Below are 57,671 nucleotides of genomic sequence, written 5' to 3'. Positions count from 1 at the left end.
AAAAGCTGTTGTGGGTTCAGATGATTTTTTAGTTAATGATAAGAGGCTAGTCATACTAGCAGAACATGCTGGTATGGTATATGAGCCTAAAGACCCTATAAAGGCAAGTAAGATAGAAGGTCAGTTAGCTGCTATTTGGAGAGAAGATATTCACGGTTATCTTCGTGAGACAGAAGAAGCAATCCCTTTTAATGCTCTCATGCTTATAGAAAGAGACGGTCAACCTTTTGTGTGGAAGTGGATCGAGGCTTACGGAGTCAGTCAGTGGGTTGCACAATTAATAAAAGTGGCTGTCATACCTGTTTGGCACTTGCTTTTAAAGCACGGGATAGCCCTAGAAGCCCATGGTCAAAATATGATATTAATTCATGAAAATGGATGGCCAAAGCGAGTGGCGTTACGTGACTTTCACGAAAGCGTAGAATATGTGGAGTCTTATCTCGATACTAGAGAGTTTTTACCTGATTTTAAAAATATCCATCCCTCTTATGCGAATGCGAGCGAGAATCAATTTTATTGGATGTCCTCAGTAGAAGCATTAAGGGAATTGGTGATGGATACATTATTTGTTTTTAATCTTGCGGAGATTTCTTATGTGCTTGATGAGGTGGGGATTTATAAAGAGAAAGATTTCTGGCAACAAGTTAATGAAGCATTAGCTACACATCTGAAAAATTTCCCTTCACTTAAATCGAGAGCGAAATTACTTAACTATACAAATGAATCTATATATGTCGAGTCTTTATTAACCAAGAAACTAAATAAGGGTAACGAAGAGTTTCGTCACCTCGTTTCCAATTCCTTAATAGAAGGCCTAAAAGAAAAAGGGGGCTAAATATGATAATTGTTAATGATCAGTATTATTCATACGATGACTTGGAAGATCAGTTTGCGAGTTTTGAACAACAGCAGACCTTGCGAGAATGCAAGAAAAAAAGAATTGCGGTATGTCATGATGATGCATTTATACTGTTGGCATTGTGCTTATATATTAGAAAAAAAGGCGGATCGATTGTCCCGCTTCACGCTACTACGCCCCTTGAGGGTGCGGTAAGGATAGCTATTAAAACAGATTGTCATTATCTCTTTTATCAACAGGTACAAGATCCTGTGATTTTGAATCGAAAAGCGGAAGAAAAGAGAGCTGTATTGGTTCAATTGAGCTCAGGTACAACTGGTGATCCAAAGTGTATCGAAAGGACTTGGAGTTCCATTGAAGAGGAATTGAATAACTACAATGTGCGTCTTAACATTAACATGGTAACTACTTCAATTGTTGCGTGCCCAATTAATCATTCATACGGCTTGATAAGTGGAGTACTAGCAGCAATGAAAAGAGGTTCTACTCCTGTTATCATTACCAATCTCAACCCAAAATACATACTAAAGAAATTGAAGGAATTTCCTATTCATTTGCTGTATGCAGCCCCTACTCTCCTTTATACTCTCTTAATGCTTCTATCAAGAAACGATCGTTTTTACGCGGTAATGTCATCGGGAACAAAGATGCCTGAAGCGTGGTTAAAGTCTTTAAAGGAAGTATCAGGTCGAGTCCTTCAACAATACGGCTGCTCTGAAGCGGGGTGTGTAAGTATAAATGCAAATTTAGACAAACCAGAAGAAATTGGACGTCCACTTTCTCATATCTCTATTGAAAGTGGCGGAAGTAAAGATGAACCAAGGGAAATTATCCTCTATACTTCCGAACAGATAATTCATACAAAGGATATGGGGTATTTTGATGAGCAAGGTAACCTTCATTTTGTAGAAAGAATGGATGACATGATTAATGTGGCTGGTTTGAATGTGTATCCGCACGAAATTGAAAATGTGATTCGTTCTTATAAAGGAATTTGTGATGTTGTCGTTTATAAGAAAGTGGATCCTTATGCTCTAGAGCGTGTATGCGCCAATTATATTAGTGAAGAGCCTATAGAGCCGTCGTTGCTAAGAGCCTGGTGCAAAAAGAAACTGGCACCTTATCAAGTGCCGATTGAATGGATACAAGTAGAGAAAATAGAAAGGATGGCAAATGGAAAAGTAAACCGCAAACAATTGGGAGGCATATATAGATGACACAAGAAGAAGCTGTTAAAACTCTCTATACTATCATGCAAAAAGATCTTAACCTACCAACACTGGCTTCTTTTAATGAAGATGCGAGGTTAAATGAAGATCTATGTATGGACTCAATTATGATCTTACAACTTATTCTCCACCTTGAGGTCGACTATGGAATCGAAATATCCGATGAACAGCTTTCGCCGAATAATTTTTATAAGGTATCAAATCTAGCTACATATATTTGTGAACAATCAAATACACACTTATCAGTTGGTGAGTTTGGTGATTAAAGTGCATTGTTTTGTTAGTTGCGTATGTGAGGTAATTAAAAAAACAGAGGGACTTGATCATAGACCTTATTATTTTGGTGTATGGGATGCTGATTTTGACATACTCGAAAACTATGTTCTTTCTTACCACTCTGAAGTTATCGATCATGATTTCTTTTGTAAATGGTATGAACATTTATATGGGATTAAACTTCACCGTTGGTATAAAGAAGATGACTCCAAGGAAAGAAATTTAGAAACCTTTCTTCATTTAATGGAAACGAAACCAACAGATCGTCATGTGATGGTGATGTTGGATTTATCGATTTTACCTGAACGTGAAAATAAGTTTCACCAGCGTCCGTTTCCTCATTATGTGATGCTAGATAACACAGAGAATTCTAATGAATGGATGATGTTTGACCCTGACTTTCGGTGGGAAGGGGTGCTACCAAAAGAGCAAATTGTCGAAGCGGTTATGCAGCCATCCGTAGCTGGAGGATATTATTTTGATGAAAGAGGGTTAGTTGCTCCAACAAATGAAACAATTGAAGCCTATTTTAGAACATGCTTAAAACTAAATGCTTACCCAATGACCGAAGCCATACAAAAAATCGTCCTTGCCTATACTGAGGGTTCGGAAACACATCGCCTTCCTCAGTTAGCAGAAGCGCTGAAACAAATACCGGTACTTGCGATTAGAAAGTATGCCTATGAACATGCTTTTGCTTATTTCTGGAAAGAACTTCGTTTTACAGAAGATGAGTTTGAAGAGTGGTGTGATGAAATTGAGAGGTTGGTTAAGGGTTACACAACTCTTCAGTACCGGGCGATGAAATTAGCTATGACGGGAAAAGAGGAGCATAAAAAAGCTGTTATTCAACAAATCGATGAGCAGCTAGATCGAGAAAGTTCAATCAAATTAGGGTTGAAATGCTATTTTGATAAGTGGTGTGAACAAGAGAATACGTCGGACATCCAAGTGGTTATAACAAAATAGGGAGGTTTTTATGAACTTATCATTATGCACCATTACCTTTAGACATCATTTACAATCTTTAGAGCAAATCGCACAATGGGCTCGTTTAAAAGGATTTGATGGTATTGAATTATGGGGCGTTCACGCTAGAAAAACACCTCTTGAGAATCTTAATCTGTTAAAATCTATGAACTTAAACATTAGCATGCTAAGTGACTATTTACCTTTAGGTCTGAATCGTGAAGAAACGAAGTCTATGGTTGATCAATGCTCCTCACTTCTTACCGAATTGAATACAAATAAGTTAAGAACATTTGCCGGAGCGAAAGCAAGTAGGGATCTCTCTGAGGACGAGAGGAAGCATATAGTAGACCAACTTCGCTTAATTTGTGAAAGATTAGAGAACAAGGGTCAACTATTACTTATAGAAACGCATCCTAACACATTAGCAGATAACCTTGAATCTACGTTAAGGCTCATCGAAGAAGTTAATCATCCATCCTTTAAAATAAATTATGATGCACTTCATATTTGGGAGTCAGGAGCAGATCCTATTTTAGGATTTAAACTATTAGAGCCATATATCGCTCATGTTCACTTAAAAAATATTCGGTCAAGGGAAGATTTAAATGTATTTGCTCCAAATAATGTATATTCTCCTGCTGGAAGTAGAGAAGGAATGGTTTCCTTGTTCGAAGGGAGTATAGATTATCATTCTTTCTTTGCTGGTCTTATGAAAGAATTAGAAAAGGTAGAGCTGTCCTTAGAGTGGTTTGGTGAAGATGTGTATGAAGTGCTTTTTCAAGATCTAAATGAAATTAGAATAATCAATCAATCTTTGAAGGTACACTTATGATGTAAATAGATTAATAATAGAAAGAGTTTTTTATCAATTTATACTAGAAATCCTTCTGTTTAAAATAGAAATCGAAATAGGTCAAAGAAGATAAATAAAAAGACGCTGAGAAGAGGTTCAACCCATCTTCTCAGTGTCTTTATTTTTAGATTGAACTTTTAGGACCTACTCGTTTAAACTCTTCTTTAATGTCTTGTAAATAAGCAGGGTTGGCCAACACATCATACCCTGTTGCAGCTAATGTTTTAGCACCAAGAATCATGGCTTCAAATCCTCTTGAGTCTCCAGCGGCATCATGAAAACCGGTGGTATGACCTGAATGAGGGCAATCGTCCATTTTAATATAGGGGTGAATGGCTGGTACAACTTGGCTAACATTGCCCATATCAAGTGACCCATGATCCTGATCTGTTTCAATTTCTTCTGGTTTCACACCTAGTGCGACTAAGTTTTGGCAATAGAGTTCTGATAGTGCTTCATTTGTATGTAAATTATCATAACCAAGCTCATGATTAGAAATGTCAAACTCACAGCCTGTTGCAAGAGCTGCAGCTTCCGCGCAACGTTTCACCTTCTCTGACGTTTCTTGAAGAACGTTTTTATCATTTGCTCTTACATAAAACTGGGCTTGTGCACGAGCTGGAACGACATTAACAACATCACCACCGTTTGTAATGATTCCATGAATGCGAACATCATCAGGAAGATGTTGACGTAAGGCATTAATTAAATTAAACGTTTGAATAACTCCTTCAAGGGCATTGACCCCTTCAGCAGGACTAGCAGCAGCATGTGCAGGCTTTCCAAAGAAATCAAATTGAACGGCTTCCATCGCCATGGATGAGCCGCTTCTCTCATGAACTCCAGACGGATGAACCATTAATGCAACATCTAGCCCATCAAGGATCCCCTCACTAGCAAATGTAACTTTTGCTCCATTTGTCTCTTCTGCAGGAGTACCATAAACGATGACCTTTCCGCCCAATGTGTCAACAGCTTCTTTTAAAGCGATGGCAGCACCTGTACTCATCATCCCAATTAAATTGTGACCACATGCATGTCCAATTTCAGGAAGTGCATCGTATTCGGCGAAGTAGCCAATCGTAGGGCCTGGTTTATTTGAACGATAAGTGGCAATAAAAGCTGTTTCTAAGTTTACGATATTCGTTTCAACCTCAAATTCATGTTTGCGCAGTTCAGCTGTTAAAATTTCCATCGCTTTAAATTCCTGATTACCAAGCTCAGGGTTCTCCCAAATGTAGCGACTAATGCTAATCCATTGATCTTTATGCTTTTCAATTGTTTCAAATAGCGCATCTTTATTCATATTTTCAACTCCTTAATGGTTCTTTATATCTCCATATTGCAAGTTTAATGCCAAATAGTCAAATGCCTTAGTCAATCGGTCTGATATTTGTAGAGAGTCATTTTCAAAAATGACTAAAAAGTTTCGAAAGCGGATTGAAGTGTCTCTAATAGGGGTATTAGTTAGCAAATAACAATTAAAGTGCGTGGAGGGTATAATGAGCAGCCAAAGAAAAAATCGCGAGGAAGATGCATTTATTACAACGATTAGTGACCCTATTGTAAGAGATCAAATTAGAAGGATGTTAGATTCTTATTATAGAGAGGGGTATAGAAAAGGATTTGAAGATGGTCTACAAAAGAATGGTAGACATTTAAATGAGACAAAATTAGGATAAAGATAATCAGGGCAGCTTCCGCAAATTGTGGGCTGCCCTTATTTTTATTCGATTTCTAATATGCGATATCCGTGTTTTTCAATGTCAGCTGTTACTTTGTTAAGGTGAGGAGATTTTTCAATCTTAATTAAAATTCGGCGTAAATAGGAGGAATCTGATTCAAAAGCAATATCGGAAATAATATTAATATCGTACTTTTGTAAAATCTTCGTAATTGAATGGAGTGTTCCAGATTGATTATGTACACCAAGTAAAATACGAGTGCCTTCTACCCCAACCCCAAAACAATCCTCCAATGTACGCTCAATAAAAGATCGCTTCACAATCCCAACGAATTCACCGTTATCAAGTACTGGAACAAATGGATATCTTACAATGATTGGTAGACAATCTTCAAAGTGACTACTATGAAGATCGACACTATCGTTAGCGCTAACGTCGATACAGTTAGAAATTGCGTGTTGATACAGTTCTAGAAGCGTAGTCTGTTCATCTTGTGTTTCGAGGTATTCAAGGATGGAACGTTTACTTAGTATACCAAGATAGGAGCCTGCATCATTAATAACTGGTAAGCTATAATGAGCACCTTTCATTGTTACAAGTGCATCTTTAATGGTCATCGTTGAACTTAGAAGGGTTAGCTCCTTCTTTGGAGTAAGACAATTACGGATAAACATTCTATTTTCCTCCTAATAAATATAATATATATCTATTATACTTTGTTTTGAGTTGCTATAATATCATAATTTTCAGAAATATATATTGCTAATGGAGTGGAGGTGAATTAAGTGCACGAAACAAACAAAGGAACAAAACCTCTAGTGGAGCGTTATGGTTTAGAAGCTATTCCTAAACACGCACAAAATACTTCAGCTATTGAATATACGTTTATACAGATGGCGATATCGGTTAATGCAGGAAACGTTCTTGTACCAGCATTAGCAGTGCTCGAAGGTGGCTTAACGTTTCTACAAGCCGTTCTATCTACGGTTATCGGTGCCGCTTTTGCTTTCATATGTGTATCTTTCCTTGCGTTGCCCGGTGCTAAATATGGCATTCCAGCCCAATACTCTATACGAGCAATCTTAGGTGTAGGAGGGACGCGTTACTTGGCTTCACCTATTAGGACGGTTACATCGATGTATTGGTTTGCAGTTCAAACGATAGGGGGGACTTACTTAATAAAGGAATTAATCGAAAGAACCTTACATATTCAAATTCCTTTTCTAGGCATTGCCCTTGTAATGGCTACTCTTATGGCAGTTTTAGCTTTAATAGGGTTTGAGGCAGTGAAAAAAGCGACAAAGTATTTCCTTCCTATTCTTTTTGTTGGAGGGCTTGTCATGCTCTTTATTCTACTAACGAGCGAAGTGGAAGGAAGAACATTTGAAAATGTAATCAATAGTCCTTCATCTGCTCCGTTAGGCACCATGCTCTTCTTTGCTAGTTTAGCCTTTGTCCAATATGTATCAGGCGTCAGTTCAGCCTCAGACATGGCCCGTTATGCAAAGAGTGAAAAGCATGCTTTTTATGGATTGTTTTTAGGGAATCTGAGTGGCTTTTTCTTAACGGCTATTCTAGGTGCGTACACGGCTGCTTTAGCTGGAAGTGTGAACCCTTATGTCATATCAAGTCAGTTAACGAACTCAACACTAGCTCTCACTATTATTTTGGTTGCTGCGATGGCCTCAATGGTTATGATTAATATCAGCAATGCATATACGGGGGGATATAGCTTATTAAATAGTTTACCAAGCTTAGGAAGGGTGAAGAGTGCTGTTCTTTTTGGCTGTTGTGCTATCTTTCTAAGTTCATTTCCGATTTTAGTAGAACAAGCGCAAATCTATATTTCTTATTTAGGTGCATTGATTATTCCTATTTCTGCAGTAATTGTGTTTGACTTTTTACTCCTTAAAAAGCGTAGTTTCACAGAGAAAGATTTCTTAGGGTTAGCACGTGTTGACTATCAATATAACTTCAAAGGCTTAAGCACGTCGATTGCTGGAATGGCACTTTATTTATTGCTGCCAAGCGATTGGTCTCCAGGGTTCATTGCATTTATTGGGACGGGAGTGATTTACTTAATCATTTCCTTGAAATTTAAAAGAGAGAATGAAAGTATCAAGTGGAAAATGTAGGATGAGTGAGCTTTTAGTTTGGAGTATGGAAAACCTAGATCTATAATGTAACTGATGGAGGAGGAATGTAAATGAAAATCGATATTTGGTCAGACTTTGTTTGTCCGTTTTGTTATATAGGTAAACGTAAGCTAGAAAAAGCATTAAAGCAATTTAAACACCGTGAAGAGGTAGAATTGGTATTTCGAAGCTATCAACTAGACCCTACTGCGAAACGAGACAGCGATGAACACCTATACGATGTTTTGGCAAAAAAATATGGTATGACTCGAGAAAAGGCTAAAGAAATGAGTGATCAAATCACGGTACAGGCGAAAGAAGAAGGACTAGATTTCAACTTTGATACATCGATTCGTACGAACACAGCTGATGCTCATCGATTAGCCCATTTTGCTTACGAACAAGGCAAAGGACTAGAGCTGACTGAGCTACTAATGAAAGCGTACTTTACCGACTCACTCCACATTGGAGATCATGAGATATTAAGCGATTTAGCACAAGAAGTGGGAATGGATAAAGGAGAAGCACTTAATGTATTAAAAAGTAACAAATTCATAGACGTCATTAAGCAAGATCAACAAGAGGGTACTAACATTGGTGTGGAAGGCGTTCCTTTCTTTGTTTTTGATCATAAATATGCTGTATCAGGTGCCCAACCTACTCATGTCTTTTTAGAAGTGCTTAAAAAAGTGAAAGAAGAGCAGAGCGAGCTGACGATTATCGAAAGTAATACAAGCGAAGGTGCTCATTGCACGATTGAGTCCTGTGATAATTAAGAAATGATCGTCATTCAAGGAAAGCCTTTATCGCAAAGGGGTTTTTCTTTTGTATTGGGTTACGAGAAAATGTTAATACTTTTGTTAGGGTAAAGTATTAACATTTTAATCGTTGACATGAAGGGGTTTTGGTGGTAATTTAATTATACTATTCCGATTAACTAACTAAGGTTTAATGTGAGGGGAGCAATCATAAAATGAAGAAATTATTTTATCTTTTAATCGTTCTAATGTTGATGATGATGCTAGCAGCTTGTGGCGCAACCGATGAAACAGAGGGAGATAATGGAGATACAGCAGAAACAGATGCTGAAGAAACCACAGATGCTAGTGATGATACATCTTGGACAGAAGTGGAAGAGTCTGGAGTGCTTGTTGTAGGGACATCAGGTACATACGCTCCAATAACTTTTTACAATGAAAGTAATGAATTAACTGGATTTGAAGTAGAGCTTGTTAAAGAAGTGGCTGAAAAATTAGATCTTGAGATTGAGTTTAGTACGATGGACTTTGATGGGATTCTTCCATCATTACGTAATGGTCAAATCGATGTAGCTGCTCATGATTTTGCCATTACAGAAGAGCGTAAAGAAACGTTTGATTTCCTCATTCCTCATAAATATTCTTATGGATCAATCGTCGTTCGTGCTGAAGATGCTGATCGATTCGAGAGTGCATATGATTTAGAGGGTGTGGACGTTGCTCTTGGTTCATTGACAAGTAATTATGCTATTTTTGCGGACAATATTGGTGCGAATGGAACTGCATATGATGGTGGAACAGAAGCGATTTTACGTGATGTAATTAATGGAAACACAGAAGCTTATTTAAATGACCACCTTGTATTGCAACGAACGATTGATGAGTTTGGTGATGATCGTTTAGTGGTAGCAGATCAAGTGAAATACCATGCAACAGAAAGTGCAATGGCTGTGTTAAAAGGAAATGGAACATTAAAAGAAAAGTTAGATGAAGCAGTACAAGAGTTAATTGACGATGGCACTGTAGCTCGTTTATCTGAGGAGTTTCTAGGTGAAGATGTATCTGAACCAGTTGATGAGTCAGAAGTTGTCGGTCTAGATGGAGAATAAAGAAATTGGAAGAAATACAAGGACTTGTCCTTGTATTTCTTTTTTGGATGTGCCTGAGGGAGGGAAATAAATGATTGAGTGGTTTCAACAAATACAGTGGGAATATTTATATGATCCGGAGCTAGCATGGAATTCACTTCCTTTTTTACTTGAGGGTTTAAAAGTAACTATGATCATTGCTCTATTTAGTATGTTCTTTGCCCTCATTCTTGGTGTAGTGCTCGGTATCGCAAGAATGTCTAAATTCTGGTTTTTGAGGTGGCCTGCAAGAATTTATATATCGTTCATGAGAGGAACCCCTTTATTAGTCTTTATTTTTATCCTATATTATGGGATACCTGTATTAGGGGTTGAATTTAAGAGTGCTGTCGTCGCTGGTATAGTAGGAATTAGTCTTAATTTTGCAGCTTATAATGCAGAGGTGGTCAGGTCTGCTATTATGTCTGTGCCACGCGGACAATGGGAAGCTGCTACTTCACTTCAAATGAGTTATATACAGACACTAAGGCGAATCGTTATTCCTCAAGCAACACGAATTGCCTTACCACCAACTTTTAATATATTTATGGATATTGTAAAAGGAACCTCTCTTGCATCAGTTATTACTGTTCAAGAGCTATTATATAGCTCTAGACTTGTAGCAGGAAGGACTTATGATAGTATGACGATGTATATAACCGCTGCACTTATTTACTGGGTAGTTTGTATTGTGATTGGACATTTCCAAGAACGCTTGGAAAAACGTTATAATCGTTATTTGAGTCAGAGATAAAGGAGACCTACTATGATTGAAATCTCACAATTACAAAAGAAATTTGATGACGTTACTGTTTTAGAGTCAATTAATTTTTCCGTAAAAAAAGGGGAAGTTGTTTGTTTAGTAGGTCCTTCTGGGTCAGGAAAGACAACACTTCTACGTTGTTTGAATTTATTAGAAACACCTAACCAAGGGACGGTTCAGATCGGTGATAAACGCGTTGAGTTTGGCTCAAAACGTTTATCAAAAAAAGCTATAAAAGATTTACGAAGCTACTCTGGTATGGTATTTCAAGGTTTTCATCTATTTCCTCATAAAACAGTAATGGAAAATATCACCGAAGCACCATTAACTGTGAAAAAGGCAAGTAAGGCAGCTGTAATCGAAGACGGAGAGAAATTATTGAAGAAGGTTGGCATGATTGAACATAAGGATAAGTATCCAGATGCATTATCGGGGGGACAGCAGCAGCGTGCTGCGATAGCAAGAGCGCTGATGATGAATCCTGATGTCATGTTATTTGATGAGCCAACTTCTGCTCTTGATCCCCAACTTGTTGGCGAAGTTCTACGAGTAATCGAAGAGCTCGCAAAAGAAGGACAAACAATGGTGATCGTTACCCATGAAATGAACTTTGCGAAGCGAGTAGCAGACAAAGTATTATTCATGGACGGTGGTTATATCGTCGAGGAAGGTCCAGCTAAAGAGTTACTCGAGAATCCAAAAGAAGAACGAACTCGAGAGTTTTTACAACTTTTAGGTGAATAGTGTACATGTTAGAATAAAAAGCATTGACATCTCCTTAATACTTTATTAAGATAAAATAACTTAGAAAATTTAAATAGTTTAAACTCTTATCAAGAGCGACCGAGGGACAGGCCCTATGACGTCCGGCAACCTCTAAGTTTTTACTTAGTCGGTGCTAAATCCTGCAGAGCAATAAGCTCTGGAAGATAAGAGGTGCGATCTTAATTATCAAACCTCTTTCTTGTTTAGAAAGAGGTTTTTTTATATTTATCTACTTGAGAGTTAACCTAGAACATTATTTAGTTTTAAAGTTGAGTTTTCACATAGGGAAATTAGGCTTTGGGGGTGCATCATGATCGAAATTAAAAGTGTTACGAAAGAATATAAAACAAAAAAAGGGACCGTTAAAGGAGTAGATAACGTAAGCCTTGAGATTGATCAAGGAGAGATCTTTGGAATCGTAGGGTATAGCGGAGCAGGTAAGAGCTCGCTTTTACGATGTATTAATTTGATGGAAAAGCCAACTAGCGGAGAAATTTTTGTAGATGGTGTTAATCTAGTGAAGTTAAATGCTAGTAAGCTGCGCAAATCTAGACAAAAGATAGGAATGATCTTTCAACATTTTTATCTTGCTACTTCTAAAACAGTATTTGATAACGTTTATTTCGCTTTAAAAGCAGCAGGTAAATCAAAGACCGAGAGTCAAAAGAAAGTGTTAGATTTATTGGAGTTAGTAGGATTAGCTGATAAGGCACAACACTATCCTAGTCAATTAAGTGGAGGTCAAAAGCAAAGGGTAGGTATAGCAAGAGCTCTGGCTAATGACCCGAAAGTATTGTTGTGTGATGAAGCAACTTCAGCTCTAGACCCAAGTACGACTCAAGCTATCTTAAAACTACTCAAAGATATAAATGAAAAACTAGGTTTAACGATCGTGCTGATTACACATGAAATGGAAGTTGTAAAAGAGATTTGTGATCGAATGGCTGTTATGGAAGAGGGAAAAGTAATAGAGCTAGGGAGTGTCTATCAACTATTTGCTCAACCAAAAGAGAATCTAACAAAAGAATTCATCGATGGTGTGATGCAATTTAAATTACCTCAAGCTTTGGTTGGAAAGTGTAAGGGAACAATAGTGAAGATACATTTTCGAGGAAGGATTGCTGAAGAATCTGTTGTATCGGATGTCCTCAAAGGATTTAATGTACGGGCCAATATTCTCCACGGCAAAATTGAATATATTAAAGAAGTCCCTCTGGGTGTGTTTATTATGGAGCTTAAGGGCACTAGTGATGAAGTGGAGCGTGTTCTTACGTATCTAAATGATAAAGCAGTTGGGGTGGAGGTGATGACAAGTGACAATTGAAACATTGATTAATTTACTTCCAGAGCTCAATAAAGCATTCTTTGAAACGGTGTTGATGGTAGGGATTTCACTTTCTGTAGCACTAATCGTAGGGCTTCCCTTAGGCGTTTTATTGTATGTAACAGATAAAGGCTTGTTCCTTGAAAATGGTTGGATAAAAGGGGTACTTGGCTTGATCGTGAACTTAATTCGGTCGATCCCCTTTATCATTTTACTTGTTGCACTTATTCCATTAACAAAAGCGATTGTAGGAGGAACCATTGGTCCAGTCGCAGCATCTGTCTCCTTATCTGTTGCAGCGATTCCTTTCTTTGCACGTTTGGTAGAATCATCTGTGCGAAAGATTGATAAAGGGGTAGTAGAAGCTGCAATTTCAGTTGGGGCAAGTCCTTGGTTGATCATAAAAGATATTCTATTAACAGAGGCTAAGCCTGGCATTATTCAAGGTATTACCATTACGACTATCAGTTTGATTGGTTATTCTGCGATGGCTGGGGTTGTCGGTGGTGGTGGAATTGGTGATCTGGCCATTAGATTCGGTTATTACCGGTATGATGAAGCAGTGATGTTTACAACGATTATTATTTTGATTGTGTTAGTTCAAGTCATCCAATATACAGGTGACTTTATAGCAAAAGCAATAGATAAAAGATAAAGTAGAGGAGAATGAACAATGAAAAAGTGGAAAACAGTATTACTTTCAACATTATTAGTAGGTACATTAGCAGCTTGTGGTTCAGGAGAAAGTGAAGAAGCCGCAGCTGACTCAGAAGAAAAAACAAAAATTACTTTTGGTTCAACAGCAGGTCCTTATAGTGATATGGTTTCACAAGCAATCCAACCACTATTAGAAGAGAAAGGATATGAAGTTGAAGTCGTTGAGTTTAGTGATTATGTTCAACCAAATATTGCTCTTGATAATGGCTCTATTGATGTAAATTTATTTCAACACAAAATTTACATGGAGAACTTTGCTGGAGAAAATGGATTGGAGTTATCAGAAGTGATTGTTGTTCCGACGGCTCCAATGGGGATTTATTCAAATAAATATGACTCTCTAGATGAGATCGAAGAAGGGTCACAAATTGCGATTCCGAATGATCCGACCAATGCAGCTCGTGCTTTCTTAATACTTGAAGAAGAAGGATTAATTAAGGTTGATCCTGATGTCAATCCACTTGTTATTTCTGAGAGGGACGTCGTAGAAAATCCGAAAAATATTGTTTTTCAACCAATTGAAGCAGCACAGCTTCCGCGTGCTGTAGATTCCGTTGACTTATCAGCTGTACCAGGGAACTTTGCTTTATCTGCTAACATGGATTTACTTGATGCTTTAAAGCTCGAAAATATGCCTGATGAGTATAGGAATCGCGTAGTTGTTAACACAGAGGACTTAGATGAACCTTTTGTTCAAGATATTAAGGCAGCAGTAGAATCTGCTAAATTTGAAGAGGTTATAGATACAGAGTTCGAAGGATTTGGAAAGCCGGATTGGATGGAGTAAACACTTTAAAGGCGCTATTTATAGCGTCTTTTTTTTGTAGGCGTAGGGATTTGATTAGTTAAATAAGTTAGGAAGTAAAATAGAACAAGATAATTGATTCTAAGAGTTATTTAGCTTAAATAAACGTTTAATTAAGACTAGACTTTAAGAAGATTCTAATTGGTAAGCTGAGTTTATTAACCAATGAAAATAAAAATCTGCCTTATGAGAATCACTTCATAAGACAGATATAAATGTTATCTATTAAGTTCTACATCACGTAAGAATAATGTTGTACTTGGGAATTGCCAGAAGCCTTCTACATCATCTCTTACACCAGCAATGATTTCAGGGAAGTAAAGATAAGCATATGGCGATTCTGCAGCTAGCTCATCTTGAGCTGCTTCGTAATAATCTAAACGTTCTTGCTCATCAATCGATTCACGAGCTTGTTGTAAGAGAGAATCAATTTCTTCGTTATCAATGAAAGAGCGGTTACCAGCTGGACCTTTGTTATCGGAGTGGAAGACTGGATATAAACCATAGTCACCATCAAGGGTAACGGTGCCCCAACTGCCTAAGAATAGTTCCGATTGTCCTTGACCTGCTCGTTCTAAATATGTTCCAAATTCGTACGTATCAATCTCTACGTCTACACCAATTTCGGCTAGTTGGTATTGAAGTGCTTGAGCTAGATCTTGTCGTTCACGGTCGTCATCTGTAAGAATTGTTGTTTGAAAGCCATCAGGATAGCCTGCTTCTGTTAGTAGTTCCTTCGCTTGTTCACGATCATATTCAATACGATCAATGTTATCGCTATACCCAAAAACATCTGGAGCGATTGGACCATCTGCAATCACACCTGTACCGTCTAACACTCCATCTATTAATGCTTGTTTATCCACAGCCATATGAAGGGCGCGTCTAATGTTCACATCATCAAACGGTTCTTTTTCCGTATTAAATCCTAAGTAAACCATGCGAGTGCTATTTGATTGCTGCACAGACGTTTCGGCACCATTTTCTACCCGTGAAACATCACTAGGGTTTACTGGGAAAATAATATCTACTCCGCCTGTTTCAAGTTCGGCGATACGTGTTAAGTCCTCAGGAATAACAGTGAAAGTGACTGAATCTACTTTTGCTTGTTCTTCATGCCAATAGTCATCATTTTTCACAAGAGTAACAGATTGTCCTGGGGTACGTTCTTCAAATTTAAAATAACCAGTCCCAGCGGGGGCTTCATTTACTACTGAGAATGGTTGCCCGCCATTTTCCATGTCTTCATAGGATGCTTCAATTGATTCCATGCTAATTATGCTTCCACCTGGGTGAGCAAGATGAGCAGGAAGAGAAGAAAAAGGAAACTCAGTTTCAATATGTACCGTGTATTCATCTTCAACTGTTACCTCTGTAATCATTCCAAATAAGAAAGAAACAGGGGCAGCAACATCAGGGTCACGAACACGATCTAAATTTGCTTTAACCACTTCTGCATTTAATTCAGAACCATCGTGGAATGTTACACCTTGGCGAATTTTTGCTTCCCAAGTTGTATCATCAATTTGCTCGAAGCTTTCCGCTAAAGCTGGCTGAATCGTAAGGTCCGTTTCCATATGTACAAGACGATCATAAATAGTAGAGTTGATCGAGTTTGACACATTTTCGTTTGCGCCATGCGGATCAAGCGAAACGGGATCAGATAAGACTGCGACTTTCAGGTCGCCTCCACCGGTATTTTCTGTTGACTGCTCCCCTTCATTCGCTGCATCTTCTGACGGTTCACTGCTACAGGCAATGAGACCTATACTTAGAACGGTAAGAATGGCAGTTGATTTAAAAAATTTCTTCATTGTAAAACTCCTTTCTGAAAAATAATGAATGAGGCAATAATCTACTAAACTACAAGGAATTGCTAATAAAATCATAGCGTAAGCCGTTAGAAATATCAATTTAACTTTTTGAATATATAAAATAATCTAACAAAATCCTCCGTATCACGCAGAAAAATAGTAATTTTCGACATGTTTCACGGGAAACATTTTCAAATAGTTATAGAAAAATGCTGAATATTGATGATTTTGTAGAAAGGTTTTGCCCTATGAGAAAGAGGGTTTGGACATACTTGTACTGAACTCTTTATAAAATAATAAGACTAATAGCTCCAGAAATATGATAGGTAACCTTACATCAGTACGGAAAGTATTTGAAAGAAATGCTAGGATAACGCTACGTAAGAAAGAAGCTTTTTACATAATGATAAAGAAAAATGATCAAGAGTTTGACATTATGTATGATGTATTTGTCCTATGAGACACGTAGAATGAAAATTAAAGTCGGACTATTCTTACAATTTGTAACCTGTGCTACTCACAGGTTACTGATGGTGAGATTACTTACATTTGCTTAGGGGGAATTTAAATGTCAGATCACGTAAAAATTGGACTTATTCAAGCGTCAAATGATGTACATGGTGACGAGCCGGTAGCTGTTCATAAAGAAAAAGCGATTGAAAAGCATATTAAGTTAATCCGTGAAGCTAAAGCAAAGGGTGCACAAATCGTTTGTTTACAAGAAATCTTTTACGGACCGTATTTTTGCTCAGAACAGAAAACTAAATGGTACGAAGCGGCAGAAGAAATCCCAAATGGTCCGACAACAAGATTGTTTCAAGATTTAGCCAAAGAGCTTGAAATTGTCATTGTTCTTCCAATTTATGAGCGGGAAGGAATTGCAACTTATTACAATACAGCTGCAGTTATTGATGCGGATGGATCCTACTTAGGGAAATACCGTAAACAACATATTCCTCATGTTGGAGTGGGTGAGGAAGGTTATGGGTTCTGGGAGAAGTACTACTTTAAACCTGGCAATATGGGATATCCCGTTTTTGATACGGCATATGCAAAAGTTGGTGTGTATATCTGTTATGACCGTCACTTTCCGGAGGGTGCTAGATTGCTAGGGTTAAATGGTGCAGAAATTGTATTTAACCCATCGGCAACAGTAGCGGGCTTATCAGAATATTTATGGAAGCTTGAACAACCAGCCCACGCTGTCGCAAATGGATATTATTTAGGGGCTATTAATAGAGTTGGGGTAGAAGCACCTTGGAATATGGGTGAATTCTATGGACAATCTTATCTTGTAAATCCTCGTGGACAATTTGTCTCGGTGGCCAGTCGTGATCAAGATGAAGTTATTATTGGAGAAATGGATAAGAAAATGATTCGTGAAGTACGTGATACTTGGCAGTTTTATAGAGATCGTAGACCAGAGACGTACGATGATATGACAGCATTACTTCCTTAATTCGATAAACTTGTAGGTTTTGCATAGATGAATGTTATCTATGTAAAACCTTATTAATTAAAAGGAAATAAAATCAATCGTTTATTGCTTGATAAAAAAGGAGGTCTTTCATTGAGTGAGCAACGTTTAATGCTAACGGTAGAAGATTTGGAAAAACAATTTCAAGAAGCTCATCCGGGGTTAACGAATAGAGAAGCAACGGAGGAAGCTAATCGATGTCTATATTGTTATGATGCACCCTGTATAACCGCTTGTCCGACAAGTATTGATATTCCGCGTTTTATCAAAAAGATTGCCTCAGGGAATATGAAAGGATCTGCGAAGACTATTATGTCTGCCAATCCAGTCGGTGCAAGCTGTTCGCGAGTGTGCCCTACAGAGGAATTATGCGAAGGGGCGTGCGTGTTAAATCACTCTACCAAGCCGATCATGATTGGAGACCTACAAAGATATGCAACAGATTGGGCGATGAAAAATGAACAAGTTTTATTTAAAGCAGGCCAAAAAAATGGAAAGACCGTTGCGATAGTGGGTGGGGGACCTGCTGGATTATCAGCAGCTCGTGAGCTTGCTCTCATTGGCTATGATGTCACAATTTATGAAGCTGAAAAGGAAGCTGGTGGATTAAATACGTACGGTATTGTCTCTTTCCGTCTTCCACAACGTGTATCATTCTGGGAAGTTGATCAAGTGAAAAGCCTTGATGTCAAAATTAAAACGAATACACGCATAGGGGTAGATGTTCCGGTCTCTGAGCTTTTAGCTAATTATGATGCAGTGGTACTTGCCATTGGAATGTCTAGTGTGCCTAACCTTGGGATCGAAGGAGAGGAACTAGAAGGAGTGCATGATGCAATTGAGTTTGTAAAAGCAACTAAATCAGGTCAATTGACTGAAGAATATATCGGTAAGAACGTAGTAGTAATTGGTGCAGGTAATACGGCCATTGATGGTGCGACCTGTTCTGTACGTCTTGGTGCAGAAAATGTGAAAATTCTCTATCGTAGAACGCTTGCCGAAATGACTGCTTATGATTTTGAATACGAATTCGCTAAACAAGACGGGGTAGAATTCCGCTGGTTAACAGCGCCAAAAAGGATCATTGGAGATGAGCACGGAAAAGTTCAAGCCATCGAATGCATCAAGATGGAGTTAGGTGAACCAAGTGAAGATGGACGGAGAAGACCGGTAGCTGTTGAAGGGTCAGAGTTTATATTAGAGGTGGATGCGGTCATTAAAGCGATCGGCCAAACACGCTATGTGGATTTAATCGAGCAGTTTGGATTAGAGCATGATGGTGGGGTCGTAAAAGTGAACATGGAAGACTTTACAACGTCTAATGAAAAAGTATTTGCCTGTGGAGATGTTATTTTCGGTAAGGGCCAAGGTGAAGCGATGGTCGTAACAGCTGCAGAACAAGGGAAGCAAACGGCTTATGCTCTTCATCAAAAGGTGCTTGGAGGCGTGAAAGAAGAAACGGCATAACTAAAATCAGAGGAGGTAGTTGAATGGCTGACTTACGAATTGACTTTGCAGGAATTAAATCCCCGAATCCTTTTTGGCTAGCATCAGCGCCACCAACCAACTCAGGTTATCAAGTGCAACGTGCATTTGAAGCAGGGTGGGGTGGAGCCGTTTGGAAAACACTTGGGGATCCTATTTTAAACGTATCCTCACGTTTTGCGGCTGTGAGTTTTAATGGTCAAAAAGTTGCAGGGTTTAACAATATTGAATTAATTACAGATCGACCGCTAGAAGTAAACTTAAAAGAAATTTATGAAACGAAGAAACGATTTCCTGACCATGTGATCATTGCTTCTTTAATGGTTGAACCTCAACAGGAGAAGTGGCATGAAATTGTTAAACGTGTAGAAGATGTTGGTGTAGATGGGCTTGAGCTTAACTTCGGATGTCCTCATGGAATGGCTGAACGTGGGATGGGGGCAGCTTCTGGTCAAGTTCCTGAGCTCGTAGAAAAGCAAACGTACTGGGCAAAAGAGGTGGCCCAAACACCTGTTATCGTTAAGCTAACACCGAATATTACTGACATTACGGTTACAGCTGAAGCGGCCGTTCGAGGCGGTGCGGATGCAGTTAGTATGATTAATACGATTAATAGTTTAGCAGGGGTCGATATTGATTCTTGGAATACCGTTCCACATGTCGCAGGAAAAGGCGCGCATGGTGGGTACTGTGGACCAGCGGTTAAGCCGATTGCCTTAAACATGGTAGCAGAATGTGCAAGAAACCCTCATGTAAATGTACCAATCTCAGGTATGGGAGGAGTATCCAACTGGGAGAATGCGGTTGAATTTATGTTAATGGGTGCTACCGGTGTTCAAGTTTGTACTGCGGCCATGCACCATGGTTTTAGAATTGTCGAGGATATGATTGATGGATTAAATAACTACCTAGATGATAAAGAGATTGCTTCTGTAATGGATATAGTAGGTAAAACCGTTACGAACTATTCCGATTGGGGTAACCTTGATTTGAATTATAAAGTGGTCGCACAAATTAATAACGATGTTTGTATTAACTGTAATAAATGTCATATCGCTTGTGAGGACACCTCGCATCAATGTATTGATATGTTAAAGGATGACCAAGGAAGAGACATTCTTAAAGTACGTGAGGATGACTGTGTTGGCTGTAATCTGTGTTCCATCGTCTGTCCAGTCGATGGAGCGATTGATATGGTGGAGTTGAAATCGGAGTTACCACCGATGACGTGGAATGAACGTCAAGCGGCAATAGGTGCAGCAGGTAATTGTAGTATTCCTACCATCAAGTAATTGTAATCGTATAGTAGGTAATCAATTTTTGTGATGAAGGTCAAAGGGGGACCAATAAATGAAGAAATTGATCAAGAACGGTACGATTGTAACGGCATCTGAAACATTTGAGGCAGACCTTCTTATCGAGGACGGCAAAATTGCATCAATTGGTGCAAACCTTTCTTCAAGTGGAGCAGAGATGGTTGATGCAAAAGGTCGCTATGTGTTTCCTGGAGGGATCGATCCTCATACTCATCTTGAGATGCCATTTGGTGGTACCGTTTCTAAGGATGATTTTGAATCTGGAACGATTGCGGCAGCATATGGTGGGACTACAACGGTTATTGACTTTTGTTTAACGAAAAAAGGAGAGCCGATGCAGTCCTCTATTAATGAATGGCATGCAAAGTCAAAAGACAAAGCTGTTATTGATTATGGATTCCACTTAATGATTGGTGAGATTAATGATGACGTCTTGGCTGAGATTCCAAAAGTAATCGCGGAAGAAGGAATTACTTCTTTTAAAGTATTTATGGCCTATAAAAATGTTTTCCAAGCAGATGACGAGACGTTATTTAGAACGTTAGTTACTGCAAAAGAGCTCGGTGGTCTTGTGATGGTTCATGCAGAAAATGGAGATGTTATTGATTACCTGACAAAGCAAGCTCTCAAAAAAGGGCAAACCGATCCTATCTACCATGCTCTAACACGTCCTCCTGAAGTTGAAGGAGAGGCCACAGGTCGAGCATGTCAGCTGACCGGTCTTGCTAACTCGCAACTATATGTTGTACATGTGTCGTGTGAAAATGCAGTAGAGAAGATTGCAGAAGCAAGACGTAAGGGTTTTGATGTATGGGGTGAGACCTGTCCACAATATCTAGTTCTTGATCAAACGGCATTGGAAAAACCAAATTTTGAAGGAGCGAAATATGTCTGGTCTCCTCCCCTTAGAGAAAAGCATCACCAAGATGTGCTTTGGAATGCGCTGAAGAATGGAGACTTGCAAACGCTTGGGTCAGACCAATGTTCGTTTGATTTTAAAGGACAAAAAGAGTTAGGAAGAGGTGATTTTACAAAGATTCCAAATGGAGGTCCTATTATTGAGGATCGAGTAAGCATCCTTTATTCAGAGGGGGTGGAGCAGGGACGAATCTCGTTAAATCAATTTGTTGATATAACATCTACTCGTATCGCCAAGTTATTCGGGTTATATCCTCAAAAAGGAACGATTGCAATTGGAGCAGATGCAGATCTTGTTATATTTGATCCAACGATAGAGCGTACGATTTCTGCAGACTCTCATCATATGGCAGTCGATTATAATGCCTTTGAAGGGATGAAAGTAAAAGGAGAGCCGGTCTCTGTTTTATCGCGAGGGGAGTTCGTCATTCGTGATAAACAATTCGTTGGTTCAAGAGGGCAAGGGAAATACGTAAAGAGAGCTAAGTACGGTCAGACTTTAACGAGTGATGCGAACGAAGCAATTTCTAAATAAATTAAATTGGAAATGAGCCGCCACCTAAACAAGATCGAATTAGAGAAGCTGGGGAGAGGGAAGCCAGTCACGCATGAACCTTTCTATGATTGATGAAAAGATGTATGATTGCTAGATTTCTAGCACATAAGAGGGGGATCTCGTGATGAAAAAAAACTCAAGTTATTTAAAGTCTCCTGACCTGCTTCCAATCACACATGGAGACCGTAAGATAAGTACATTAGGTTTCGCGATTATCTGGGTAGGCATGGCGGTCGTTTTAGCTGCATTTGCTATTGGTGGAGAAGGGGTTCAATCTTTACCACTTGGATTGGTCGTCCTAGCCACTATTATTGGATCGATTGCTATTGGTTTATGTATGACCTTGACTGGTGATATTGGGGTTGAGCACGGTTTATCCTTCCCTGTTTACATGAGGGCTCCATTTGGAACAATCGGTACTCATATACCCTCATTAATACGTGGTTTTGTTGCTTCATGTTGGTTTGGGATTAATACGTATTTCGGTGCTACTGCGATGAATGGAATACTATTTGTTCTAACTGGATTTGACAATTGGTTTGTCTGCTTCCTCTTTTTTGCGGCGATCCAAGTTGTTAATACGGCACTTGGGATTAAAGCTGTTGAACGTTTTGCTGATCTAGCAGCACCTATTATCATCATCATATCGGCATGGATGTATACTACATTATCAGACCAAGCACTAGCTGCAGGACGTGACGTTTGGAGCTGGATTGAAAGTCCGGTAACTGGTGGGGCTGCAGTTACTGCATTTGCCATTGTGATTATGAGTAACATGGGATTTTGGGGGACGCTCGCTGCTGATATGCCTTCTATTTCAAGGTTTATTAAAGCACCAAAATTGGAACGGAACTGGTTTAAACGTAACAGAGGACAAATTGTTGGAAGTCTTATAACTCTTCCTATTGTACAAACGTTCATGGTGATTATTGGGGCTGTATCTTTCATTGCTGTATCTAATTACGATCCGGTAGTCGCCTTACAAGAAGCCGCTAGTGGAATCGTTCTTGGGGTTTTATTACTAATGATTGTATTCGCCCAGTGGTCGACAAATATTTCAGCTAATCTTATTCCGGCAGCAACAATTTTCTCAAACGTTGGCGGACCTAAGCTGCCATTTTGGACTGGAGTAGTGGTTGCTGGCTTAATTGGTTTACTTGTACAACCGTGGAGTCTCTTTGGCATTATTATTCCTGCATTATTAATTGTCGGTGGTATCCTATCAGCGATTGTAGGGATTTTGGTAGCTGATTATTACTTTATTCGAAAACGCCGTGTGAATGTTGTTGATCTTTATAAAGAAGATGGACAATATCAATATTGGAAAGGGTTAAACATTGCAGGTCTACTTGCTTGGGTATTGGGTGGGGGGGCCGCATACTTTATTCAAACTTACTCATTTGTTGTTGGTTTTGTTGTGGGAGCAGCTGTATACTACGTACTTGCAAAATATTGGTGGTTTGAAAAATATCAACAAGCTGAGCTACTTGACCCTAGTGATGAGAAGTATTTAGGTATTACTGTAGGAAGAGACTGGATTATTGAAGATGATGATACACAAGAGCAAGCAAAAACTGCACAAAATGCTTAGATGGGAGGCAGCCAATGTCGGATTACCAAGAATTTCTTGCTGAGCGTGATGAAATTGATTATTTGATCCAACAAGGGTATGTCATTAAGGGAGTAACTGAAAATTTAAGTGGGGCCTTTGTGGAGTTTGAACTTCCACTCCATAAACGCTCTAATAGCGGGCAGCAATATGAGCGCCTTCATATTAAAACTGCGGATGCGAGAAAATACTTCTCAGTCCAACTTATCAATCAAAATAAACAAACAGGTTAACTAAAGGCTGTTCCTAGAAAGTGACTAGGAACAGCTTTTATCATTTTGTAAGGATTTCTTACATAGAGATTAAGAATGTAAGCAGGAGAAAAGGCAAGCATCATAGAAGTTAGTACCGTCCAGGACAATTTGATAGATAAAGTTTCTCTACTCTTTAAAAGAGGTGATGTTTAGATTATGAAATCGTACATATCTATCGAAGAGATTGTGAAACGAAAACACTTTGAACACATTGAAGTTATAGCCGGCATAGAAGGCTTAGATCGATTAGTGAAATGGGTTCACGTTGTTGAAGTCATTCAAATTCGGAACCTATTGAGAGGCAATGAATTGATTTTAACAACCGGTCTTGGATTTAAGGATGACCCCTCTTTATTTGTACAATTCATTCAACAATTGATTGAATGTGAGGCGGCAGGTCTATGTATTGAGATCGGTACGAACACATCCACCATTCCTCAAGAAGTCATTGATTTAGCAAACACTCATCAATTTCCTATCATCATGTTTAACCATGAAGTTCCCTTCGTAGAGATCACACAGGATATCCATTCAACATTAATTAATAAACAATACCAAGTCATAACCGATTTAGAATACTATTCTCAACAACTCAATAAAAAGTTATTAGAGATTAGTGAATACGATGAAATTTTAACATTTTGTCAAACGTATTTAAATGTCCAAGTCATGGCTCGCCTTAATGAAAATGATCTTAGGTTTTATCCAGATGCCCCCAAACGTGAAAAGCAAAAGTTAATGAAAGAAAGAGAATGTGCTAAGAGCATAAAGCAGGCTAGAATTGCATGGCAGCCAGTGATGTTACTTGGTAATGAATATGCAGAAGTAATCATTTTTTCAAAAGATAGAGACCTTACTGAATACGACTATCTAATCTTGGATCGCACAGTCACTGCACTTGCACAACAACTTTTACGTATCTTGTATGTAGAAGAAAGAAAGAATGCAGAGGAGTCACAATGGATGCTAGATTGGTTAGAAGGTGTTCATAGGGAAGAGATTATTCATGAACATTTAGCTTCTTTAGAACCGGGGTTAGAACTGAACGGGGCAGTAGTGTGTGTATGTAAATACCAACCAGTTAAGCATGGTGTAGAGTCAGATTGTACCTACTTAAAGTTATGGATGCGAACGGTCTTTGAACAATATGGATTTCATTTATTTACGATTGATGTGAGGCAGGATTTAGTATTAGTTCTCTGTAATAAGCGTTCAGCTGAGGATTGGAAGGAGCGGGCGGTGGAAGCTTTTGAACGAGTTAGACAACAAGAAGGAACCGGAAAGAAAAGCATCTCAGCTTATAAATTTGGAGTCGGAAAGTTTATTTATCAATTAGAGGAAATCTCTCTAAGCTACAAAACAGCAAGAGAAGCTTTATTACTTACAAATAGAGCTACTAAGAAAGATATGAGTATGTTTTATGATGATCTGCACTTATATCGTATACTATCAGTCATTCATCAGCACGCAAACCTAGATGAGATTGTGAGTGATTATTTAGCTCCGGTAATAGAGTACGATCAGCGTTATAACGGACAACTGCTAGAAACGTTAAAGGCTTATTTAGCATGCAGTGGATCAAAGCAAGAAACAGCGAAACGGTTATTCATTGTGAGACAAACTTTATATCATCGTATAGAAAAGCTAGAGAAAATATTAGGTACAGACTTTATGGAAGCCGAGAAAAGATTGGCGCTAGAATTTATGTTACTCGCCAAAGATTACTTGAGTATTGATAAACAATTGCATAAAAGATCCGTATGACGATGATGCACTCCTTCAGAAGGGTGCATTTTTTAATGACGTTCACTTAATTTTAGTTCGATGTTCATTTTGTGGAAAATTTAATGATGGTTATTTTACAGAATGTCTAATGAAACAAATCAAGGATTAGCGGATAATAGGATTATGGATCAAATAGTGTGAAAATTAAAATGACTAAGGGGGAGACTGGCATGGCGGTATTAAAGAAATCAACTGAGCTAAAAAATTACATTAATGGTGAGTGGGTAGCTTCAAATGGAACGGAAACTCTTGAGGTGCCGAATCCAGCCACAGGTGAGGTTCTTGCTTCTGTTCCTATCTCTACAAAAGAAGACGTTGACCAAGCGGTAAAAGCTGCAAATGAAGCGTTTAAAACATGGAAGACCGTCCCTGTACCGAAACGAGCGAGGATCTTATTCCGTTATCACTCATTATTAAGTGAGCGTCATGAAGAGTTAGCAAAGTTAATTGTTGAAGAGAATGGAAAAGCCTTTAAAGAAGCATATGGTGAAGTGCAACGAGGCATTGAATGTGTAGAGTTTGCTTCAGGTGCTCCTACACTTATTATGGGTGAGTCGTTATCAGGTATTGCTGAAGAGATCGATTCAGAAATGTTTCGTTACCCACTAGGAGTTGTGGGCGGGATTACGCCATTCAATTTCCCGATGATGGTTCCGCTATGGATGTTCCCACTTGCGATTGCTTGTGGTAATACATTTGTTTTAAAGCCATCAGAGAGAACACCATTACTGGCAAATAAATTGGTAGAGCTTTTTACTCAAGCTGGGGCACCTGCTGGTGTACTAAATATCGTTCATGGTGCTCATGATGTCGTAAATGGATTGTTGGACCACGAAGATGTCAAAGCCATTTCCTTTGTAGGTTCACAACCTGTTGCGAAATATGTGTATCAGCGTGCAGCGGCTGAAGGCAAGCGTGTTCAAGCCTTATCTGGTGCAAAAAATCATCACATTGTTATGCCTGATGCAGATATGGAAAAAGCAGCTCAACATATTATTAGCTCAACCTTTGGCAGCGCAGGTCAACGTTGTATGGCTTGTAGCGCAGTAGTTGTTGTAGGCGATAATGATAAATTTGTAAATCTATTAAAACAAAAAGCAGATGAATTAACAATCGGAAGTGGGATGGATGAAGATGTTCTGTTGACGCCTGTCATTCGTGATTCACATCGTGAAAAGGTACTGGGATACATCCATAAAGGAGTAGAAGAAGGCGCTTCTTTAATTCGTGACGGGCGTAAGGAAATGGATGAAATAAAACAAGGAACATTTTTAGGACCTACGATATTTGATCATGTCACTCCGGATATGACGATTGCAAAAGATGAAATCTTTGCTCCAGTTCTTAGTTTGTTACGTGCTGAGGATTTAGATGGTGGTCTTGAATATATTCGAAAATCACGCTACGGAAATGGTGCAACTCTATATTCAAAAGATGCAGGGGCAGTAAGAAAGTTCCGTGAAGAGGCAGATGCAGGAATGCTTGGAATTAATGTTGGTGTTCCGGCTACTATGGCATTCTTCCCATTTTCCGGCTGGAAAGATTCGTTTTATGGTGACTTGCATGTGAATGGGAAAGACGGAGTGAATTTCTTTACCCGTAAAAAAATGATTACTTCTCGTTTTGATTTTTAGGTAGATCTTTTAACAAGAAAGGAGGAGGTTGTATGGCAGAACTTAATCAAAAGCAGAATTTGAAAGCTGCTGATGAAAAATATCTGTGGCATTCCATGAAGCCATATAATCCAACTGCCACAATGGTAGTGGAAAAGGCTAAAGGAGCATGGATTACAGATAGTGATGGAAATGAGTATTTAGATGCGATGGCTGGCCTGTGGTGTGTAAATGTGGGTTATGGACGTACAGAGCTTGCAGAAGCTGCTTATGAACAATTGAAAGAGCTCGCCTATTTCCCATTAACTCAAAGTCATAAGCCGGCAATCGAGCTTGGTGAAAAGCTAAATGAAATGCTAGGTGATGAGTACGTTATTTTCTTCTCTAACAGTGGTTCCGAAGCAAATGAAGTTGCTTTTAAAATCGCGCGACAGTATCATCAGCAACGAGGTGAAAATGGTCGCTACAAGTTTATTTCACGATATAGAGCTTATCATGGTAATTCCATGGGAGCCCTTGCAGCAACAGGGCAAGCTCAACGTAAATATAAATACGAACCACTTGCACCGGGCTTTATTCATGTCCCTCCTCCAGATTCTTACCGTCGACCGGAGAGTGCTCAAGTTCCTGCTGAGTTAGCATCTGTACAGGATATTGACCAAGCGATGACTTGGGAATTAAGTGAGACGGTAGCTGCAGTGATTATGGAACCAATTATCACTGGGGGCGGGGTACTTGTTCCACCTGAGAATTATATGAAAGGCATTAAAGATGCTTGTGAGAAGCATGGAGCTCTTTTAATTGTCGATGAAGTTATTTGTGGCTTTGGTCGTACAGGGAAACCATTTGGATTTCAACATTACGGTGTACAACCTGATATTGTTACGATGGCCAAGGGGATTACCAGTGCTTACTTACCACTATCAGCAACTGCGGTGAAACGAGAGATTTATGAAGCGTTTAAAGGGACTGAGGAGTATGAATATCTTCGTCATGTAAATACCTTTGGAGGAAGTCCTGCTTCTTGTGCCTTAGCTTTGAAAAATCTTGAAATTATGGAGAAAGAGCAATTGTTTGAGCGGTCAGAAGAATTAGGGAATCAGATGAGAGCAGACTTCTCTACCTTACTTCAAAATAATCCTTACGTCGGTGATATAAGAGGGAAGGGCATGCTGATCGGAATTGAACTAGTGAAAGACAAAAGCACAAAAGAACCTCTAGATGTATCCTTAGTGAACCAAGTGATGGCAGTATGTAAGCAAAAAGGACTGATCATTGGGAAGAATGGTGCAACGGTTGCGGGCTTTAACAATGTGTTAACTCTTTCCCCGCCACTTTCTATTGAAGTAGATGATATAACATTTATCATCGACACATTAAAAAATGCCCTAAATGACCTAGAAAAGTAAAACACAAGCGAGAAGTCTCTGACTTCTCGCTTTTTATGAATAAGGACGATTTCATTTGGAGTATTCAGACTATATGTTCATCCTATATAATGGTAGGGTATACATAATAAGAATGATAAGCTGAAGAACGGTCGTGATGATTATGTCAAAGCCTAATCCATTAATGAATGATGAGCTATTCCAGGCGTGGTTAACTCAGACGAGTGATAGTATCTTTTTATGCAGTGAAATTCAAGGGAAATGGATCATGCACACCTATAATGATCCAGCAAAAAAATGGATAGAGCGCTTCTTTATTCATACAAAAGAGGGTTTTGAGTGTAAGGATATTCAATTGGAAAAAGCGTGTGAAAATGCTTTTAAAAAAGAGGAAAAGACCTCTTTTTCTTTCGCGTTGGGAGAACCCCAATTTGGTACCCTCATTTTGACATGTAATCCACTCTATTCACATGAAATCAATCAGAAAGTGGTATTAGTAATTGGCAAAAACGAGCAAAATTTAGTCGGTGCATCTCATGCATCATTACTCACGTATCTTACTAATACAGAAGATGCTGTACTAGTGCGTGATCTATCCGGTTTAATTACCTTTATCAATACCGCTTTTACAAACATGTTTGGGTGGGAAAGTGATGAAGTTATTGGTAAAAAGGTTTACGAAATTAATATTTTACCGATCTCTTTAATTGAAGAATCGACTTTAATAAACGAACGTTCTCTACAAGGAGAAAGTTACTCACATGTTACAACTCAAAGGGTCAGGCGAAATGGGGAATTATTTGATGTGTCCATTACCTATTCATATGTAACGGATCTAGAGGGGGACGTTATTGGTTCAATGAGTGTTTTCCGCGACATGTCTGAACAAAAAAAGATTGAATCTTTATTAAGAGAAAGTGAAGAGCGTTACCGAAAACTTATTGACCTCTGTCCGCTTCCAATTTTTGTACATGAAGACGGCCTTGTCCAATATGTAAATGACGCCGCTATTTCACTCGTTGGTGCTAAAGAAGAATCTCAATTACTTGGCCATTCTATGTATTCTTTTGCAAGTAAGGACCATCACGATCAAATACAAAAACGATCGAAGGATATTCATCAAAAAGAAGAGCAAGATGTGGTTGAGTACAAAATTCGTACATTAGATAATAAAAGCAAGATTATTGAAGCGATGGTGACGTCCATTACTATTATGGATAAAAGAGTCAACCTTGTTCTGTTAAACGACGTTACCGAGAAAAAACAACAAGAACAAGCTTTAAAAGAGAGCGAGAGACGTTATCGTTTAATAGCAAATAACTCTTACGATTTAATTTCGATTGTAAGCAGCGAGGGAATCGCGAAGTATATATCTCCATCTCATGAAAGATTGTTAGGTTATAAGGATACGGAATTGATTGGTATAAACGCTAAAGAGCGAATTCATCCTAATGACTGTGCTCACACTCAGGAAACACTTGAAAGGTTGTTAAAAACAAAAAAGCAACAGAGAATAGAGTACCGTATGTTTCGTAAAGATGGGACAGCGATTTGGCTGGAGTCAATTCTGAAGCTATTTGAAGAAGGAGAGAAGTCAGATGTCCTTATCGAGAGTCGAGATATTACAGAACGGGTAGAGAACGAAAAAATGATCCGAAAGTTAGACAAGCTCTCTGTGGTTGGGCAACTTGCCGCTGGAGTGGCCCATGAGATACGTAATCCATTAACCTCTATTAAAGGTTTTCTCCAATTGTACCAACAAAATAATCAAAAAAGTGAAGATAGTCATTATTGGGAGATTATCTTTTCTGAGTTAAATCGAATAGAAGAAATCATCAATGAGTTTATGGTTTTAGCTAAGCCTCAAGATGTTACCTTTAAGAGCATCCGAATAAAAGATCTAGTCTCACATACCATTGTACTGTTTCAATCAGAAGCACATCTTAATAATATTGAAATTGATGTCATCTATATAAACACAGAAAACGAAACCATCCACGTGGTAGAGAACCAGTTGAAGCAAGTATTTATCAACATCCTTCGAAATGCAATTGAAGCGATGAGACCTAATCATGGAAGAATCCGTATTAAGGTTGAAAACTGCAAGAATGAAAGAATCCGCTTTCGATTTATAGATAACGGTCCAGGCATTCCTAAAGATCGTCTTACTCATATTGGAACTCCTTTTTATACAACAAAAGAAAAAGGTATTGGACTTGGATTAACAATCAGTCAAAAAATAATCCATGATCATAAGGGAGATTTTACGATACGCAGTTCATATGGGAGAGGGACCATTATTGAAGTGGTATTAGATGTGAGATGAATCATAAAATAACGTCGAAAGAATACCTGAGTGTAGATCTCAGGTATTCTTTCATGCTTAGGCCCCTTAAAATTGAAAGTGGCTACTATATAAAGGAACTTATATTACTATGTTTATAAAATGTCTGATAATTCTATCAGATGCTTTTCTACTCTATTAAAAGAGTAGAGAGAAGACCTCTATCAAAACTCACCATAGACTAGATTTTGATAAATTATTCATAGGGGGTGATCGCCTATGAATCTTCAAAAATGGGGTAATGCATTGAAGATTAATCAATGGTTAAGAGTAAGTGTTTTAACTCTGTTGTTACTAGTAATGGTGGTAAGGGTGGCTAGTGCAAATGGGGGAAAGGAAGAGTACTTAATAGGAGTCAATTCAGATAAAGCAAAAGGACTTATCGAAAGTGCAGGCGGAGACATCCATCACGAATATGAAGCCTTTCCAGTTATTTTTGCAGAGTTACCAGAAGCTGCAAAACGTGGTTTAATAAATAATCCGCATATTGATTTTATTGAAGAGAATGAAGACGTTGAGATAGCTCAGACAGTTCCTTGGGGAATCCCATTTATTTACTCTGATGAGGTCCACCGTCAAGGCTATTATGGAAATGGTGTAAAGATAGCTGTATTAGATACTGGTATAGCTACACATCCAGATTTAGCAATTAAAGGTGGGGTAAGTTTTATTCCAACCGAGAATACCTATATAGATTACAATGGCCATGGTACACATGTAGCAGGAACGGTAGCCGCACTTAACAACTCTTACGGTGTACTTGGAGTTGCGCCTGGGGCAGATTTATATGCTGTAAAAGTTTTAGATCGTAAGGGTGGTGGCTCACACGCGACAATTGCTCAAGGAATAGAGTGGGCGATGAATAATGGGATGGACGTTGTAAACATGAGTTTAGGCAGTACGTCAGGGTCTACTACTTTACAGTTAGCTTCTGATCGTGCATCTAGTGCAGGCGTTCTTTTAATTGGTGCTGCCGGTAACTCAGGTCAACAAGGAGGCTCTAATAATATGGGGTATCCAGCGCGATATAACTCAGTAATGGCCGTAGGTGCTGTTGATCAAAATGGTACTCGTGCAAGTTTTTCGAGTTATGGAGCTGAACTTGAAATCATGGCACCAGGAGTTAATATTAATAGTACTCATTTAAATAATAGTTATCGTAGCTTAAACGGAACATCTATGGCTGCTCCTCATGTAGCAGGTGTAGCTGCATTAATTAAGCAAAAACATCCACATTTAACGGCATCACAGATTCGAAACCGTATGAATCAAACAGCTATTAACCTCGGTAACAGGACTTACTATGGGAATGGTTTAGTTGACGCTGAATACGCAGCTCAATAATGAACAATAGGCTACTTGGATAAACGGAGGTTGCCAGGCTCTTGTTTACCCGGAGCTTACATTATAAGTACATTTATATTTAAGTTTGAAAATCAAGGCGAAAGGCCCTCTATAAACTAATTAATGGTAAAAACAAGGCGAGAATTAAAATTCGGAAAAATAAAAAAACGGTTATACTAGAAATAACTGGAACTACTGTTGGGGGTGAGATAAATGACAATGAAACGTCTTGTAGCAGCATTAGTAATTGGAGCCTTTCTTTTAGGTGCTGGTGTATTAACAGATTCAAACCAACCAGCATCTATAGGTAATGTAACTGCTTTTGATCTTCCACACGCAGGAGATCTTCCGCACGCAGGTTAAGTGAAAAAGAAGCAATAGGCTAGGTGCCTATTGCTTCTTTCATTTGTTTTTCGGCAATTGCTGCCAACGTTAACTTCCCTTCAATTCTAAATAAGTATATAGCATCTTGAATATACTTTTTTCCTTCTTCATGCTGATTGGTTAAGATCAAACAATAACCTTTTTGGTATAAACATTCCCCAAGTAAATACAGCAGCTCATTCTCAATGCAAAGTTGAATCCCTTTTTCACTTAAATAAATCGATTTTTCATAATTTGTTAGGCTTTTTTCTGCTTTAGCATAATTGTAATAAACTCTAACTTTAATTTTAGGATTTAGCTGGGGGATCGTCGTTGTTCCATGAATAGCTCTTTCATAAATCTCTACTGAAGTATGTGGTTTACCACTTAAGTCGTAAACAACTCCAATGGCATTTAGAATTTGTATTTCTTCTTGTGAGTAGCCATCTTTTCCCTTGTAAGTAAGGTTTAGAGCATTAAAAAGTATTTTTAAAGATTCTTCATAATTCTTGGTCGTATATGCCATAGAAAAACCTTTATGCCAAAAAATAAACTGCTGCAGGTCTACACTTTCAAAAAGTGGATTTTTCTCTTCAGCAAGAATTAAGTCATAAACTTGTTCGTAATTCCGATTCATGGTGTGTTTTCTTACATCTTGTATGAAGTCTTGAATGTAATCATAACGTGGATTAGATGCCTCGTGGAAAAAGTGAGTCATATCCACTCCAAGGCGCCTGGATAGTTCAAAAAGGGTAGTTGAAAGAGGGATGAACTTACCGGCCTCAATATTGCTTATCTGTGCTTGTGTACAAATACCTTCCGCTAATTCATTTTGAGTAAGTCCTTTTAAGGTACGGTAAAATTTAATATTCTTGCCTATTGTATGTATATCCATAATCTCACCCTTTTCTCAATATTGACGTATAGATCTTCGGTAAGCGAAATACTTCTATATAAATACGATAACAATTATTTGCATTTTCGTCATGTGCCGTTAGAAGGGGAGAGGGTACTTTTTTCCAAAAGTAAATACGAGTATTTCTTACTCTTTTGTTAAGAGGGTTTGGTCCTTTAATTGTGGTTAATTAGACTTCGTGAGTGTTTTGGGGTTTGATATTAGTAAAGTTTAATAGTTAGAAAATAGAAATCAAGTAAAAAGTCATAGGATTATAATACTAACAATAGGGTATTGTTAGTAAATATAGTAAAATTAGATATAGGTAAGTTAAAAAGTTTAGACGGGTGTTTATGTCAGATAAGGATGGCGAAGAAGATGGCTAGAAAAAAGAAAGTTGATCAACAAGAGTTAATGCAAGTTACTGAAGAGCTTTTATTAAAGATAGGATATGAACGCTTGAACTTTAAGTTGATTGCTACTCAATTATTTGTAGGAAGGAGCACAATCTATGAATATTATTCAAACAAGGAGGAGCTTGTATCGGAATACATGCTAAAGTTAATGAACCAAGTTTTAGAGAGAGTTGATCAAATTGAGGAGGGGGAAAGTGTAGATCCTCTAACCAATTTAAGAAAAGTATTATCAGTATTACTTGATTATAACCATGTGCACTTAATAACAGAAATTACTCCAGTCTTAGATAGGACTTCTCCCATAGTTGATCAGAAATTAGTGAAACTAGCTGAATTAGAACAGAAACTTTTCACCTTTATTCATACTCAATTTCAGATAGCAGAGCAATTAGGTGTGTTACGTCAAGATGTTCAAGTACAAATTAAAACAAATTTTCTTTATCAATTAATAAAATTGAAGAAGGAAGAAAACATCGAGCGGGAGGAATGGGCAGATGTTTTATTTTCTCTGCTTATAAATGGCCTAAAAAAATAACGGATTATAAATAAGATAAAATTATATCCAAGGCAGGGTATAATTTTATCTTATTTATATCCGACGATCTAGTCGATTATTTTAATAAATAAAAAGTAGGTAAAGAAAGAGCCTATTCGATAGGGGTTCTTTCTTTACCTACATCCATTTTTCTCCCCAAGTTTGGATTGAAGAAATCACAGGTTCTAAGGCGAGTCCTTTTTCTGTTAGCTCGTATTCAATTCGAACGGGCTTTTCAGGGTACACATTTCGTACAATGACCTCTAAATCCTCTAATTCTTTCATTCGTTCAGTTAATATGCGATCACTCATATCTGGTATTTGGAATTTAATTTCTTTGAACCTTTTTGGGCCATCAAGTAATACTCGAATAATTAAACCCGTCCATTTCTTGCCTAATAGTTCTGCAGCATGCTCATATTTTGGGCACATCCTACTGTAGTCCATATTATTCACCTCATTAGGTTTAGTTTACCATACATTAGAGGTATAGATAAGAAAGGAGACAAGAGAAACCTAATTGATTGACAATTGAAAAAAGTATAAATAATATATATTTTATAGTTACTATAAAAAAGTTAGTATAAGGAGTGTTCAGTTCATGGCAAAGGTACTCGTGCCGTATTACAGTGCATATGGTCATATTTATGAAATGGCAAAGGCAGTCGCAAAAGGTGCAGAAGAGGTTGAAGGGACCGAGGTGAAGCTTGTTAAAATTCCAGAGTTTGATGTAGTGAAACAAGCAATGTCTAGTCAAGATGCTTATGTACAAGCGCAAGATAATCAAGATGACGTAGCGGAGGCAACTCATGATGATTTGCGTTGGGCTGAAGGAATAGCTTGGGGAATCCCTACTAGGTACGGCTCTATGCCTGCTCAAATGAAACAGTTTCTCGATTCTGCAGGAGGCTTATGGGCGAACGGAGAACTAGAAGGTAAAGCTACCTCCATATTTACTAGTACAGGTTCTGTGCATGGCGGTCAAGAAACAACTATTATTACCTCGCTTATTCCCATGCTCCATTTCGGTATGATTTTTGTTGGTCTTCCTTACGGAGAGAATCCTGAGCAACTAACAACAGATGGGATTGGCGGAAGTCCATATGGTGCATCAACTATTTCAGGACCAGATGGTTCAGCTTCTCCAGATGAAAGAGACTTTGTGATGGCTAAGCGACTAGGTGCACGATTAGCAAAAGTTGCTCATAAATTAAATCAATAACAAAACCGAGTTAAAGCATGAAGGATGAACAATCCTTCATGCTTTATTTTTGAATTCAGTACCATTTGTTGGGCTCTCTTCGTATAATGATGGTAAGAAGTAACCACAAAGTTCAAAGAATTGTTTGAAACTTGAGTCATAAGGATGTGAGCTTATGTTCAAACAAATTGTCGTAGCAGCAGATGGATCTGAGCATTCAATGAAAGCTGTAGAAAAGACAATTGAATTAGCAAAAGACAGAGATACTAAAGTATTTGTAGTGTATGTAGTAGATGGTTCGACCTCTAAAGTCGATGTGCTCGATAGTTGGGATTCGTTAGGGATTTCTGAGAAGCGTAACAAGAGGTTAGCTGCTATGGAACAACAAGCTAAGTCTGAAAACATTAATTATGAAGTGAAAATCATTCGTGGAGAGCCTGCATATGCGATTGTTCAATTTGCTCACTCAATTGAAGCTGACTTAATTGTAATTGGAAGTCGAGGATTAAATCAGCTTCAACAATTGGTTTTAGGTAGCGTTAGTCATAAGGTGATGAAAAGAGCAACTTGCCCTGTATTAATAATGAGATAGCGAATAAACCTTGCCTAATGGTAAGGTTTTTTTTGTGAGAAAGCTAGGCGTTCTCATTGAATTAAAAAAGTTGTAAGAAATGATTGACCTTTTTGAATCTTCTGTTATATAATAATAAAAAATAAACGAAGTTGTATTAAAACAGAGAGGGTGTTATGGATGAGCAGAAAAGAGCGCGAGAATATGATCCAATTTCTTACTACAGTTGAGGGAATGCATGAGAGAAAATTAATGTTAATGACTGATGCAGATATTGAGCATATCTATACGCGAGTATATAGCATGCATGAACGTAATTAATAAAACCTCTCCATCGACTGATTAGTCGATGGAGAGGTTTTATTTTTGAAGTACTAGAGTAATGTTCAAAATATTTTCAGGAAAATAGAGAGCGAAATAAGGTATACTACCTAAAGAATGCTCTTGAAGGGTGGATATAATGAAATTTTCAAATAAAACCTTATTTATCATCATTACCTCTATTACGGCATTATATGGATTACTTTATTGGGTGATTGGGCATATTCTTACAACTTAATTAGTCTAATTTCTTTATTAGCCTGTACGCTTCTAATAGACATTTTACGACAACCATTTCGACTTTCACTTTCTAATTCGATTTATTTCCCCGGCAATTTGTCGAAAAAAAGCAGTCTCTTTTAAAAGAGACTGCTTTTTTGATTATAAATGTTGAAGTTGGGCTAAAAAAGCAGTCGCAATGCCAAAGTAGATCATTAATGAGAAGATATCATTAATCGTGGTAATAAGTGGGCCTGATGCTACAGCTGGGTCAACGCCGAAGCGATATAGCATAAGCGGAATAAGCGTTCCTGCTAGTGTACCAACGATTAATGTAATTAATAAAGAAACACCAACAACTAGGCCTAATGTGAAGCTTCCGATCCATACAGTCGCGACAATAAGGATAAGAATTCCACATGTGATTCCGATAATGATCCCGACCCTAAGTTCACGTAAGACTAACCTAATGACAGTTTTTTGATCAACATCACTTGTAACGATTCCTCGTACAACAACGGCTAATGATTGAGTACCTGTATTACCAGTCATCCCAGCTATCATAGGCATGAAGAAAATGAGTGCTACAACTTGATCAAGGGTTTCTTCAAAACCACTAATGATACTTCCGGAGAGTAAACCAATAAATAATAACAAAATAAGCCACGGAAGGCGTCTAAAAGAAGCTGTAGTTGCTTTGGTATTAAAGTCAATGTCTTTACCGGATGCAGAGAGTTTCTCGATATCTTCATTCGCTTCACGTATGACGATATCAATCGCATCATCTACCGTGATAATACCTAGAAGAATATTCTTTTCATCTACAACAGGAACGGCAATAAAGTCATAGCGTTCAATTGTTTGGGCTACTTCTTCTTGGTCAGCATCTACAAGAACAGATACCACTCGGTTAAACATAATATCTTCAATCTTTTCTTCGCCATCTGCTATTAATAAGTCACGGTAGGATACGACACCTACTAATTTCTTTTCTTCGTTTATGACATATAAATAATAGATGTTCTCTGAAAAGCTGGCATATTCTTTAAGTTTATTAACGGCTTGCTTTACCGTCTGATTAGCGTTAATCCAGACAAATTGGTTAGTCATTAATCCCCCGGCAGTTTCAGCAGGGTAGCTCATCAGTGATCGAATCTTTTGAGAATCTTCTTTTCTCATAACGTCTAAAAATTCTTGGATCTTCTCGGTTGATAATTCATTAAGTAAGTCGGCGAGGTCATCATTATCCATTAAATTCATAACTTTTGATGATCGTTCAATGCCTAGTTTGTGCAAAATTTCAATTTGCATTTCATAATCTAATTCCTGGATTAAATCAGCAATTTGATCAGAAGTTAAGAAAGTTAGGAATTTATGATGATGCTTTTCTGGAAGTCCTCGATACAGCTGGGCAACATCATATGGATGTAGCTCTTCTAATAACTGTTGGAGAGCTGATCGTTTTGCCTCTTTGATATATTTAATAACAAGTACAAGTAGTTGGTCTTCAGTCATATTTGCAACCAATGCGCACACCTCGCTTCTCTCATTTATATACTTTACAAAAAAAGAATGATGATGTAAAACCCTTGATGACAAATAATCCTTATTACATTCCCTATACGGTAAAAGGTCAAACAGCCTCAAAGAATTTTAAATATACAAAATACATTGAAAGTATCTGGGTTTTTCATTGTATTTACATTGACGCTATGAAATAAGCTGTGATATGATTCACTTAGATTGAAATTCATTCTCAAAGAAGAGGTTGAGGGGGACGTACATAATGGGTTTTATCCACCTTCAAGATTTAACAAAGACGTACAATAAAGCCGAAAGTCCGGCCGTTAATCATATTGATCTTTCGATTGAGAAAGGCGAAATTATCACCCTGCTTGGTCCAAGTGGTTGTGGTAAGACGACTACGTTACGAATGATTGCTGGTTTTGAGCAACCTTCAAGTGGGTCAATTAGAATTGATGATCAAGTTGTGTACGACCACCGTTCGTATCTTCCTCCAGAGAAAAGAGGAATCGGAATGGTGTTTCAAGACTATGCACTTTTTCCTCACTTAACAATAGAAAAGAATGTAACGTTTGGTTTAAATAAATGGAGTACTCTTAATAAGAAGAAGCGTGCAAAAGAAGTACTTGAGCTAGTTGGTCTAGCCGACTATGCAAAGCGGTTTCCAAATGAACTTTCTGGTGGTCAGCAACAGCGTGTTGCTCTAGCTCGTGCATTAGCACCAAGGCCACATGTTGTTTTAATGGATGAGCCATTTAGTAATTTGGATGCTGGACTTCGTGAGAGAATGCGCTATGATGTAACGGCTATTTTGCGTAAAGCGAATACGACAGCGATTATCGTTACGCATGATCAAAAAGATGCCTTTGCTGTGTCTGATCGAGTTGTTGTAATGAATCAAGGTGTAATTCAACAAATTGCATCCCCTCGTGATATGTACCGTTGTCCTAAAAACTGCTTTGTAGCACAATTTGTAGGGAAGACAAACCTCCTTTCAGGAACGCTCTGTGAAGATCTTAAGCATGTTGAGACACATATCGGACGGGTATGTTTACCATCTGAATCTGACCAAATTTTAGAAGATGTGCGTATTTCTATTAGACCTGAAGGATGTCGCTTAGTAGAGGATGGACGTTATACGGGTCGAGTAGAACGTGTGACTTATAGTGGTGAATACCAGGAGCTTGAAGTGAGACTGGGTGATGAGCATGTTATAAATGAACCAATGATCGTCTATGCTCCAGTCGAACAAGAAATTGAAGTTGGAGCCATTGTATCATTTGATATTAAGCCTGAATTAGTAGCTCTTGTAGAAGCTTAAAATGAAAAGTCCTCTTTTAGAGGGCTTTTTCTTTTACAGAGAATAAATAAAATAAAAGTAATTAAAAAATCAAAAATCTCATTGACAATGATTATCAATAGCATTATAGTAAGGCTTGTGAGATTGATTGAGAATGGAAATCAATAAAACACACGTTATGTACATACGAAGGGTAGGGGTCTTACAATGAACAAATATTTAAAAGCACTATTATTTTCATTACTAGCTTTATCATTATTCGTTGTTGCAGCTTGCGGTTCAGATAGTGAACCTGCAGAGGAAACTAATGAAGAGACCGAAGAGGCAGGAGAAGAAGCTACTGCAGAAGAAACAGGAGAGCTTGTTGTCTATTCTTCACGTAATGAAAACTTTGTCAATTCTTTATTAGAAAAGTTCACAGCGGATACAGGGATTGAAGTAAAACCTTTACACGCTGGAGATAATGCGGTAAGCCGTATAAAAGGTGAAGCGAGTAACGTGCAAGCAGATGTATTTATTTCTAATGATATCGGAGCACTTGAAAACTTACGTCTAGAAGGTTTATTAGAAGAAGCAAGTCCTGAAGGAATTGAATCAATTGATGAACAATATCGTGCAGATGATAATTCTTGGTTCGCATTGTCAGCACGTACGCGAGTTTTAATGTATAATAAAGATCTAATCACTGAAGAAGAAATGCCGAAGTCAATTGAAGAATTAACTGATCCGAAATGGCAAGGTGACTTCGCAATTACTCGTGGTGGTAATGGTGGAATGATTGGTCATGTATCTGCTCTCCGTAATGAGTGGGGCGATGAGAAAACAAAAGAATGGATCCAAGATGTACAAGACAATGCTGGAGCTATCCTTGAGGGTCATGGTGATATTCGTCGTGCTGTAGGTGCTGGTGAATTTACATTTGGTCTAGTAAACAACTATTACTACCACCAACAACTTCAAGAGCCTACTGATAATAATGTAGGTGTCATCTATCCGGATCAAGGAGAAGATGAAATGGGAGCAGTTGTTAATGCTGCTGGTGTAGGTCTTGTGAAAGATGCACCAAACTCTCACAGTGCTCAAGTTTTCTTAGACTGGATTTTACAACCAGAAAACCAACGTGAGTTTTCTTATGAATCTTTAGAAGTTCCGATCAACCCGGAAATTGAAGCGGTTGAAGGAGCAGCATCTATTTCAGATTACAAAACGCACGATATGCCTTTAAGTGAATTGGGCGAAGTGTGGGAAGATACACGTGAACTTATTGAACAAGCAGGTCTTGATTTAGACCTATAATTTTAAAAGGCATAAATAGGCGAGTGGGAGATGTGACGTCATGAGTCAGCACCAAGGTAACGATAAAAACAATAGGAAACCCAATCAGGTTGGAGACGATATGTCTCCAACCTCTCGCCGTTTTTCCATAGGTAATTGGTTTTCTAGTAATAAAGGGAGCAGACCTGGCGGAGTATTATTTTTATTAGCAGCTTTAACTGGATTACTGATGGCGATTCCTGTTTTCTATGTAGTATGGAGATCACTGTTTGCTGGTACTGATCGGTGGATGCGCTTACTTGATTCTAGAATCCCTCAATTAATCTGGAATACAATTTCGCTCACCGTCATGGTGACTTTGTTTGCCGTCTCCATTGGAGTATTGCTTGCTTGGATAGTAAATAGAACAAGCTTACCAGGGAAAAAAATGTGGCAATGGCTACTTGCGCTCCCCCTCGTCATTCCGCCTTATGTCGGAGCTGTAACGTATATTATTGTATTTGGCCCAAGAGGATGGCTTTGGAGAGAGTGGCGTGAAAGTGAGTGGTTATTAACGACTTTCGGAGAGTATCCAATCAATGTTTATTCATTCTGGGGTATCTTTGCCATTCTCACTTTATTTACTTACCCATATGTATTTCTCATTGCAAGTGCCTCTCTTAGAAAGATGAATCGAAACTACGAAGAGGTAGCAAGGTCTCAAGGGATGACAACGTCGCAAATTTTTTGGAAAGTTAATATCCCGTTTTTGCGTCCTGCTATTGGGGCTGGTGCAATTTTGATTGCACTCTACGTTCTTTCAGATTTTGGAGCTATTGCAATGATGCGTTATACAACCTTCACAGCAGCTATTTATTATCAAATGGGTAGCTATGATAATGTATCAGCTACGGTTCTTAGTGTGGTGCTCATTGCACTTACATTAATCATATTGTGGATTGAATCAAGAACCAAAAAGAAGCAATCGTACTACCAAACAAGTAATACCTTTAAAGAGCCAGATATTCTTCCACTTGGTAAATGGAAATGGCCATCATTTTTATTTGTCTGTCTCATCTTCTTTTTTGCTGTTATCTTGCCAATCATTGTTTTAGTCTATTGGTCACTTTTAGGACTACAAGCTGGTGCACTTGATTCAAGATTCTGGGGATATGCATGGAACAGTGTAAAGGTTTCAGGGATGGCTGCTTTAATTTGTATGCTACTTGCGCTTCCGGTCGTATATTTACGTTCAAGGTATCCATCAAGAGTTTCTGCTACGATTGAGAAGTTAAGTTATGCTGGGTATGCTCTCCCTGGAGTAATCGTAGCCTTGGGGATTATCTTTATTTTTAATCAATACATTCCAGTGCTTTACAATACGTTTTATTTAGTTGCGATTGCTTTTGTGATTCGATTCTTACCGCAAGCTATGCAATCAACCGATGCTTCTTTAAGTTTAATTTCTCCACGTATTGATGAAGCTGCAAGAAGTTTAGGACAACCTCCATGGAAAGTAATGATTAAAGTTATTATTCCATCGATTTTACCGGGGATTTTAGCCGGTGGTGCCCTTGTATTTGTTAGTAGTATTAAAGAGTTGCCAGCAACCTTATTACTACGTCCGCCTGGATTTGATACTTTAGCTGTTCGTATATGGGTAGAGACAAGCGAAGCGATCTATTACATGGCAGCTCCAGCTGCGCTGTTGATCGTCATTGTTTCGATCATTCCGCTCAGATATTTGTTGAAAAAATATTAAAGAAGCCTTAACCGGCTTCTTTTTTATGTTTTATTTATCTAAAGGATCTGACAATTTAATTGACAATGAGAATCTTTTTCATTTATAATATATTGAGAATCATTATCGATGGAGAGGTGTTTATATTGTCTTCTTTATTAATTGTTGGTGCAGATAGACTTGGTGCAATTCCTGGAAAGCTTGAAGAAATGGGATTTGATAATATCACTCACATAAATGGACGAAAAGTTCAAATGGTTAAAAGAGAGATTCCTTCACATATTGACCTTGTTTTAGTATTAACAGATTTTATTAATCACAATTTAACATCAGTTCTTAAGAAAAAAGCCGCAGAACAAAACATTCCGATTTGTTATGCGAAAAGGTCATGGTGCTCAATTTATCAATCAATTGGAAAGTGTAATTATGGGTGTGATAACGATAAAGCCTGTCCATTTAAATGACCGATTTATACAGGAGGAGAAATGATGGAAACCCCCCATGCATACAGACTATTTTCGAGTTCCTATCTAAGCTGTCCATACGACTTATTAAATTCAAATAATCCATTACAATGCGAGAAGAGAATAAGTTTGCAAACTTTTATTAATAATGTAATTAAAGGATTTTTCTCGAAACCGTGTAAAGAACATCATGTTTTATCTCTTTTAAAAATGGTTGATACATACCGAAGAGATCTTAAAAGAAGTGTATTTGATTCTACTATGGAATATACAATTGCATTAGCTACGATAACAGATCATTTCTTACAAATCACATGTGACTATATTGATGAAGGTAATCAGACGTATGTAGAACGTGATAATGGCCTGATAATTAATCAATATAATGGAGATCAATATTCTGTTAAAAAGCTCTTAACTGAGGTTGATGAAGAATTGTCACTATTATATGCCAAGGAAGTTTGTGTAGAGCTTCAAAAATCTTCTAGGTGTTTGCCTGATGTTATAGAATTAATTGATATGATGAACGGAGACCGTCATCTTTATTTCCCTTCAAAAGATGGAAGTGATCAAAGTGATTTTATTTATTATTCCCGTCCACTTGTAGAAAAAGAGATAAATCGTATTTGCTCATAAGCGGATACGATTTATCTCTTTTTTGTGATTATAGAAATAAACATGGGTTACTATACATATTGATGTATTAGTAACAATTTAGTAAATAGATAGCACATCCTTGAAAATGGTTCATAAACTCACTATAAAGGCGAGTTGATAAAATCAACTATAAGTCTAGACATTTTCTAATAAGTGTGACAAAATAAAGTTGCCCTAAGACAAAATAGTTTTCCTTAGTGAAGATTTGTGTTAAATTTTTTTTGCGGTCTTTTTTGCCTGTAGACAACTTTTTTAGAAAGAAGAAAAATATACTTATAGAGAAAGGATGAGGAAAGTGAGAAAGGTTTTATTACTGGTCGTTATAATGGTAACTAGTTTGATCATGGTAGCATGTGGAGGAGTAGATAGGACAACTGAAAATTCTGGTGAATTAAAAGTTATCACTAGCTTCTCTATTCTTGCTGATATTACAAAAAATGTAGTAGGAGACAGAGCGGAAGTAGATTATTTGGTACCTATTGGGGAGGAACCACACGGCTATGAACCAATCCCGAGTGATTTTCAAAAAGCGAGTGATTCTTCTGTTTTTTATGTGAATGGCTTAGGTCTTGAAGAGTGGTTAGAAAGATTGGTTGCTAATGCAGGAGGCGGAGCTGATATCATAACGGTTTCTGATGGAATTGATGTTATTGGAGTTGAGGGGTCTAATGAGGATGATCCTCATGCTTGGTTAGATGTAGAGAATGTCATTACGTATGTAGGGAATATTCGTGATGATCTAAGTCAGCGTGACCCAGAAGGTGCAGATGAGTATGCAGCTAATGCAGATGCTTATATTAAAGAATTACAAGAATTAGACGAATGGATCCAAACAGAAACGCTAAACATTCCAGAAGAAAAAAGAACCATTGTAATTAGCGAAAATGCCTTCAAATATTTTGGGGAAGCATACGGGTATGAAACAATCGGGATCTGGGAGTTAAACTCCCACGAAGAAGGAACTCCAGGTCAGATTTCAAGAGTAGTCGATTTAATTCAAGATGAGAGCATCCCAGCTGTTTTCTTAGAAACGACAATTGATAGTCGTTTTATGGATACTGTATCTAGTAATGCGGGGGTGGAGATTGCAGGTGAAGTTTATACAGATGCGGTCGGTCCAAGCGGCAGTGGTGCTGAAACATACATTGATATGATGAAGCATAATGTGAATACATTTGTAGAAGGACTAAAACAATAGAAACTACCTCTAATCCATAAAATGGGTTGGAGGTAGTTTGTTTTAGAATAGGTTGGAGAGCAATCCGACGACAACAAGGAGACCTAATACAATCCAAAAAGTTGTCATGAAATACTTTTTATTTCTTCTACGTTTTTTCCAGCGGTTAGGGTTAAAGGTAGCTTCTTTTGGCTCATGCGCATGTTGGTACATATGATAAGGTTTCACCCCGACTAGGAACAATGGGGCCATAGCTGCACCGGCAATCAATCCAAATAAATGAGCCAATACATTAATATTAGAGTTTACAAAGGTCATAACAAGCCCAATAATGAGGATGGTCATGACAAGCTGTGAATTAGCTCGGTCAATTAGATCTTTTCTTAGCAGAACAATATATACGTAGAGACCAAACAACCCAAAGATTGCCCCTGAAGCACCTAGATGTGGAGGGTATCCAAGTCCGCCTAAATAAAAGGTAGCAATATTAGCAATAATTCCAGTACTTAGGTAAAAGATGATGAATCGGAATTTACCTAACATCTGCTCAAGAGCTGGACCGAAGATCACGAGAGAAAAAGAATTAAAAACAACATGACCTATGGTTAAATGCATAAAAATAGGTGTAATTAACCTCCACCACTCTCCATTAGCAACAGCTAAGTTATAGCCAATGCCAATGTTTCTAACCAATTGTCCTCCTGGTAAGAAGTTCATCCATACAAATAAGGCGAAGTGAATAATTAACAATCCGAAAATAATAGGATAGTTTTTCCTAAAGGAATAGAAGCTTTCCTGACGAATAAACAAGCTCAGCCCTCCTAACACAATCAATTCTTTCTATAAGTATAGCAAAGATATCTGTTAAAATGCCCGATTTTACACCTAACTTAAAACAATCACAAGAGGTGAAACAAAAAAGATGATTATTGGAATTGGTATAGACATTGTAGAGCTCGAACGTATTGAGAACTTACTTCAAAAGCAACCAAGATTTCCGGAGAAAGTTTTAACAGGGAAAGAGCGCGTATATTATGAGTCGTTAAATGGGAAAAGAAAGATAGAGTACATAGCAGGCAGATTTGCTGCAAAGGAAGCTTTTGTGAAAGCGGCTGGAACCGGTATCTCTAAGACATTTGGATGGCATGATATTGAGGTATTAAATGAAGAAAATGGGAAACCGTTTCTTCTAGCGAATATAGATTTTACGGTCCACGTATCTATCTCTCATAGTAATGCTAATGCGGTTGCGCAAGTAATTTTAGAGCGCTTGTCAAGCTAGTCTGCATATTGTTACTCCTTGCCTCATATAGTTGTAATGCGGATGGGAGAGCTTGTGCCATTTCAAGTGGAGTCAGGTCTAAGGAATACAACAAGAACCCTTATTCGTTCATTCATCAGCTGAAGGATTACAGCCTGATCTGAGAAATGAACAGTTGGGACACTAACAAGATAGCCGTCTCTTGATTGGTAGAATTCTCTTCTTTGGCGTTAATTGAGACAAAGGGGTGAAGGTATGAAAAGGGTAAGTTGGTTTATCACACTAATCGTGATGGTGACATTTGTACTTGCAGCATGCGGTGAGAAATCTCAAGATGATATTCTTGGGGACCTTGAAAGTAAATTATCAGATGTTAGTGGTTATAAAGCCGCTGCAACAATGACTTTACAAACTGGGAACGAGCCGCAAACATATGAGGTTGAGGTTTGGTATCAGGAGAAAGATTATTACCGAGTTGCGCTAAAAAATGCCGCGAAAGATCAAAGTCAAATCATTCTGCGTAATGATGACGGGGTATTCGTTTTAACACCAGCTCTTAACAAAAGTTTCCGTTTCCAAAGTGATTGGCCGATTAACAGCAGTCAAGTGTATTTATATGGTTCTCTTATCCAAGATGTGTTAATGGACCCAGAGAGAACATTTACTGCAACAGAGGATGCTTATGTTTTCCAAACAAACACTAACTACCAAAACAAGAACTTAAGTAGTCAAGAAATCACATTCAATAAAAAGGACTTATCGCCATTACAAGTGAAGGTTATGAACCCTGACCTTGAGGTACTTGTACAATTAGACTTTAATGAATTTGATGAAAACGCAAGCTTTAATGATGGTGATTTTGATATGGAACGCAATATGACTGGGGCTCAGATGACCGAGCAGCCAACGATGGCGGAAGTACAAGAGGATATGACAGTTCACTATCCGATGTATACACCAGATGGTACGTCTCTTGATTCCTCTCAGACTGTTCAATCAGATCGTGGAGAGAGTGTCGTTTTACAGTATACAGGTGATGGACCATTTACTTTAATTCAAGAACAGAGCAAAGTTGTTCCGGCTACAACTCCAATGAACGTTAGTGACGGTGAGCCAGTTGATTTAGGTTTTACAATTGGGGTAATGACAGAGGAATCACTCATGTGGTCTTACAATGGAGTTGATTTCTATCTTGCTTCATCAGAACTTGGGACTGAGGAAATGATCTCAATTGCTAGGTCGGTATATGGCACACAGGAAAAATAAGGAGACAAAAAAGACGACAAGAAGGCTCATACGATACAATGAGCCTTCTTTTTTTGGAATTGAGCAGGAAATTTTAAAACCTCTTTGCAATTTAAACAAGTCAATGCTATCATTGAATGTGGATAGAAAAGTTCGGTTTTTCGTAAGTATATAGGCATGAAAGCGTTATGAAAACATATAATATTTAGGTCGTTGGTTGATGTGGGGGTGGATGTTCGTGTCAGAACAGAGAACAAAACGCATTGTAGTGAATTTGCCACAACATTTGTTAAACGAGGTGGACGGTGTGATTCAACAAGAAAACGTTAATTACAGTGAGTTTTTATCGCAAGCAACGAAATTATATCTTCGTGACCGAAAGAAGCGTCAAATTCGTGAAACGATGCAGCAAGGCTATATGGAAATGGCAAAAATTAATTTAAACCTTGCATCTGAAGCCTTTCTTGCCGAGGAGGAAGCAGAGAGCACCCTTGATCGCTTAGTAAGTGGGGTGTAGCGGTTGATTGTAAAAAGAGGTGACGTTTATTTTGCCGACCTTTCACCTGTTGTAGGGTCTGAACAGGGTGGTGTACGACCTGTTCTAATCATTCAAAATGACATAGGTAATCGCTTTAGCCCAACTGTAATAGTGGCTGCTATTACCGCTCAAATTCAAAAGGCAAAATTGCCGACTCATGTTGAAATCAATGCAAAACGATACGGATTTGATCGTGATTCGGTCATTTTGCTAGAACAAGTTAGAACAATTGATAAACAGCGTTTGACCGATAAAATTACGCATCTCGATGATGACATGATGACGCGGGTGAATGATGCATTGTTTATTAGCTTAGGATTAATTGATTTTTAATAGGATTGCACTCCGCGTATTGCGGGGTTTTTTCTTTTTATTAAGAAAAAAAGTAGGAAAGAGACAATAATAATTGAATGTTTATATTGGATTAAGGTTTAATGATATAGATGAGATTGATTTATTGGTAGTTCTTTCAATAACTTGTAAAACCTTTAATATGAAATACTTTGCAACAATAGCCAACTCGTGAAATAATAATTGTAGCCATTATTGACTGGAGGAAAGTAAGATGCAACCGTATATCGTATCTTTTATCTTTGAAAACCGTGAAGTGTTAACAAAGCGATGGGAAGAGCAACTTCAAGAAATACGCAAAGAAAACTATCTTAATTCAATTTCAGATTCCGTCTATGAAAATACAAACCAAGAATTCATGAGCTTCATTTTTGAATCCGTTGATCGTAATCAAATGCAAGCAAATGAAAGGTTGACCACTTTCACAGATCGTTTTATTCAAACAGGTTGGCCTCTAGCTTACTTTACTCGTGGCCTTCAAGCGTTTCGTCGAGCAATTTTAGCTACTTTATCTGAAAGCGAGCACGACGTGAAGCAGTTATTGACCCTTTTCAATGAAGTTGAAAATTGGATTGATGGGATCATAAACCAGTTAGTAACGGATTATACAGGTTCATGGGAAGATATATTTGAAATGCAAAAATTGTCTCTTCTTGAATTGTCAGCCCCTTTAATTCCTGTATTTGAAGGGATTACTGTAATGCCTTTAATTGGTACAATTGACACGGCAAGAGCTAAACTTATCATGGAAAACCTACTTGATGGCGTCATTAAAAACCGCTCACAGGTGGTGTTGATTGATATTACGGGTGTACCGGTTGTAGATACAATGGTTGCTCATCACATAATACAAGCTTCTGAAGCAGTTAGACTTGTTGGAGCAACTTGTATCCTGGTGGGGATCCGACCGGAAATTGCTCAAACAATTGTAAATTTAGGGATAGATTTAGGTAAATTCCCTACTAAGAGCACGTTGCGTAAAGGAATGGAAACAGCGCTAGAGATGACGAATAAAAAAATTGAACAATTATAAGTTGGAGGAGTAAAACAATGAGGATTCCAATTTTAAAGCTTCATCAATATTTATTAATTAGTATACAAGTGGAATTAGATGATCAAACAGCACTTCGCTTTCAAGAGGACTTATTAGATAAAATCCATAAAGAAGGATCGAGCGGTGTTGTAATTGATTTAACTTCTGTTGATATGATTGACTCCTTTATCGCAAAAGTTTTAGGTGATGTAGTAGATATGTCTAATTTAATGGGAGCGCGAGTTGTGTTGACGGGAATTCAACCTGCCGTTGCGATTACTTTAATCGATATGGGTATTAAACTTGATGATGTTCCTACAGCTCTTGATCTTGAGCAAGGTCTAGATAAATTGCAACAGGAACTGGAGGGATAGTCATGGAAACCCAATCCTGTGTCGAAGTGAAAAACGAATGGGGGATTGTTGCTGCTAGACAAGCAGGTCGTACCCTCTCAAAGGAAATCGGGTTTGGGAGTGTCGATCAAGCGCGGATAACAACAGCCATTTCGGAATTGGCGCGTAATATATATCTATATGCACAACGTGGAGAAATATGTTTAGAACTAATTGAAGCACCGTCTAAAACAGGTATGATTAAAGGCATCCAGGTGATTGCTAAAGATCAAGGCCCAGGGATTTCGGATATTAGACAAGTTATGGTAGATGGCTTTACAACCTCGAGCGGGATGGGGGCAGGTCTGCCGGGAGTAAAACGTTTAATGGATGAATTTTCAATTGACTCAGAAGTCGGAGAAGGGACGGTCATTACAACGACGAAGTGGCTTCGTTAAAGGAGGGCCAGCGTGAATAATACTGTTCAAAAACTAGAAGAATCCTACAAACAGATATTGCAGACATTTCTTCATGATAAAAGCGAGCAAGGGTTATACGAAGCGCAACAATTCAGTAAAATCTTACTCGAACATCAAATATCACCTGAGGAACTTGTGAGTATTCATCGCTCTATCTTAGAAGAGCTGTTTCCTAGTGTATCAAATGAAGTGCAAGATTCATTTGAACTCTTACTTGAAGTCATGATGGGCTATGGCTTAGCCTATCGTGAACATCAGAGCTTGAGAGATCGCCAAAGAGAACTGGAGTCTGAAATTGACGTTGCGGCTAACATGCAGCAAACTTTACTGCCAAAAGAAATACCGGCAGATGGTGTGTTAGATATTGGTGTTATCAGTGTGCCTGCAACAAAAATGAGCGGCGATTATTATCATTTTGTAAGAGACGAAAATGGCAATGTGGGCGTAGCGATTGCTGATATTATCGGTAAAGGCGTTCCTGCAGCATTGTGTATGTCTATGATCAAATATGCTATGGATAGTTTGCCTGAACAAAGGTTAAGGCCAGGAGCATTACTTGAGAATTTAAATCGTGTAGTTGAACAAAATGTGGATGATAGCATGTTTATTACAATGATGTACGGGGCATATGATACTGGTTCACATGAATTTCACTACTCTGGTGCTGGACATGAGCCAGGTTTTTATTACTCAGCTTCAACAGATCAATTTGAAGAATTATACGCAAAAGGTTTGGTGCTGGGTGTGTCCCGCCACACGAAATTCCGTGAATATCACAAGAAGGTAGAGAAAGGTGACTTTATCGTTTTCCTTTCAGACGGTGTGACGGAATGTCGAGTGGATGATGAATTTATTGAACGTGAAGAGATTGTCAAAATGATTCGGAAGTACATGCATTTAAGCGCTCAAGAGATTGTCAAAAATGTTTATCAGGATCTCGTTAAATTACAAGATTTTACATTGCGTGATGATTTCACATTAATGATTTTGCGCCGAGAAGTTTAAAATTGATTGTTTTGTGGTATTTATAAACTATTGTCATATGGGATACCAGGAGGAGATATAGATGAACTTAGATATTCGTCATGAACAGTCAGAGGATGCAGAACTTATTTATCTAACAGGGGAAATTGATGCGTATACCGCACCGAAATTACGTAGTGCACTAACGCCACTTGCCGAAACAAGCACTAAACAAATCGTAGTTGATTTGAAAAATGTTCAATATATAGATAGTACGGGATTGGGAATTTTTGTTGGTATATTGAAATTAACAGATGCCAATGAAAGTTCTTTAATGTTGAGAGGAATGTCTGATCGAGTCCGTCGTTTATTTACAATTACTGGCCTAGATGAAGTCATTCAGATTGAGCAAAATAAAGAGGAGGAAGCGAAATGAACCATCAGCAAGTTGATCACATCGAGATGAGTGTTCCTGCTAAGCCTGAGTTCGTAGGAGTCGTACGTTTGACTGTTTCTGGAATTGCCAATCGTTTAGGGTTTACGTACGACGATATTGAAGATATAAAGATTGCTGTTGCAGAAGCATGTACGAACGTAGTGGATCACGCTTATGAAGGTGAAGGATTAATCTCTGCTTCTTTTGTACTCCATGAAGATCGAATGGAAATCGTCATTGCCGATCGTGGCCAAAGTTTTGATATGAACGGGTTACGTGAACGCTTAGGACCGGTTGATTCAAGTAAGCCTGTTGGCGATCTTAAAGAAGGGGGGCTTGGCCTCTTTTTAATCAACACTTTGATGGATAAAGTGGAGATCAACGACGAATCAGGGGTTATCTTAATGATGACAAAGTTCATTCACGGAGATGAGGTGGAGTCAAATGTCGACGGAGTCCCTTCCACACAAACAGAACAAAGATGAGGTATATGATTGGATTCGCCTTTATCAAGAGACAGGTGATGAAGAGACCCAAGTAAAGCTTGTTAAGCATTATGAGGCTCTTGTCCGTTCATTAGCTCGGAAATTTTCTAAGGGTCGGGAATACGATGAAGATCTCTACCAAGTTGGAATGGTAGGGTTGTTGGCTGCTTTGACTCGATTCGATAGTGAATTTGGTCGTAGCTTTGAATCTTTTGCTGTGCCGACTATCGTAGGGGAGATCAAACGATTCATTCGTGATAAAACATGGAGTGTACATGTTCCTAGACGTATTAAAGAGTTAGGTCCTAAAATAAAAAAAGCAGTAGAAGCATTAACGGTTGAATATAACCGATCGCCACTTGTTCATGAAATTGCTGCGTATTTAGAGGTCTCTGAAGAAGAAGTTCTAGAAACGATGGAGATGAGCAAGAGTTACCAGGCGTTATCAGTGGATCGTTCGCTTGAAGCAGATCAAGAAGGTGGAGAGGTAACCTTACTTGACCTTGTAGGGAATGTAGATGGTGGATTTGAAAAGACTGATCAAAAAATGTTACTAGAAAAAGCTTTTCAAGTTCTCAACGAAAGAGAGAAACAAATTTTATTGTTAACTTATTATGAGAATTTGAGTCAAAAAGAAACTGGTGAAAAGCTTGGTATTTCTCAGATGCATGTTTCCCGTCTTCAGCGCAGAGCTTTACAAAAACTACGTGATTCAATAAAAGTCGAGCCATCGGAGATTTTGTAATGATTAATTTTTATGAGCATAAAAACCTAGAAATCGCCGCTGTTCAGCAGGCTAAGCCGGGCAATATACATTGTGGTGATGCTCATGTAGTGGTCGAAGAAAAGGATTTTACAATTTGCGCTGTAGTAGACGGGCTTGGTAGTGGCGAGGGAGCTTCTGAATCAGCTGATGCTGCGATTAAAATAATAAAAGATAATTGTTTTCTGGGTGTTGAGGAAATTGTTAAGACCTGTAACGAGGCTATGGTTAACAAGCGAGGTGCAGTTTTAACATTAGTGAAAGTAGATTTCGTAAAAAAAGAACTAAACTACTGTAACTTTGGCAACATCGGTTTTGTGATGTATTATCCTGATGGTACAACGATTCAACCTATTCCCTTGAGAGGGTATTTATCAGGAAGAAAAGCCGTAATTAAGAGTAAAAGCTTCTCTTACAAAGAAGGTAGCATATTTATGTTGTATTCCGATGGTGTCAAAATCCCTTTTTCAAAAAAGAACCTTTTAACGATTGATTCTTTAAAAAAGGAATTTACTGATTTACTAACGTTAGATCGATTTGCAATTGATGATGTTACATTGTTGGTGGGCAAGCTAGCATAAACGAAACCTCCTCTCTAAAGGAGGTTTTTTTTGTGCAGTAAAATGATAAATGGAAGGAAATATGATGATGGAGTGGAAGTTAGTTGTTCATTCTTTTACTATGATATGATTAGTTAGGCAGGCTACTAACAAAGGAGCTGGAAAAGTTGAGTGATTTTAATCAAACCTTAATTAAAACGATCGAACAAGAGATGTCTGTTCAGGAGAAGTACATAAGTAATTTAATCGAGCTAGTAGAAGAAGGGAATACGGTCCCTTTTATTGCTAGATATCGAAAAGAGTTAACAGGCTCATTAGATGAAGTGCAAATTCGTACAATTGTTGAGAAATGGGAATATGCGAATCAGTTGCAAAACAGAAAAGAAGAGGTCAAACGCTTAATTAGGGATCAAGACAAATTAACGGATGAACTCTCTAAAAAGATAGATCAAGCAATGAAACTTCAAGAAATCGAGGATCTATATAGACCGTATAAGCAAAAAAGGCGCACTAAAGCAACTGTTGCAAAGGAAAAAGGATTAGAACCTTTAGCGAAATGGATGTTTTCCTTTCCGAAAAATGCCGATGTGTTAGCAGAAGCAAGAAAATACGTTAATGAAGAGAAAGGCGTAGCGAACGAGGAAGAAGCTCTTGAGGGCGCTGGAGATATTATAGCTGAGTGGGTATCTGATGATGCTGATTTACGAAAACTTATTCGTTTACGTTCTTTTAAAGAAGGTAAGGTTCGAACATCCGCAAAAAATAAGGAAGCTGATGAAAAATCTACTTACGAAATGTATTATGAGTATTCAGAAGCAATTCGATCGATCGTTCCTCATAGAATTTTAGCGATTAATCGTGGGGAAAAAGAAGGGGTTCTTAAAGTGTCTCTTGAGTTTCAGGCGGAGCGAATGGTAGAAGAGATCGAAAGGCGTTTGATGCGTCAATCAGGATCTTCATCGACAGCAGAGTATATTAAGGTTGCTATACAGGACGGATATAAGCGATTAATTGAGCCGTCCATTGAAAGAGAGATAAGAAATGAACTGACGAATAAAGCAGAGGAACAAGCGATTCATATTTTCTCTGAAAACTTGCGTAACTTACTATTACAACCACCCATTAAAGATAAGGTTGTGTTAGGGGTAGATCCAGCTTATCGTACAGGTTGTAAGTTGGCTGTAGTAGATGGAACTGGCAAAATGCTTGATATAGGTGTGGTGTATCCCACGCCTCCTAGAAATGAAGTAGAAAAAGCAGCTGCTAAAATTAAAGACCTTATCAAGAAGCATAATGTTGAAATGATTGCCATAGGTAACGGGACCGCTTCAAGGGAAACAGAGCAGTTTATTGCCGATTTGATTAATGATTTGCCTGGTTCTATTTACTATCTAATCGTAAATGAAGCAGGTGCGAGTGTGTATTCTGCATCTGACTTAGGAAGAGAAGAATTTCCGGAATTTCAAGTAGAGGAGAGAAGTGCAGTCTCTATTGCTAGGAGGTTGCAAGATCCTCTAGCAGAGCTTGTTAAAATTGATCCTAAATCAGTTGGGGTAGGTCAATATCAACATGATGTAACTCAAAAGCGTTTATCTGAATCGTTAAGCTTTGTTGTGGAAACTGTTGTTAACCAAGTAGGTGTAAATGTGAATACTGCTTCGGTTTCCTTATTGCAATATGTAGCTGGGTTATCGAAATCCGTTGCTACAAATATAGTGAAGCGCCGAGAAGAAGAAGGGCGTTTTACTACTCGTACTCAATTAAAGAAAGTACCGAGATTAGGCGCAAAAACATATGAACAATGTATTGGTTTCTTACGTATTCAAGATGGAAAAAACCCATTGGATGCAACGGCTATCCACCCTGAAACATATAAAGAAACGGAAGCTCTACTTGAAAAAGTTGGAGCGACACGTTCAGATGTGGGGAATAAAGGGCTCAGTGAAAAGCTATCAGGTATTGATAAACAGCATATAGCGCAAGAGCTTGATCTAGGATTACCAACGGTTAATGATATTATCACTACCTTAATTAGACCAACTAGAGATCCTCGTGATGAAGTCGCGAAACCTCTGTTGAAACAAGGGGTGCTTCAATTAGAAGATCTAAATCGAGGGATGGAATTGCAAGGAACCGTCCGAAATGTAGTCGATTTTGGGGCCTTTGTGGATATTGGAGTCAAGCAAGATGGGCTAGTGCATATTTCGAAACTTACGAAGAGATTTGTTAAGCATCCCCTTGAAGTTGTTGCTGTAGGAGAGATTGTGACAGTGTGGGTGGAGGATGTAGATGTAAAAAAAGGAAGAGTAGCTTTAACTATGCTCGAACCTGCAATCCAACCAGTTTAAAAAATAGACCATGCACTCGCATGGTCTATTTTCATAGTAATATTTAAATGACTTGAAGAAGAGTGGTATTAACCTAGGTGTTTGTTCATCTGTTCCTTACGTTGATAATAGAACCAACATTGGTTTAAAATTTTTATTTGATGGCGGTTTTGCTCTTTGAAAGCACGTTGTAACTGGGTGCATAACCATGTGGGCATCTCTCCCAACTCCTTAATGAATATGGTAGTATATTCATTATATGAGTGAGAGTTTGTCAATGTTGAGTGTATTTTATTGTTACAGGAGTGATTGTGTGGATCAAAGTGAGGTACAAAGATTAGTTGAAAATATATCATTAAACAGCTTCAATAAGCCTTTTTTGCATGAGGCTAGATTCAACCCTAGGCTACGGACCACTGGTGGGAGGTATTTATTAAGGTCACATGATATTGAATTGAATCCAAAGCAGTTTCAAGCTCACGGACTTGAGGAATTGGTTGCAATTATTAAACATGAGCTGTGTCATTATCACTTACATCTAGAAGGCAGAGGGTATATGCATCGAGATCAAGAATTTAAAGAGTTATTACATCGTGTAGGGGGATCTCGTTATTGTAGGGAAATTCCTGGAATGAGGAGGCAGGAGGGATTCAATCATGTATATGAGTGCAAAGAGTGCAATCTTATTTATAAGAGAAAAAGAAGAATTAATACTGTTAAATATGTGTGTGGGAAATGCAAAGGGAAATTAAGAAAAAAATTATAAAAAAAGTATTGATTAACTTAAATAAGCTGTGATATATTATAGAAGTCGCTAAGCGGCACAAATAATTTAGTCAACACTTCAATAAAAAATGTTGACAAGCTACATGACTTTCATTATAATACATAAAGTCAGTAACGAATTATTCCACAGTAGCTCAGTGGTAGAGCAATCGGCTGTTAACCGATCGGTCGTAGGTTCGAGTCCTACCTGTGGAGCCATGGAGAAGTACCCAAGTGGCTGAAGGGGCGCCCCTGCTAAGGGTGTAGGTCGCGTGAGCGGCGCGAGGGTTCAAATCCCTCCTTCTCCGCCACTTTTAAGTATGGCCCGTTGGTCAAGCGGTTAAGACACCGCCCTTTCACGGCGGTAACACGGGTTCGAATCCCGTACGGGTCACCAAACATATGGAGGATTAGCTCAGCTGGGAGAGCACCTGCCTTACAAGCAGGGGGTCGGCGGTTCGAGCCCGTCATCCTCCACCATATGGTCCGGTAGTTCAGTTGGTTAGAATGCCTGCCTGTCACGCAGGAGGTCGCGGGTTCGAGTCCCGTCCGGACCGCCATTATTACTTTAATTTTATACGCGGGTGTGGCGGAATTGGCAGACGCGCTAGACTTAGGATCTAGTGTCTTATGACGTGGAGGTTCGAGTCCTCTCACCCGCACTTTTCTTTTAAAAGGTGCAGATGCGAACATCATACATTTAGCGGTTGTGGCGGAATGGCAGACGCGCTAGGTTGAGGGCCTAGTGGGGGTTGACCCCGTGGAGGTTCGAGTCCTCTCAACCGCACCAATTGGCGCCCTTAGCTCAGCTGGATAGAGTGTTTGACTACGAATCAAAAGGTCGGGAGTTCGAATCTCTCAGGGCGCACCATTTTATCTTAATAGTACGGGAAGTGGCTCAGCTTGGTAGAGCACCTGGTTTGGGACCAGGGGGTCGCAGGTTCAAATCCTGTCTTCCCGACCATCTTATTCTTAAATATGCGGGCGTAGTTTAGTGGTAAAACCTCAGCCTTCCAAGCTGATGATGTGGGTTCGATTCCCATCGCCCGCTCCAACAAAATATTTGGTGGGACGTGCTTTTTTTATTGCCTTTTTTAGGGCCTGTAGCTCAGCTGGTTAGAGCGCACGCCTGATAAGCGTGAGGTCGGTGGTTCGAGTCCACTCAGGCCCACCAAAATAATTTCGAAAAACTACTTGACGCTTTGTTGAAGGGCTGATAAGATAGTTAAGTCGCCAACGAGTGACGAACGAAAAAGTTCTTTGAAAACTGAACAAAAGCCAAGCGAAATAGAGATACATGATATCTCGTCAATTTTTAAAACAA

The 57,671-nt window shown here is 38.4% G+C and carries 58 protein-coding genes, 11 tRNA genes and 1 riboswitch (1 of these 70 running past the window's edge); of the genes, 61 read left to right on the top strand and 8 right to left on the bottom strand.

Annotated elements, in window-relative coordinates:
• The 5 genes in view from RYX56_RS19525 to RYX56_RS19505 are tightly spaced (at most 10 nt apart) and all read left to right on the top strand, a layout consistent with a single transcriptional unit that may run on beyond the window.
• A protein-coding gene (locus RYX56_RS19525; protein ID WP_317123710.1) for an IucA/IucC family protein crosses the window boundary here: on the top strand, positions 1-835 show its 3' portion. The gene continues 917 nt to the left of window position 1, outside the view; only the last 835 of its 1,752 coding nucleotides appear in the window; its start codon lies beyond the left edge, outside the window; it ends in the stop codon at positions 833-835.
• A gap of 2 nt (positions 836-837) precedes the next feature.
• Positions 838-2,076: an AMP-binding protein gene (locus RYX56_RS19520; RefSeq protein WP_317123709.1), complete on the top strand. Its 1,239-nt coding sequence runs from the start codon at positions 838-840 to the stop codon at positions 2,074-2,076.
• Complete coding sequence (gene asbD / locus RYX56_RS19515) at positions 2,073-2,354, top strand: petrobactin biosynthesis protein AsbD (RefSeq protein ID WP_317123708.1); 282 nt, start codon at positions 2,073-2,075, stop codon at positions 2,352-2,354. The genes RYX56_RS19520 and asbD overlap by 4 nt, the downstream gene beginning before the upstream one ends.
• Positions 2,347-3,333, top strand: a complete 987-nt coding sequence (locus RYX56_RS19510; protein ID WP_317123707.1) for a DUF6005 family protein — start codon at positions 2,347-2,349, stop codon at positions 3,331-3,333. The genes asbD and RYX56_RS19510 overlap by 8 nt, the downstream gene beginning before the upstream one ends.
• 10 nt (positions 3,334-3,343) lie before the next feature.
• A complete protein-coding gene (locus tag RYX56_RS19505; protein ID WP_317123706.1) occupies positions 3,344-4,168 on the top strand; it encodes a sugar phosphate isomerase/epimerase family protein in 825 nt (274 codons plus the stop codon).
• Between the two features lie 145 nt (positions 4,169-4,313).
• Here the strand turns inward: RYX56_RS19505 and RYX56_RS19500 are convergent, their stop codons facing one another.
• On the bottom strand, positions 4,314-5,495 hold the full coding sequence (locus tag RYX56_RS19500) for a M20 family metallopeptidase (protein WP_317123705.1): 1,182 nt from the start codon (positions 5,493-5,495) through the stop codon (positions 4,314-4,316).
• Between the two features lie 196 nt (positions 5,496-5,691).
• Between RYX56_RS19500 and RYX56_RS19495 the strand changes: the two genes are divergently transcribed.
• Positions 5,692-5,871, top strand: a complete 180-nt coding sequence (locus RYX56_RS19495; protein ID WP_317123704.1) for a hypothetical protein — start codon at positions 5,692-5,694, stop codon at positions 5,869-5,871.
• Between the two features lie 44 nt (positions 5,872-5,915).
• On the opposite strand, the gene RYX56_RS19490 is transcribed toward RYX56_RS19495, so the two are convergent.
• Positions 5,916-6,548 (bottom strand): CBS domain-containing protein, encoded by a 633-nt coding sequence (locus RYX56_RS19490; protein ID WP_317123703.1) that lies wholly within the window; start codon positions 6,546-6,548, stop codon positions 5,916-5,918.
• A 111-nt stretch (positions 6,549-6,659) separates the two neighbouring features.
• Between RYX56_RS19490 and RYX56_RS19485 the strand changes: the two genes are divergently transcribed.
• From RYX56_RS19485 to RYX56_RS19450, 8 genes are all read left to right on the top strand, one after another.
• Complete coding sequence (locus RYX56_RS19485; protein ID WP_317123702.1) at positions 6,660-8,009, top strand: purine-cytosine permease family protein; 1,350 nt, start codon at positions 6,660-6,662, stop codon at positions 8,007-8,009.
• A 71-nt stretch (positions 8,010-8,080) separates the two neighbouring features.
• Positions 8,081-8,785, top strand: a complete 705-nt coding sequence (locus tag RYX56_RS19480) for a DsbA family oxidoreductase (protein ID WP_317123701.1) — start codon at positions 8,081-8,083, stop codon at positions 8,783-8,785.
• A 197-nt stretch (positions 8,786-8,982) separates the two neighbouring features.
• The gene (locus tag RYX56_RS19475; RefSeq protein ID WP_317123700.1) at positions 8,983-9,876 is read left to right on the top strand and encodes a transporter substrate-binding domain-containing protein; all 894 of its coding nucleotides are present in this window, start codon (positions 8,983-8,985) and stop codon (positions 9,874-9,876) included.
• A 70-nt stretch (positions 9,877-9,946) separates the two neighbouring features.
• Entirely contained in the window at positions 9,947-10,648 is a 702-nt protein-coding gene (locus RYX56_RS19470; protein WP_317123699.1) for an amino acid ABC transporter permease, read from the top strand.
• Between the two features lie 12 nt (positions 10,649-10,660).
• The gene (locus RYX56_RS19465) at positions 10,661-11,401 is read left to right on the top strand and encodes an amino acid ABC transporter ATP-binding protein (protein ID WP_317123698.1); all 741 of its coding nucleotides are present in this window, start codon (positions 10,661-10,663) and stop codon (positions 11,399-11,401) included.
• A gap of 83 nt (positions 11,402-11,484) precedes the next feature.
• Positions 11,485-11,593, top strand: a riboswitch (SAM riboswitch).
• Positions 11,594-11,732: 139 nt separating this feature from the next.
• The gene (locus RYX56_RS19460; RefSeq protein ID WP_317123697.1) at positions 11,733-12,746 is read left to right on the top strand and encodes a methionine ABC transporter ATP-binding protein; all 1,014 of its coding nucleotides are present in this window, start codon (positions 11,733-11,735) and stop codon (positions 12,744-12,746) included.
• A 55-nt stretch (positions 12,747-12,801) separates the two neighbouring features.
• On the top strand, positions 12,802-13,401 hold the full coding sequence (locus tag RYX56_RS19455) for a methionine ABC transporter permease (protein WP_439108517.1): 600 nt from the start codon (positions 12,802-12,804) through the stop codon (positions 13,399-13,401).
• A gap of 18 nt (positions 13,402-13,419) precedes the next feature.
• A complete protein-coding gene (locus RYX56_RS19450; protein WP_317123695.1) occupies positions 13,420-14,250 on the top strand; it encodes a MetQ/NlpA family ABC transporter substrate-binding protein in 831 nt (276 codons plus the stop codon).
• A gap of 236 nt (positions 14,251-14,486) precedes the next feature.
• Here RYX56_RS19450 and RYX56_RS19445 read toward each other — a convergent pair whose 3' ends face one another.
• Positions 14,487-16,082 (bottom strand): glutathione ABC transporter substrate-binding protein, encoded by a 1,596-nt coding sequence (locus tag RYX56_RS19445; RefSeq protein ID WP_317123694.1) that lies wholly within the window; start codon positions 16,080-16,082, stop codon positions 14,487-14,489.
• Positions 16,083-16,650: 568 nt separating this feature from the next.
• Here RYX56_RS19445 and RYX56_RS19440 point away from each other — a divergent pair.
• The 12 genes from RYX56_RS19440 to RYX56_RS19385 all read left to right on the top strand — a co-directional run bounded on the left by RYX56_RS19440 (position 16,651) and on the right by RYX56_RS19385 (position 32,534).
• Positions 16,651-17,541: a nitrilase-related carbon-nitrogen hydrolase gene (locus RYX56_RS19440; RefSeq protein ID WP_317123693.1), complete on the top strand. Its 891-nt coding sequence runs from the start codon at positions 16,651-16,653 to the stop codon at positions 17,539-17,541.
• Positions 17,542-17,670: 129 nt separating this feature from the next.
• Positions 17,671-19,026, top strand: a complete 1,356-nt coding sequence (locus RYX56_RS19435) for an NAD(P)-dependent oxidoreductase (RefSeq protein WP_317123732.1) — start codon at positions 17,671-17,673, stop codon at positions 19,024-19,026.
• A gap of 23 nt (positions 19,027-19,049) precedes the next feature.
• Positions 19,050-20,336, top strand: a complete 1,287-nt coding sequence (gene preA / locus RYX56_RS19430) for an NAD-dependent dihydropyrimidine dehydrogenase subunit PreA (protein WP_317123692.1) — start codon at positions 19,050-19,052, stop codon at positions 20,334-20,336.
• A 58-nt stretch (positions 20,337-20,394) separates the two neighbouring features.
• Positions 20,395-21,813: a dihydropyrimidinase gene (gene hydA, locus RYX56_RS19425; RefSeq protein ID WP_317123691.1), complete on the top strand. Its 1,419-nt coding sequence runs from the start codon at positions 20,395-20,397 to the stop codon at positions 21,811-21,813.
• A 145-nt stretch (positions 21,814-21,958) separates the two neighbouring features.
• Positions 21,959-23,425, top strand: a complete 1,467-nt coding sequence (locus RYX56_RS19420) for an NCS1 family transporter (protein WP_317123690.1) — start codon at positions 21,959-21,961, stop codon at positions 23,423-23,425.
• 14 nt (positions 23,426-23,439) lie between these two features.
• Positions 23,440-23,676, top strand: a complete 237-nt coding sequence (locus RYX56_RS19415) for a hypothetical protein (RefSeq protein ID WP_317123689.1) — start codon at positions 23,440-23,442, stop codon at positions 23,674-23,676.
• Between the two features lie 177 nt (positions 23,677-23,853).
• Positions 23,854-25,461, top strand: a complete 1,608-nt coding sequence (locus RYX56_RS19410) for a PucR family transcriptional regulator (protein WP_317123688.1) — start codon at positions 23,854-23,856, stop codon at positions 25,459-25,461.
• 191 nt (positions 25,462-25,652) lie between these two features.
• Positions 25,653-27,116, top strand: a complete 1,464-nt coding sequence (locus RYX56_RS19405) for a CoA-acylating methylmalonate-semialdehyde dehydrogenase (protein WP_317123687.1) — start codon at positions 25,653-25,655, stop codon at positions 27,114-27,116.
• 32 nt (positions 27,117-27,148) lie between these two features.
• The gene (locus RYX56_RS19400) at positions 27,149-28,504 is read left to right on the top strand and encodes an aspartate aminotransferase family protein (RefSeq protein ID WP_317123686.1); all 1,356 of its coding nucleotides are present in this window, start codon (positions 27,149-27,151) and stop codon (positions 28,502-28,504) included.
• 136 nt (positions 28,505-28,640) lie between these two features.
• Positions 28,641-30,809, top strand: a complete 2,169-nt coding sequence (locus RYX56_RS19395) for a PAS domain S-box protein (RefSeq protein ID WP_317123685.1) — start codon at positions 28,641-28,643, stop codon at positions 30,807-30,809.
• 237 nt (positions 30,810-31,046) lie between these two features.
• Complete coding sequence (locus tag RYX56_RS19390; protein ID WP_317123684.1) at positions 31,047-32,171, top strand: S8 family peptidase; 1,125 nt, start codon at positions 31,047-31,049, stop codon at positions 32,169-32,171.
• A gap of 213 nt (positions 32,172-32,384) precedes the next feature.
• Positions 32,385-32,534 carry a hypothetical protein gene (locus tag RYX56_RS19385; protein ID WP_157860751.1) on the top strand — a complete coding sequence of 50 codons (150 nt, stop codon included), beginning with the start codon at positions 32,385-32,387 and terminating at the stop codon, positions 32,532-32,534.
• Positions 32,535-32,553: 19 nt separating this feature from the next.
• On the opposite strand, the gene RYX56_RS19380 is transcribed toward RYX56_RS19385, so the two are convergent.
• Positions 32,554-33,429 carry a helix-turn-helix domain-containing protein gene (locus tag RYX56_RS19380; RefSeq protein WP_317123683.1) on the bottom strand — a complete coding sequence of 292 codons (876 nt, stop codon included), beginning with the start codon at positions 33,427-33,429 and terminating at the stop codon, positions 32,554-32,556.
• A gap of 378 nt (positions 33,430-33,807) precedes the next feature.
• Here RYX56_RS19380 and RYX56_RS19375 point away from each other — a divergent pair, with 378 nt between their 5' ends.
• Positions 33,808-34,380: a TetR/AcrR family transcriptional regulator gene (locus tag RYX56_RS19375; protein ID WP_317123682.1), complete on the top strand. Its 573-nt coding sequence runs from the start codon at positions 33,808-33,810 to the stop codon at positions 34,378-34,380.
• A 138-nt stretch (positions 34,381-34,518) separates the two neighbouring features.
• Here the strand turns inward: RYX56_RS19375 and RYX56_RS19370 are convergent, their stop codons facing one another.
• On the bottom strand, positions 34,519-34,827 hold the full coding sequence (locus tag RYX56_RS19370; RefSeq protein WP_317123681.1) for a winged helix-turn-helix transcriptional regulator: 309 nt from the start codon (positions 34,825-34,827) through the stop codon (positions 34,519-34,521).
• A gap of 154 nt (positions 34,828-34,981) precedes the next feature.
• On the opposite strand from RYX56_RS19370, the gene wrbA reads away from it, so the two are divergent.
• From wrbA to RYX56_RS19355, 3 genes are all read left to right on the top strand, one after another.
• Positions 34,982-35,602, top strand: coding sequence for an NAD(P)H:quinone oxidoreductase (gene wrbA / locus RYX56_RS19365; RefSeq protein ID WP_317123680.1), 621 nt, complete (start codon positions 34,982-34,984; stop codon positions 35,600-35,602).
• A gap of 154 nt (positions 35,603-35,756) precedes the next feature.
• Positions 35,757-36,173, top strand: a complete 417-nt coding sequence (locus RYX56_RS19360; protein WP_317123679.1) for a universal stress protein — start codon at positions 35,757-35,759, stop codon at positions 36,171-36,173.
• A gap of 159 nt (positions 36,174-36,332) precedes the next feature.
• On the top strand, positions 36,333-36,473 hold the full coding sequence (locus RYX56_RS19355; protein WP_047973582.1) for a BH0509 family protein: 141 nt from the start codon (positions 36,333-36,335) through the stop codon (positions 36,471-36,473).
• A gap of 381 nt (positions 36,474-36,854) precedes the next feature.
• On the opposite strand, the gene mgtE is transcribed toward RYX56_RS19355, so the two are convergent.
• Complete coding sequence (gene mgtE, locus RYX56_RS19350) at positions 36,855-38,219, bottom strand: magnesium transporter (RefSeq protein WP_317123678.1); 1,365 nt, start codon at positions 38,217-38,219, stop codon at positions 36,855-36,857.
• Positions 38,220-38,478: 259 nt separating this feature from the next.
• On the opposite strand from mgtE, the gene RYX56_RS19345 reads away from it, so the two are divergent.
• From RYX56_RS19345 to RYX56_RS19320, 6 genes are all read left to right on the top strand, one after another.
• Positions 38,479-39,537 carry an ABC transporter ATP-binding protein gene (locus RYX56_RS19345; RefSeq protein WP_317123677.1) on the top strand — a complete coding sequence of 353 codons (1,059 nt, stop codon included), beginning with the start codon at positions 38,479-38,481 and terminating at the stop codon, positions 39,535-39,537.
• Positions 39,538-39,723: 186 nt separating this feature from the next.
• Positions 39,724-40,812 (top strand): extracellular solute-binding protein, encoded by a 1,089-nt coding sequence (locus RYX56_RS19340; protein ID WP_317123676.1) that lies wholly within the window; start codon positions 39,724-39,726, stop codon positions 40,810-40,812.
• Between the two features lie 40 nt (positions 40,813-40,852).
• Positions 40,853-42,532: an ABC transporter permease gene (locus RYX56_RS19335; protein WP_317123675.1), complete on the top strand. Its 1,680-nt coding sequence runs from the start codon at positions 40,853-40,855 to the stop codon at positions 42,530-42,532.
• A gap of 125 nt (positions 42,533-42,657) precedes the next feature.
• Positions 42,658-42,975: a DUF2325 domain-containing protein gene (locus RYX56_RS19330; protein ID WP_317123674.1), complete on the top strand. Its 318-nt coding sequence runs from the start codon at positions 42,658-42,660 to the stop codon at positions 42,973-42,975.
• A 129-nt stretch (positions 42,976-43,104) separates the two neighbouring features.
• Positions 43,105-43,611, top strand: coding sequence for a hypothetical protein (locus RYX56_RS19325; RefSeq protein WP_317123673.1), 507 nt, complete (start codon positions 43,105-43,107; stop codon positions 43,609-43,611).
• Between the two features lie 307 nt (positions 43,612-43,918).
• Complete coding sequence (locus RYX56_RS19320; RefSeq protein WP_317123672.1) at positions 43,919-44,830, top strand: metal ABC transporter substrate-binding protein; 912 nt, start codon at positions 43,919-43,921, stop codon at positions 44,828-44,830.
• Positions 44,831-44,872: 42 nt separating this feature from the next.
• Here the strand turns inward: RYX56_RS19320 and RYX56_RS19315 are convergent, their stop codons facing one another.
• Complete coding sequence (locus RYX56_RS19315) at positions 44,873-45,619, bottom strand: rhomboid family intramembrane serine protease (protein ID WP_317123671.1); 747 nt, start codon at positions 45,617-45,619, stop codon at positions 44,873-44,875.
• 112 nt (positions 45,620-45,731) lie between these two features.
• Here RYX56_RS19315 and acpS point away from each other — a divergent pair, with 112 nt between their 5' ends.
• The 13 genes from acpS to RYX56_RS19250 all read left to right on the top strand — a co-directional run bounded on the left by acpS (position 45,732) and on the right by RYX56_RS19250 (position 55,603).
• The gene (acpS, locus tag RYX56_RS19310) at positions 45,732-46,091 is read left to right on the top strand and encodes a holo-ACP synthase (RefSeq protein ID WP_317123670.1); all 360 of its coding nucleotides are present in this window, start codon (positions 45,732-45,734) and stop codon (positions 46,089-46,091) included.
• Between the two features lie 234 nt (positions 46,092-46,325).
• The gene (locus RYX56_RS19305) at positions 46,326-47,336 is read left to right on the top strand and encodes a LolA family protein (protein ID WP_317123669.1); all 1,011 of its coding nucleotides are present in this window, start codon (positions 46,326-46,328) and stop codon (positions 47,334-47,336) included.
• 211 nt (positions 47,337-47,547) lie between these two features.
• Positions 47,548-47,832, top strand: a complete 285-nt coding sequence (locus RYX56_RS19300; RefSeq protein WP_047973093.1) for a CopG family ribbon-helix-helix protein — start codon at positions 47,548-47,550, stop codon at positions 47,830-47,832.
• Positions 47,833-47,835: 3 nt separating this feature from the next.
• On the top strand, positions 47,836-48,186 hold the full coding sequence (locus RYX56_RS19295) for a type II toxin-antitoxin system PemK/MazF family toxin (protein WP_012957256.1): 351 nt from the start codon (positions 47,836-47,838) through the stop codon (positions 48,184-48,186).
• Positions 48,187-48,418: 232 nt separating this feature from the next.
• On the top strand, positions 48,419-49,237 hold the full coding sequence (rsbRA, locus tag RYX56_RS19290; RefSeq protein ID WP_317123668.1) for an RsbT co-antagonist protein RsbRA: 819 nt from the start codon (positions 48,419-48,421) through the stop codon (positions 49,235-49,237).
• A 17-nt stretch (positions 49,238-49,254) separates the two neighbouring features.
• Entirely contained in the window at positions 49,255-49,611 is a 357-nt protein-coding gene (locus RYX56_RS19285; protein WP_317123667.1) for an STAS domain-containing protein, read from the top strand.
• A gap of 2 nt (positions 49,612-49,613) precedes the next feature.
• Positions 49,614-50,027, top strand: a complete 414-nt coding sequence (locus RYX56_RS19280; RefSeq protein WP_317123666.1) for an anti-sigma regulatory factor — start codon at positions 49,614-49,616, stop codon at positions 50,025-50,027.
• Between the two features lie 12 nt (positions 50,028-50,039).
• Positions 50,040-51,053, top strand: coding sequence for a PP2C family protein-serine/threonine phosphatase (locus RYX56_RS19275; RefSeq protein ID WP_317123665.1), 1,014 nt, complete (start codon positions 50,040-50,042; stop codon positions 51,051-51,053).
• Positions 51,054-51,114: 61 nt separating this feature from the next.
• Positions 51,115-51,447, top strand: a complete 333-nt coding sequence (locus tag RYX56_RS19270) for an STAS domain-containing protein (protein WP_317123664.1) — start codon at positions 51,115-51,117, stop codon at positions 51,445-51,447.
• Positions 51,444-51,932 carry an anti-sigma B factor RsbW gene (gene rsbW / locus RYX56_RS19265; protein ID WP_317123663.1) on the top strand — a complete coding sequence of 163 codons (489 nt, stop codon included), beginning with the start codon at positions 51,444-51,446 and terminating at the stop codon, positions 51,930-51,932. The genes RYX56_RS19270 and rsbW overlap by 4 nt, the downstream gene beginning before the upstream one ends.
• Entirely contained in the window at positions 51,892-52,677 is a 786-nt protein-coding gene (gene sigB / locus RYX56_RS19260) for an RNA polymerase sigma factor SigB (RefSeq protein WP_047973301.1), read from the top strand. The genes rsbW and sigB overlap by 41 nt, the downstream gene beginning before the upstream one ends.
• Complete coding sequence (locus RYX56_RS19255; protein WP_317123662.1) at positions 52,677-53,276, top strand: SpoIIE family protein phosphatase; 600 nt, start codon at positions 52,677-52,679, stop codon at positions 53,274-53,276. The genes sigB and RYX56_RS19255 overlap by 1 nt, the downstream gene beginning before the upstream one ends.
• A gap of 191 nt (positions 53,277-53,467) precedes the next feature.
• Positions 53,468-55,603 (top strand): Tex family protein, encoded by a 2,136-nt coding sequence (locus RYX56_RS19250; protein WP_317123731.1) that lies wholly within the window; start codon positions 53,468-53,470, stop codon positions 55,601-55,603.
• Between the two features lie 68 nt (positions 55,604-55,671).
• Here the strand turns inward: RYX56_RS19250 and cmpA are convergent, their stop codons facing one another.
• Positions 55,672-55,800 (bottom strand): cortex morphogenetic protein CmpA, encoded by a 129-nt coding sequence (gene cmpA / locus RYX56_RS19245; RefSeq protein WP_128755942.1) that lies wholly within the window; start codon positions 55,798-55,800, stop codon positions 55,672-55,674.
• A gap of 95 nt (positions 55,801-55,895) precedes the next feature.
• Between cmpA and RYX56_RS19240 the strand changes: the two genes are divergently transcribed.
• The 12 genes from RYX56_RS19240 to RYX56_RS19185 all read left to right on the top strand — a co-directional run bounded on the left by RYX56_RS19240 (position 55,896) and on the right by RYX56_RS19185 (position 57,521).
• On the top strand, positions 55,896-56,348 hold the full coding sequence (locus tag RYX56_RS19240) for a SprT family protein (protein ID WP_317123661.1): 453 nt from the start codon (positions 55,896-55,898) through the stop codon (positions 56,346-56,348).
• Positions 56,349-56,491: 143 nt separating this feature from the next.
• Positions 56,492-56,566: transfer RNA gene (locus tag RYX56_RS19235), tRNA-Asn, on the top strand.
• Between the two features lies 1 nt (position 56,567).
• Positions 56,568-56,658 (top strand) — tRNA-Ser (locus RYX56_RS19230).
• 11 nt (positions 56,659-56,669) lie between these two features.
• Positions 56,670-56,744 (top strand) — tRNA-Glu (locus RYX56_RS19225).
• 7 nt (positions 56,745-56,751) lie between these two features.
• A tRNA-Val gene (locus tag RYX56_RS19220) sits at positions 56,752-56,827 on the top strand.
• A gap of 3 nt (positions 56,828-56,830) precedes the next feature.
• Positions 56,831-56,907 (top strand) — tRNA-Asp (locus RYX56_RS19215).
• 20 nt (positions 56,908-56,927) lie between these two features.
• Positions 56,928-57,009: transfer RNA gene (locus RYX56_RS19210), tRNA-Leu, on the top strand.
• Positions 57,010-57,050: 41 nt separating this feature from the next.
• Positions 57,051-57,137: transfer RNA gene (locus tag RYX56_RS19205), tRNA-Leu, on the top strand.
• 4 nt (positions 57,138-57,141) lie between these two features.
• Positions 57,142-57,218 (top strand) — tRNA-Arg (locus tag RYX56_RS19200).
• Between the two features lie 16 nt (positions 57,219-57,234).
• Positions 57,235-57,311 (top strand) — tRNA-Pro (locus RYX56_RS19195).
• Positions 57,312-57,327: 16 nt separating this feature from the next.
• Positions 57,328-57,401, top strand: a tRNA-Gly gene (locus RYX56_RS19190).
• A gap of 43 nt (positions 57,402-57,444) precedes the next feature.
• Positions 57,445-57,521, top strand: a tRNA-Ile gene (locus RYX56_RS19185).
• Positions 57,522-57,671 lie beyond the last annotated feature (150 nt).

Origin of the sequence: Alkalihalophilus lindianensis (assembly GCF_032843265.1) — a bacterium.
Classification (GTDB): domain Bacteria; phylum Bacillota; class Bacilli; order Bacillales; family Bacillaceae_D; genus Alkalihalophilus; species Alkalihalophilus lindianensis.
This window is presented reverse-complemented; position numbering and strand designations above follow the sequence as displayed.

Coding starts and splice junctions, on each gene's coding strand:
- RYX56_RS19470 (WP_317123699.1), top strand. CDS start 9,947: ATGATTGAGTGGTTTCAACAAATACAGTGGGAATATTTATATGATCCG.
- RYX56_RS19345 (WP_317123677.1), top strand. CDS start 38,479: ATGGGTTTTATCCACCTTCAAGATTTAACAAAGACGTACAATAAAGCC.
- RYX56_RS19420 (WP_317123690.1), top strand. CDS start 21,959: ATGAAAAAAAACTCAAGTTATTTAAAGTCTCCTGACCTGCTTCCAATC.
- RYX56_RS19335 (WP_317123675.1), top strand. CDS start 40,853: ATGAGTCAGCACCAAGGTAACGATAAAAACAATAGGAAACCCAATCAG.
- RYX56_RS19305 (WP_317123669.1), top strand. CDS start 46,326: ATGAAAAGGGTAAGTTGGTTTATCACACTAATCGTGATGGTGACATTT.
- RYX56_RS19300 (WP_047973093.1), top strand. CDS start 47,548: ATGTTCGTGTCAGAACAGAGAACAAAACGCATTGTAGTGAATTTGCCA.
- RYX56_RS19460 (WP_317123697.1), top strand. CDS start 11,733: ATGATCGAAATTAAAAGTGTTACGAAAGAATATAAAACAAAAAAAGGG.
- RYX56_RS19500 (WP_317123705.1), bottom strand. CDS start 5,495: ATGAATAAAGATGCGCTATTTGAAACAATTGAAAAGCATAAAGATCAA.
- preA (WP_317123692.1), top strand. CDS start 19,050: ATGGCTGACTTACGAATTGACTTTGCAGGAATTAAATCCCCGAATCCT.
- hydA (WP_317123691.1), top strand. CDS start 20,395: ATGAAGAAATTGATCAAGAACGGTACGATTGTAACGGCATCTGAAACA.
- rsbRA (WP_317123668.1), top strand. CDS start 48,419: ATGCAACCGTATATCGTATCTTTTATCTTTGAAAACCGTGAAGTGTTA.
- RYX56_RS19450 (WP_317123695.1), top strand. CDS start 13,420: ATGAAAAAGTGGAAAACAGTATTACTTTCAACATTATTAGTAGGTACA.
- RYX56_RS19360 (WP_317123679.1), top strand. CDS start 35,757: ATGTTCAAACAAATTGTCGTAGCAGCAGATGGATCTGAGCATTCAATG.
- RYX56_RS19340 (WP_317123676.1), top strand. CDS start 39,724: ATGAACAAATATTTAAAAGCACTATTATTTTCATTACTAGCTTTATCA.
- RYX56_RS19455 (WP_439108517.1), top strand. CDS start 12,802: ATGGTAGGGATTTCACTTTCTGTAGCACTAATCGTAGGGCTTCCCTTA.
- rsbW (WP_317123663.1), top strand. CDS start 51,444: ATGAACCATCAGCAAGTTGATCACATCGAGATGAGTGTTCCTGCTAAG.
- RYX56_RS19395 (WP_317123685.1), top strand. CDS start 28,641: ATGATTATGTCAAAGCCTAATCCATTAATGAATGATGAGCTATTCCAG.
- RYX56_RS19385 (WP_157860751.1), top strand. CDS start 32,385: ATGACAATGAAACGTCTTGTAGCAGCATTAGTAATTGGAGCCTTTCTT.
- RYX56_RS19465 (WP_317123698.1), top strand. CDS start 10,661: ATGATTGAAATCTCACAATTACAAAAGAAATTTGATGACGTTACTGTT.
- acpS (WP_317123670.1), top strand. CDS start 45,732: ATGATTATTGGAATTGGTATAGACATTGTAGAGCTCGAACGTATTGAG.
- RYX56_RS19490 (WP_317123703.1), bottom strand. CDS start 6,548: ATGTTTATCCGTAATTGTCTTACTCCAAAGAAGGAGCTAACCCTTCTA.
- sigB (WP_047973301.1), top strand. CDS start 51,892: ATGTCGACGGAGTCCCTTCCACACAAACAGAACAAAGATGAGGTATAT.
- RYX56_RS19410 (WP_317123688.1), top strand. CDS start 23,854: ATGAAATCGTACATATCTATCGAAGAGATTGTGAAACGAAAACACTTT.
- RYX56_RS19440 (WP_317123693.1), top strand. CDS start 16,651: ATGTCAGATCACGTAAAAATTGGACTTATTCAAGCGTCAAATGATGTA.
- RYX56_RS19250 (WP_317123731.1), top strand. CDS start 53,468: ATGTCTGTTCAGGAGAAGTACATAAGTAATTTAATCGAGCTAGTAGAA.
- RYX56_RS19520 (WP_317123709.1), top strand. CDS start 838: ATGATAATTGTTAATGATCAGTATTATTCATACGATGACTTGGAAGAT.
- RYX56_RS19505 (WP_317123706.1), top strand. CDS start 3,344: ATGAACTTATCATTATGCACCATTACCTTTAGACATCATTTACAATCT.
- RYX56_RS19280 (WP_317123666.1), top strand. CDS start 49,614: ATGGAAACCCAATCCTGTGTCGAAGTGAAAAACGAATGGGGGATTGTT.
- RYX56_RS19435 (WP_317123732.1), top strand. CDS start 17,671: ATGCTAACGGTAGAAGATTTGGAAAAACAATTTCAAGAAGCTCATCCG.
- RYX56_RS19270 (WP_317123664.1), top strand. CDS start 51,115: ATGAACTTAGATATTCGTCATGAACAGTCAGAGGATGCAGAACTTATT.
- wrbA (WP_317123680.1), top strand. CDS start 34,982: ATGGCAAAGGTACTCGTGCCGTATTACAGTGCATATGGTCATATTTAT.
- RYX56_RS19285 (WP_317123667.1), top strand. CDS start 49,255: ATGAGGATTCCAATTTTAAAGCTTCATCAATATTTATTAATTAGTATA.
- RYX56_RS19405 (WP_317123687.1), top strand. CDS start 25,653: ATGGCGGTATTAAAGAAATCAACTGAGCTAAAAAATTACATTAATGGT.
- cmpA (WP_128755942.1), bottom strand. CDS start 55,800: ATGCCCACATGGTTATGCACCCAGTTACAACGTGCTTTCAAAGAGCAA.
- RYX56_RS19375 (WP_317123682.1), top strand. CDS start 33,808: ATGGCTAGAAAAAAGAAAGTTGATCAACAAGAGTTAATGCAAGTTACT.
- RYX56_RS19380 (WP_317123683.1), bottom strand. CDS start 33,429: ATGGATATACATACAATAGGCAAGAATATTAAATTTTACCGTACCTTA.
- RYX56_RS19370 (WP_317123681.1), bottom strand. CDS start 34,827: ATGGACTACAGTAGGATGTGCCCAAAATATGAGCATGCTGCAGAACTA.
- RYX56_RS19400 (WP_317123686.1), top strand. CDS start 27,149: ATGGCAGAACTTAATCAAAAGCAGAATTTGAAAGCTGCTGATGAAAAA.
- RYX56_RS19320 (WP_317123672.1), top strand. CDS start 43,919: ATGAGGAAAGTGAGAAAGGTTTTATTACTGGTCGTTATAATGGTAACT.
- RYX56_RS19495 (WP_317123704.1), top strand. CDS start 5,692: ATGAGCAGCCAAAGAAAAAATCGCGAGGAAGATGCATTTATTACAACG.
- RYX56_RS19390 (WP_317123684.1), top strand. CDS start 31,047: ATGAATCTTCAAAAATGGGGTAATGCATTGAAGATTAATCAATGGTTA.
- RYX56_RS19355 (WP_047973582.1), top strand. CDS start 36,333: ATGAGCAGAAAAGAGCGCGAGAATATGATCCAATTTCTTACTACAGTT.
- asbD (WP_317123708.1), top strand. CDS start 2,073: ATGACACAAGAAGAAGCTGTTAAAACTCTCTATACTATCATGCAAAAA.
- RYX56_RS19255 (WP_317123662.1), top strand. CDS start 52,677: ATGATTAATTTTTATGAGCATAAAAACCTAGAAATCGCCGCTGTTCAG.
- RYX56_RS19480 (WP_317123701.1), top strand. CDS start 8,081: ATGAAAATCGATATTTGGTCAGACTTTGTTTGTCCGTTTTGTTATATA.
- RYX56_RS19475 (WP_317123700.1), top strand. CDS start 8,983: ATGAAGAAATTATTTTATCTTTTAATCGTTCTAATGTTGATGATGATG.
- RYX56_RS19415 (WP_317123689.1), top strand. CDS start 23,440: ATGTCGGATTACCAAGAATTTCTTGCTGAGCGTGATGAAATTGATTAT.
- RYX56_RS19445 (WP_317123694.1), bottom strand. CDS start 16,082: ATGAAGAAATTTTTTAAATCAACTGCCATTCTTACCGTTCTAAGTATA.